This is a genomic window from Blastochloris sulfoviridis (genome assembly GCF_008630065.1).
Classification (GTDB): Bacteria; Pseudomonadota; Alphaproteobacteria; order Rhizobiales; family Xanthobacteraceae; genus Blastochloris; species Blastochloris sulfoviridis.
On record NZ_VWPL01000012.1, the window covers coordinates 1 to 56,583 of the forward strand.

The 56,583-nt window shown below is 65.9% G+C and carries 53 protein-coding genes and 2 pseudogenes (1 of these 55 only partly in view); 46 read left to right on the forward strand and 9 right to left on the reverse strand.

What is annotated here, in order from left to right; genetic code table 11:
* Nucleotides 1-75: 75 nt before the first annotated feature.
* The gene (locus F1193_RS08485) at nucleotides 76-1,599 is read left to right on the forward strand and encodes a Y-family DNA polymerase (RefSeq protein ID WP_150097254.1); all 1,524 of its coding nucleotides are present in this window, start codon (nucleotides 76-78) and stop codon (nucleotides 1,597-1,599) included.
* On the forward strand, nucleotides 1,596-4,853 hold the full coding sequence (locus F1193_RS08490) for an error-prone DNA polymerase (RefSeq protein WP_150097255.1): 3,258 nt from the start codon (nucleotides 1,596-1,598) through the stop codon (nucleotides 4,851-4,853). Before F1193_RS08485 ends, F1193_RS08490 begins: the two co-directional genes overlap by 4 nt.
* A gap of 6 nt (nucleotides 4,854-4,859) precedes the next feature.
* On the opposite strand, the pseudogene F1193_RS08495 reads toward F1193_RS08490, so the two are convergent.
* A pseudogene (locus F1193_RS08495) lies at nucleotides 4,860-5,128 on the reverse strand (IS66 family transposase); the annotation flags it as partial.
* A 137-nt stretch (nucleotides 5,129-5,265) separates the two neighbouring features.
* Here F1193_RS08495 and F1193_RS08500 point away from each other — a divergent pair.
* The 9 genes from F1193_RS08500 to F1193_RS08540 all read left to right on the forward strand — a co-directional run bounded on the left by F1193_RS08500 (nucleotide 5,266) and on the right by F1193_RS08540 (nucleotide 18,369).
* Nucleotides 5,266-6,228 (forward strand): ArdC family protein, encoded by a 963-nt coding sequence (locus F1193_RS08500; RefSeq protein ID WP_150097256.1) that lies wholly within the window; start codon nucleotides 5,266-5,268, stop codon nucleotides 6,226-6,228.
* Between the two features lie 154 nt (nucleotides 6,229-6,382).
* The gene (locus tag F1193_RS08505; RefSeq protein WP_150097257.1) at nucleotides 6,383-8,476 is read left to right on the forward strand and encodes a ParB/RepB/Spo0J family partition protein; all 2,094 of its coding nucleotides are present in this window, start codon (nucleotides 6,383-6,385) and stop codon (nucleotides 8,474-8,476) included.
* Between the two features lie 106 nt (nucleotides 8,477-8,582).
* Nucleotides 8,583-9,329: a hypothetical protein gene (locus F1193_RS08510; RefSeq protein ID WP_150097258.1), complete on the forward strand. Its 747-nt coding sequence runs from the start codon at nucleotides 8,583-8,585 to the stop codon at nucleotides 9,327-9,329.
* An 82-nt stretch (nucleotides 9,330-9,411) separates the two neighbouring features.
* Nucleotides 9,412-10,011 (forward strand): DUF6927 domain-containing protein, encoded by a 600-nt coding sequence (locus F1193_RS08515; protein ID WP_150097259.1) that lies wholly within the window; start codon nucleotides 9,412-9,414, stop codon nucleotides 10,009-10,011.
* Nucleotides 10,012-10,162: 151 nt separating this feature from the next.
* Nucleotides 10,163-14,512, forward strand: a complete 4,350-nt coding sequence (locus F1193_RS08520) for a strawberry notch family protein (protein ID WP_150097260.1) — start codon at nucleotides 10,163-10,165, stop codon at nucleotides 14,510-14,512.
* Between the two features lie 2 nt (nucleotides 14,513-14,514).
* A complete protein-coding gene (locus F1193_RS08525; protein WP_150097261.1) occupies nucleotides 14,515-15,576 on the forward strand; it encodes a DUF7146 domain-containing protein in 1,062 nt (353 codons plus the stop codon).
* A gap of 357 nt (nucleotides 15,577-15,933) precedes the next feature.
* Nucleotides 15,934-16,866, forward strand: coding sequence for a DUF2493 domain-containing protein (locus tag F1193_RS08530; RefSeq protein ID WP_150097262.1), 933 nt, complete (start codon nucleotides 15,934-15,936; stop codon nucleotides 16,864-16,866).
* Nucleotides 16,863-17,525, forward strand: coding sequence for a hypothetical protein (locus F1193_RS08535; RefSeq protein ID WP_150097263.1), 663 nt, complete (start codon nucleotides 16,863-16,865; stop codon nucleotides 17,523-17,525). Before F1193_RS08530 ends, F1193_RS08535 begins: the two co-directional genes overlap by 4 nt.
* A gap of 520 nt (nucleotides 17,526-18,045) precedes the next feature.
* The gene (locus F1193_RS08540; RefSeq protein ID WP_150097264.1) at nucleotides 18,046-18,369 is read left to right on the forward strand and encodes a DUF736 domain-containing protein; all 324 of its coding nucleotides are present in this window, start codon (nucleotides 18,046-18,048) and stop codon (nucleotides 18,367-18,369) included.
* A gap of 60 nt (nucleotides 18,370-18,429) precedes the next feature.
* Here F1193_RS08540 and F1193_RS08545 read toward each other — a convergent pair whose 3' ends face one another.
* Nucleotides 18,430-18,702: a helix-turn-helix domain-containing protein gene (locus tag F1193_RS08545; RefSeq protein WP_342781798.1), complete on the reverse strand. Its 273-nt coding sequence runs from the start codon at nucleotides 18,700-18,702 to the stop codon at nucleotides 18,430-18,432.
* Between the two features lie 137 nt (nucleotides 18,703-18,839).
* Between F1193_RS08545 and F1193_RS08550 the strand changes: the two genes are divergently transcribed.
* The 12 genes from F1193_RS08550 to F1193_RS08600 all read left to right on the forward strand — a co-directional run bounded on the left by F1193_RS08550 (nucleotide 18,840) and on the right by F1193_RS08600 (nucleotide 26,746).
* Nucleotides 18,840-19,109, forward strand: coding sequence for a DNA -binding domain-containing protein (locus tag F1193_RS08550; protein ID WP_150097265.1), 270 nt, complete (start codon nucleotides 18,840-18,842; stop codon nucleotides 19,107-19,109).
* A gap of 187 nt (nucleotides 19,110-19,296) precedes the next feature.
* Entirely contained in the window at nucleotides 19,297-19,503 is a 207-nt protein-coding gene (locus tag F1193_RS17785; RefSeq protein ID WP_425457224.1) for a transcriptional regulator domain-containing protein, read from the forward strand.
* Nucleotides 19,445-20,053 (forward strand): DUF2285 domain-containing protein, encoded by a 609-nt coding sequence (locus tag F1193_RS08555; RefSeq protein ID WP_246164220.1) that lies wholly within the window; start codon nucleotides 19,445-19,447, stop codon nucleotides 20,051-20,053. The genes F1193_RS17785 and F1193_RS08555 overlap by 59 nt, the downstream gene beginning before the upstream one ends.
* A gap of 149 nt (nucleotides 20,054-20,202) precedes the next feature.
* Nucleotides 20,203-20,487, forward strand: a complete 285-nt coding sequence (locus F1193_RS08560; RefSeq protein ID WP_150097266.1) for a helix-turn-helix transcriptional regulator — start codon at nucleotides 20,203-20,205, stop codon at nucleotides 20,485-20,487.
* Nucleotides 20,488-20,507: 20 nt separating this feature from the next.
* A complete protein-coding gene (locus F1193_RS08565) occupies nucleotides 20,508-21,656 on the forward strand; it encodes a replication initiator protein A (RefSeq protein ID WP_150097337.1) in 1,149 nt (382 codons plus the stop codon).
* On the forward strand, nucleotides 21,653-22,291 hold the full coding sequence (gene parA, locus F1193_RS08570) for a ParA family partition ATPase (protein ID WP_150097267.1): 639 nt from the start codon (nucleotides 21,653-21,655) through the stop codon (nucleotides 22,289-22,291). The genes F1193_RS08565 and parA overlap by 4 nt, the downstream gene beginning before the upstream one ends.
* Nucleotides 22,288-22,542 (forward strand): hypothetical protein, encoded by a 255-nt coding sequence (locus F1193_RS08575; protein WP_150097268.1) that lies wholly within the window; start codon nucleotides 22,288-22,290, stop codon nucleotides 22,540-22,542. The genes parA and F1193_RS08575 overlap by 4 nt, the downstream gene beginning before the upstream one ends.
* Nucleotides 22,539-23,048, forward strand: a complete 510-nt coding sequence (locus F1193_RS08580; protein ID WP_150097269.1) for a DUF2840 domain-containing protein — start codon at nucleotides 22,539-22,541, stop codon at nucleotides 23,046-23,048. Before F1193_RS08575 ends, F1193_RS08580 begins: the two co-directional genes overlap by 4 nt.
* A complete protein-coding gene (locus F1193_RS08585; RefSeq protein WP_150097270.1) occupies nucleotides 23,045-23,590 on the forward strand; it encodes a S26 family signal peptidase in 546 nt (181 codons plus the stop codon). The genes F1193_RS08580 and F1193_RS08585 overlap by 4 nt, the downstream gene beginning before the upstream one ends.
* Nucleotides 23,591-23,624: 34 nt before the next feature.
* Entirely contained in the window at nucleotides 23,625-23,969 is a 345-nt protein-coding gene (locus F1193_RS08590) for a DUF736 domain-containing protein (protein WP_150097271.1), read from the forward strand.
* Between the two features lie 4 nt (nucleotides 23,970-23,973).
* Nucleotides 23,974-24,762 (forward strand): lytic transglycosylase domain-containing protein, encoded by a 789-nt coding sequence (locus tag F1193_RS08595; protein WP_246164222.1) that lies wholly within the window; start codon nucleotides 23,974-23,976, stop codon nucleotides 24,760-24,762.
* Nucleotides 24,763-25,006: 244 nt separating this feature from the next.
* The gene (locus F1193_RS08600) at nucleotides 25,007-26,746 is read left to right on the forward strand and encodes a relaxase/mobilization nuclease domain-containing protein (protein WP_150097339.1); all 1,740 of its coding nucleotides are present in this window, start codon (nucleotides 25,007-25,009) and stop codon (nucleotides 26,744-26,746) included.
* 258 nt (nucleotides 26,747-27,004) lie between these two features.
* On the opposite strand, the gene F1193_RS08605 is transcribed toward F1193_RS08600, so the two are convergent.
* Entirely contained in the window at nucleotides 27,005-27,421 is a 417-nt protein-coding gene (locus F1193_RS08605; RefSeq protein ID WP_246164224.1) for an HU family DNA-binding protein, read from the reverse strand.
* A gap of 351 nt (nucleotides 27,422-27,772) precedes the next feature.
* On the opposite strand from F1193_RS08605, the gene F1193_RS08610 reads away from it, so the two are divergent.
* The 21 genes and pseudogenes from F1193_RS08610 (at nucleotide 27,773) to F1193_RS17460 (ending at nucleotide 46,219) form a co-directional block, all read left to right on the forward strand.
* A complete protein-coding gene (locus tag F1193_RS08610; protein WP_150097273.1) occupies nucleotides 27,773-29,761 on the forward strand; it encodes a conjugal transfer protein TraG in 1,989 nt (662 codons plus the stop codon).
* A gap of 8 nt (nucleotides 29,762-29,769) precedes the next feature.
* On the forward strand, nucleotides 29,770-30,204 hold the full coding sequence (locus F1193_RS08615) for a ribbon-helix-helix protein, CopG family (protein WP_150097274.1): 435 nt from the start codon (nucleotides 29,770-29,772) through the stop codon (nucleotides 30,202-30,204).
* 219 nt (nucleotides 30,205-30,423) lie between these two features.
* Nucleotides 30,424-31,356 (forward strand): P-type conjugative transfer ATPase TrbB, encoded by a 933-nt coding sequence (gene trbB / locus F1193_RS08620; protein ID WP_425457225.1) that lies wholly within the window; start codon nucleotides 30,424-30,426, stop codon nucleotides 31,354-31,356.
* Nucleotides 31,353-31,685, forward strand: coding sequence for a TrbC/VirB2 family type IV secretion system protein (locus tag F1193_RS08625; RefSeq protein WP_150097276.1), 333 nt, complete (start codon nucleotides 31,353-31,355; stop codon nucleotides 31,683-31,685). The genes trbB and F1193_RS08625 overlap by 4 nt, the downstream gene beginning before the upstream one ends.
* The gene (locus F1193_RS08630) at nucleotides 31,685-31,954 is read left to right on the forward strand and encodes a VirB3 family type IV secretion system protein (protein ID WP_150097277.1); all 270 of its coding nucleotides are present in this window, start codon (nucleotides 31,685-31,687) and stop codon (nucleotides 31,952-31,954) included. The genes F1193_RS08625 and F1193_RS08630 overlap by 1 nt, the downstream gene beginning before the upstream one ends.
* A 9-nt stretch (nucleotides 31,955-31,963) precedes the next feature.
* Nucleotides 31,964-34,405, forward strand: a complete 2,442-nt coding sequence (gene trbE, locus F1193_RS08635; RefSeq protein WP_150097278.1) for a conjugal transfer protein TrbE — start codon at nucleotides 31,964-31,966, stop codon at nucleotides 34,403-34,405.
* Nucleotides 34,405-35,160 carry a P-type conjugative transfer protein TrbJ gene (gene trbJ, locus F1193_RS08640; protein ID WP_150097279.1) on the forward strand — a complete coding sequence of 252 codons (756 nt, stop codon included), beginning with the start codon at nucleotides 34,405-34,407 and terminating at the stop codon, nucleotides 35,158-35,160. Before trbE ends, trbJ begins: the two co-directional genes overlap by 1 nt.
* Nucleotides 35,160-35,504, forward strand: coding sequence for a hypothetical protein (locus F1193_RS08645; protein WP_150097280.1), 345 nt, complete (start codon nucleotides 35,160-35,162; stop codon nucleotides 35,502-35,504). Before trbJ ends, F1193_RS08645 begins: the two co-directional genes overlap by 1 nt.
* 4 nt (nucleotides 35,505-35,508) lie before the next feature.
* Nucleotides 35,509-36,864 (forward strand): P-type conjugative transfer protein TrbL, encoded by a 1,356-nt coding sequence (gene trbL, locus F1193_RS08650; protein WP_150097281.1) that lies wholly within the window; start codon nucleotides 35,509-35,511, stop codon nucleotides 36,862-36,864.
* Nucleotides 36,864-37,547: a conjugal transfer protein TrbF gene (gene trbF, locus F1193_RS08655; protein ID WP_150097282.1), complete on the forward strand. Its 684-nt coding sequence runs from the start codon at nucleotides 36,864-36,866 to the stop codon at nucleotides 37,545-37,547. The genes trbL and trbF overlap by 1 nt, the downstream gene beginning before the upstream one ends.
* Complete coding sequence (gene trbG, locus F1193_RS08660) at nucleotides 37,544-38,623, forward strand: P-type conjugative transfer protein TrbG (protein WP_150097283.1); 1,080 nt, start codon at nucleotides 37,544-37,546, stop codon at nucleotides 38,621-38,623. Before trbF ends, trbG begins: the two co-directional genes overlap by 4 nt.
* 68 nt (nucleotides 38,624-38,691) lie before the next feature.
* A complete protein-coding gene (locus tag F1193_RS08665) occupies nucleotides 38,692-39,855 on the forward strand; it encodes a TraB/TrbI/VirB10 family type IV secretion system protein (protein ID WP_150097340.1) in 1,164 nt (387 codons plus the stop codon).
* Between the two features lie 19 nt (nucleotides 39,856-39,874).
* A complete protein-coding gene (locus tag F1193_RS08670; protein WP_150097284.1) occupies nucleotides 39,875-40,168 on the forward strand; it encodes a DUF2274 domain-containing protein in 294 nt (97 codons plus the stop codon).
* A 130-nt stretch (nucleotides 40,169-40,298) separates the two neighbouring features.
* The gene (locus tag F1193_RS17260; RefSeq protein WP_210247331.1) at nucleotides 40,299-40,544 is read left to right on the forward strand and encodes a toll/interleukin-1 receptor domain-containing protein; all 246 of its coding nucleotides are present in this window, start codon (nucleotides 40,299-40,301) and stop codon (nucleotides 40,542-40,544) included.
* 56 nt (nucleotides 40,545-40,600) lie between these two features.
* Entirely contained in the window at nucleotides 40,601-40,789 is a 189-nt protein-coding gene (locus F1193_RS17265; protein WP_210247332.1) for a toll/interleukin-1 receptor domain-containing protein, read from the forward strand.
* A complete protein-coding gene (locus F1193_RS17640; protein ID WP_281287232.1) occupies nucleotides 40,789-40,911 on the forward strand; it encodes a hypothetical protein in 123 nt (40 codons plus the stop codon). The genes F1193_RS17265 and F1193_RS17640 overlap by 1 nt, the downstream gene beginning before the upstream one ends.
* A gap of 215 nt (nucleotides 40,912-41,126) precedes the next feature.
* Nucleotides 41,127-41,720, forward strand: coding sequence for a DUF6088 family protein (locus F1193_RS08680; protein WP_150097285.1), 594 nt, complete (start codon nucleotides 41,127-41,129; stop codon nucleotides 41,718-41,720).
* Nucleotides 41,713-42,728: pseudogene (locus F1193_RS08685) on the forward strand (nucleotidyl transferase AbiEii/AbiGii toxin family protein). Before F1193_RS08680 ends, F1193_RS08685 begins: the two are co-directional and overlap by 8 nt.
* Nucleotides 42,729-42,735: 7 nt before the next feature.
* Complete coding sequence (locus F1193_RS08690) at nucleotides 42,736-45,714, forward strand: TrlF family AAA-like ATPase (protein ID WP_150097286.1); 2,979 nt, start codon at nucleotides 42,736-42,738, stop codon at nucleotides 45,712-45,714.
* Nucleotides 45,715-45,788: 74 nt separating this feature from the next.
* Nucleotides 45,789-45,983, forward strand: a complete 195-nt coding sequence (locus F1193_RS17455) for a P-loop NTPase fold protein (protein WP_246164227.1) — start codon at nucleotides 45,789-45,791, stop codon at nucleotides 45,981-45,983.
* Nucleotides 45,980-46,219: a hypothetical protein gene (locus F1193_RS17460; RefSeq protein WP_150097287.1), complete on the forward strand. Its 240-nt coding sequence runs from the start codon at nucleotides 45,980-45,982 to the stop codon at nucleotides 46,217-46,219. Before F1193_RS17455 ends, F1193_RS17460 begins: the two co-directional genes overlap by 4 nt.
* Nucleotides 46,220-46,272: 53 nt before the next feature.
* Here F1193_RS17460 and F1193_RS08705 read toward each other — a convergent pair whose 3' ends face one another.
* The 6 genes from F1193_RS08705 to F1193_RS08730 form a co-directional block, all read right to left on the reverse strand.
* Nucleotides 46,273-46,548, reverse strand: a complete 276-nt coding sequence (locus F1193_RS08705) for a hypothetical protein (RefSeq protein ID WP_210247333.1) — start codon at nucleotides 46,546-46,548, stop codon at nucleotides 46,273-46,275.
* Complete coding sequence (locus F1193_RS17275) at nucleotides 46,520-46,915, reverse strand: DUF6361 family protein (RefSeq protein WP_210247334.1); 396 nt, start codon at nucleotides 46,913-46,915, stop codon at nucleotides 46,520-46,522. Before F1193_RS17275 ends, F1193_RS08705 begins: the two co-directional genes overlap by 29 nt.
* Before the next feature lie 22 nt (nucleotides 46,916-46,937).
* A complete protein-coding gene (locus F1193_RS08715; RefSeq protein WP_150097288.1) occupies nucleotides 46,938-50,345 on the reverse strand; it encodes a UvrD-helicase domain-containing protein in 3,408 nt (1,135 codons plus the stop codon).
* On the reverse strand, nucleotides 50,345-53,005 hold the full coding sequence (locus tag F1193_RS08720) for a PD-(D/E)XK nuclease family protein (protein WP_150097289.1): 2,661 nt from the start codon (nucleotides 53,003-53,005) through the stop codon (nucleotides 50,345-50,347). Before F1193_RS08720 ends, F1193_RS08715 begins: the two co-directional genes overlap by 1 nt.
* Nucleotides 53,006-53,343: 338 nt before the next feature.
* Nucleotides 53,344-54,027, reverse strand: a complete 684-nt coding sequence (gene halB / locus F1193_RS08725; protein ID WP_150097290.1) for an anti-phage Hailong system nucleotidyltransferase HalB — start codon at nucleotides 54,025-54,027, stop codon at nucleotides 53,344-53,346.
* A gap of 54 nt (nucleotides 54,028-54,081) precedes the next feature.
* On the reverse strand, nucleotides 54,082-54,996 hold the full coding sequence (locus F1193_RS08730; RefSeq protein WP_150097291.1) for a helix-turn-helix transcriptional regulator: 915 nt from the start codon (nucleotides 54,994-54,996) through the stop codon (nucleotides 54,082-54,084).
* Between the two features lie 137 nt (nucleotides 54,997-55,133).
* On the opposite strand from F1193_RS08730, the gene F1193_RS08735 reads away from it, so the two are divergent.
* Together F1193_RS08735 and F1193_RS08740 are read left to right on the forward strand one after the other, a co-directional pair.
* Nucleotides 55,134-56,282 carry a patatin-like phospholipase family protein gene (locus F1193_RS08735; protein ID WP_150097292.1) on the forward strand — a complete coding sequence of 383 codons (1,149 nt, stop codon included), beginning with the start codon at nucleotides 55,134-55,136 and terminating at the stop codon, nucleotides 56,280-56,282.
* A gap of 2 nt (nucleotides 56,283-56,284) precedes the next feature.
* Nucleotides 56,285-56,583 carry the 5' portion of a cyclic GMP-AMP synthase DncV-like nucleotidyltransferase gene (locus F1193_RS08740; RefSeq protein ID WP_150097293.1) on the forward strand. It continues 748 nt past the right edge of the window, so 299 of the gene's 1,047 nt are visible here — the first part of the coding sequence; its start codon is at nucleotides 56,285-56,287; the stop codon falls past the right edge of the window.

The following is a 56,583-nucleotide window of genomic DNA, read 5'->3' on the forward strand; positions in this document are numbered from 1 at the left end:
GGCGGGCGCGCTGGATGATCGAGCTGATCCGCTGCCGGGCTGGCGAGTGCGCCGAGTTCATGGTGGACGCCTGCGATGAAACGGGTCGTCTCGCTCTATCTGCCGAGGTGGCCGACCGACCGGCTGCGGCGCAAGCTCGCCGCCGCCGCGCCTCCGCCTGACGTGCCGGTCGTGCTGGTCCGGCGCGAGGGCGGCCGGCGCGTGGTATCGGCGGCCGATGTGGCAGCGCAGCGGCTCGGCCTCCGCCCCGGCATGGCGGCGAGCCAGGCCCAAGCGCTGGTGCCGAACCTCGCGGTGTTCGAGGCCGAGCCAGTGGCCGACGAGGACGCGCTGCACCGGCTGGCGCTGTGGGCGCAGCGGCTGTTCTCGCCGGTGGTGGCGGCCGATCCGCCGGACGGCCTCCTGATCGATGCCACCGGCGCCGCCCATCTCAAGGGTGGCGAGGCGGCGATGCTCGACGAGCTGGTGGCGCGGCTTCAGGCGTCCGGCGTCTCTGCGCGGGCGGCGATGGCCGCCACCTATGGCGCCGCCCACGCCTTGGCGCGCTATCGGGCGCGGCCGACGCGGGTGGTCGCGAACGACGAGACGGCGGCGGCGATTTGCGACCTGTCGATCGCGGCACTGCGGCTCGATCCCGCCACCGTCGATGCGCTGCACCGCCTCGGCTTCGAGCGCATCGGCGAACTTGCCGCCCAGCCGCGCGCGCCGCTGGCGCTGCGCTTCGGCCCGGAGCTTGGCCGGCGGCTCGATCAGGCGTTCGGTCGGGTGGCGGAGCCGGTCGTCCCGGTGGTGACACCGGAGCTTGCCCAGGTGACGCGCGGCTTTGCCGAGCCGATCGCTGCGCCCGAGACTATCGCGCGCTATTTGAGCCGGCTGACGGTCGAGCTGTGCGCGGCGCTGGAGGATCGCGGCCTCGGTGTCCGCCGGCTCGACCTCCTCTGCCACCGCGTCGACAACCACATCGCGGCGGCGCGCATCGGCACCGCGAAGCCGGTGCGCGATACGAAGCGCCTGACCCGGCTGCTGGGTGAGAAGATCGAGACCATCGATCCCGGCTTCGGCATAGAGCGCATGACGCTGATCGCTTTGATCGCCGAGCCGCTCGGCTATCGCCCGGCGGCGACGGAACTCGGCGAGGCGCCCGCGCCCGACATCGCCGGCCTGATCGACACCCTGGCCAACCGGGTCGGCGCGCGGCGGCTCTACCGCTTTCAACCGGTCGAGAGCGACATTCCCGAGCGCGCGGTGTGCCGGGTGGCGCCGCTCGCCCCGCCGGTCCAGGCAACGTGGAAGGCGGAGTGGCCGCGGCCGGTGCGATTGCTGGATCCGCCCGAGCCGGTCGACACCCTGGCGCTGTTGCCTGACCATCCGCCGGCGACCTTCACTTGGCGCGGCGTGCGGCGCCGGGTCACCCGCGCCGATGGCCCCGAGCGTCTGTTCGGCGAATGGTGGATGCACGAAGCCGAGACAGCGGCCGTGCGCGACTATTTCCAGGTCGAGGACGAGGCGGGCCATCGCTTCTGGCTGTTCCGCGCAGGCGACGGCGAGGACCCCGCCACCGGTTCGCAGCGCTGGTTCATCCATGGGCTGTTCGGATGAGCCGCTACGCCGAGCTTCAGTGCACCTCGCATTTCTCGTTCCTGCGCGGGGCGAGTTCCTGCGAGGAACTGTTCGCCACCGCCGCCGAACTCGGCCTTTCCGCCCTGGCGATCACCGACCGTGGCAGCCTTGCCGGCATCGTCCGCGCCCATGAGGCGGCGAAGACGACGGGCGTCCGGCTGATCGTCGGCTGCCGGCTCGATCTCACCGACGGCGCGACCGTGCTGGTCTATCCCACCGACCGCGCCGCCTATGGCCGGATGTGCCGTCTGTTGTCGCTCGGTAAGCGGCGCGGCGGCAAAGGTGCGTGCGTGCTGTCGTGGGACGATGTCGCTTCGGCCGCGCAAGGTCTGGTCGGCGTGCTGGTGCCGGATGTTGCGGATGAGACGTGCGCCGGCCACCTCCACCGCATGGCGGACATTTTCCGTGAAGACGCCCATCTCGCGCTGACATTGCACCGCCGGCCGCGCGACCAGCTTCGCCTTCATCAGCTTGCGACGCTCGCCGCCAAGGCCGGCGTGAAGACCGTCGTCACCAACAACGTGCTGTTCCACCATCCATCACGCCGCAGGCTGCAGGACGTGATGACCTGCATCCGCGAAGGCTGCACCATCGATGCGCTGGGGTTCAAGCGCGAACGCTCCGCCGACTGCCATCTCAAATCGCCGGACGAGATGCACCGGCTGTTCCCGCGCTATCCCGAGGCGCTGGCGCGCACAATCGCGATTGCCGAGCGTTGCCGCTTCTCGCTCGACGAATTGGCCTATCAGTATCCCGAGGAGCGCACGGATGTGGCGCTGACGCCGCACGAGACGCTGGAGAAGCTGACCTGGGAGGGCGCAGCAAGCCGCTATCCCGAGGGCGTTCCGAACAAGGTGGTGCGCGACCTCAATCACGAGCTCTCCTTGATCGGCGAGCTCGGCTACGCGCCGTATTTTCTCACCGTCAACGCCATCGTCCGCTATGCCCGCAGCCAAGGCATCCTGTGCCAGGGCCGTGGCTCGGCCGCCAATTCGGCGGTGTGCTTTGTCCTCGGCATCACCTCGATCGACCCCGAGCGCAACGACCTTTTGTTCGAGCGCTTCGTCAGCCAGGAGCGCAAAGAGCCGCCGGACATCGACGTCGATTTCGAGCACGAGCGGCGCGAGAGGGTGCTGCAATGGGTGTTCGACCATTACGGCCGCAACCACGCCGCGTTGTGCGCCGTCGTGATCCGCTATCGCGCCCGCGGCGCGTTACGCGACGTCGGCAAGGCGCTGGGCCTCTCCGAGGATCTCATCAAGCTGCTTTCAACCCAGGTCTCGACCTGGAGCCGCGGCGCCGAGGAGAAGCACGCCCAAGACCTCAACCTCAATCTTGACGACCGCCGGCTGCGCCTCACGCTCGATCTGGCACGCGCGCTGATCGGTACGCCGCGCCATCTCTCCCAGCACCCCGGCGGCTTCGTTCTGACTCAGGATCGGCTCGACGAATTGGTGCCGATCGAGCCGGCGGCAATGGCGAACCGTCAGGTCATCGAGTGGGGCAAGGACGACATCGACACGCTGAAATTCATGAAGGTCGATTGCCTGGCGCTCGGCATGCTGTCCTGCATGAAGCGCGCCTTCGAGCTGCTCAATCAGCACAAGGGCACCGAGCTCGACCTCGCTGCCATTCCCGCCGAGGACGCGGCGACCTTCGCGATGATCCGCAAAGCCGACACCGTCGGCGTGTTCCAGATCGAGAGCCGGGCGCAGATGGCGATGCTGCCGCGCACCAAGCCGCGTACCTTCTACGACCTCGTCATCGAGGTTGCCATCGTGCGGCCCGGTCCGATCCAGGGCGACATGGTCCACCCTTACCTGCGCCGCCGGGAAGGCAAGGAGCCGGTGGAGTTCCCCAAGCCGGAGCTGGAAAGGGTGCTGGGCAAGACGCTCGGCGTGCCGCTGTTCCAGGAACAGGCGATGCGGATTGCCATTGAATGCGCCGGCTTCACGCCGGGCGAGGCCGACCAGTTGCGCCGCGCCATGGCCACCTTCAAGCACACCGGCACCATCGGCACCTTCCGCGACAAAATGATCGCCGGGATGGTGGCGCGCGGTTATGCGCCGGAGTTCGCCGAGCGCATCTTCCGCCAACTCGAAGGCTTCGGCTCCTATGGCTTCCCGGAAAGCCACGCCGCGTCGTTTGCGCTGATCGCCTACGCCTCGGCGTGGATGAAGTGCCACCATCCCAACGTGTTCTGCTGCGCGCTGCTCAATGCCCAGCCGATGGGCTTCTACGCCCCGGCGCAGATCGTCCGGGACGCCCGCGAACACGGCGTCGAGGTCCGCCCGGTTTGCGTCAATGCCTCGCGCTGGGACTGCACCCTGGAAGATACCGGCGAAGGCCGGTTCGCGGTGCGGCTTGGCCTGCGCATGGTGAAGGGCCTCGGCAATGCCGCCGCCGCCCACCTCATCGCCGCGCGGGACCACCCGTTCGCCAGCGTCGAGGAGCTGTGGCAACGCTGCGGCGCGACCGCCGCGAGCCTGGTGATGCTCGCCGAGGCCGACGCCTTTCGCCCGGCGTTTGGCCTCGCCCGGCGCGAGGCGCTGTGGGCGCTCAAGGCACTACGCGACGAGCCGTTGCCGCTGTTCGCTGCAGCGTCACAGCGCGAAGGTGCAATCGTTTCTGAGATCACCGAACCGGCAGTGGCGCTCAACGCGATGACCACCGGACGTGAGGTGGTGGAGGACTATGGTCATGTCGGTCTGACGCTGCGCGCCCACCCGGTCGCCTTCCTGCGCGCCGATCTTGCGCGCCGGCGGATCCTGACCTGCGCGGAGGGCACCGCGCAGCGCGATGGCGCGCTCGTCCGCGTCGCCGGCCTGGTGCTGATCCGCCAGCGGCCGGGCTCGGCCAAGGGCGTGATGTTCATCACCATCGAGGATGACACCGGCATCGCCAACATCGTGGTGTGGCGAGACCTGTTCGAGCGTGAACGCCGCACCATCCTCGCCGCGAGCCTGCTAGGTGTCGAGGGCAAGATCCAGCGCGAGGGCGAGGTGGTGCATATTGTTGCCCGTCGCCTCGAAGATCTCACCGACGCGCTCGCTAGCGTCGGGGATCGCGACGCCGCATCCTTGCAGCCGCCAAGAACGGGAGACGAGGTTCGCCACGGCGCATCGGGCCGGGATCGGCGCGAGTGTTCGCCAGGCACCGAAGCGCTGCACGACGTGCCAATCCCCGAATCGCCACCGGAGGTGATCAGATTGAGGCCGCGGGATTTCCGGTAAGACACCGTATCTGAACGCCACGTTTTGCGGCGCGATCCCTGGTCGTTCTCGGCAAACCCAACATCGTCCAGTGTCCGTCTTGCCCTTGGCAAGGACCGGAGCGGTCGGATCGTTGCCATGAAGCCGTTCGGCCGCAAAGACATGCGCATCAAGGCGCTTGAGGAGCGGCGCCAGCACCGCAGCGGAGGCACCCACCTCGTCGGCCAGGGTCGACAGGCTGAGCGGCGCGCCTCCCGGCTGGAGCGCTTGGCCTGTCGGCTGAGCGGCTGATGCTGTTGCCCAGAAAGCAGGCGCAGGATGGGTGCGGCGCCGGCAATGACATCCCGGCCGAGAGCGAGAGGGTGGCGGCTGTCGCCGTGACGGGTTTTGAGGTCGAGAAGGGGTTCCGGCCGGCCCGTCGCGGAGAACCGCGATGTCACGCTCCTCTTCCCACGCCGTATCTCGTAGTGATCGGGCCAGCCTCTACGAGGAGATCACATCCAAGATCATCACGGAACTCGAAGCCGGCCGCGTGCCCTGGGTCCAGCCCTGGGGAACCACCGCCACCAAGGCGCCGCTCGCGATGCCGAAGAATGCATCCACCAACCGCCACTATTCCGGGATCAATGTGCTGATCCTGTGGGGCGCGGTCATCGAGCGGGGCTTCTCCGGCCAGAGCTGGCTCACGTTCCGCCAAGCCCTGGACCTTGGCGGCAACGTCAGGAAGGGCGAGCGCGGCACCACCGTGGTCTATGCTGATCGTTTCATCCCCGATGACGAGCGCAAGCGTGCCGCCGAGACCGGCGAGGAGCCCGGCGCGATCCCATTCCTCAAGCGCTTCACTGTTTTCAACACCAGCCAATGCGACGGCCTGGCGGACGGCGTTGCCACCGCCGCTCCGCCGCCACCAGAGGGGCTGATCCTGCCGCAGGCGGAGGCGCTGATCAAAGCCACCGGCGCGGATTTCCGCATCGGTGGTCAACGCGCCTTCTACGACCCTCTGGCCGATTTCGTGCAGGTACCGCCGCCACAGGCCTATTTCCAGCCGATCAACTGGCATCGGACGGCGTTTCACGAGCTGGCGCATTGGAGCGGTCACGGCTCCCGTCTTGCCCGGGATCTTTCCGGCTCATTCGGCTCCAAATCCTATGCCCGCGAGGAACTCGTCGCCGAAATCGCCGGCGCCTTCGTGTGCGCCACCCTCGGCATCAGGCCGACCGTGCGCCATGCCGACTATGTCGGTTCCTGGCTGGAGGTGCTGCGCGAGGACGACCGTGCCATCGTCCGCGCCGCCAGCGCCGCCTCCAAGGCAGCCGACTACGTGCTGGCGTTACAGCCCGATGCGACCTCAGCATCAGACGAACAGTCAACCGACAATGAGCGGGACGCGGCGTGAGGGTTGCGCTTTTCCTGCTTTCCTGAAGATCGGATTTCCTGCTCCATGGATTTCCGGTTTTACGCCTTCAAGGAGAGCGAGAGGAAGGCCGGGTTTTCCGTGACGGGTTGGAGATCGAGAAGAGCTTTCGGTCGCCCGTCATGGAGACACCGCCGTGACCAGTGCCGTTCAGAAGATACGTTTGAGCGCCTCGCGCGACATTCCCTTCAACAAGCTGGTGCTGAGCCAGTCGAATGTCCGGCGCGTCAAGGCCGGCATCTCGATCGAAGATCTGGCCGAGGACATCGCCCGGCGCACGCTGCTGCAGGGCCTCAGCGTCCGGCCGGTGCTGGACGCTGACAGCCATGAGACCGGAATGTTCGAGGTTCCGGCCGGCGGCCGCCGCTTCCGCGCGCTCGAACTCCTCGTCAAGCAAAAGCGTCTGGCCAAGACCGCACCAATCCCGTGCGTGGTGCGCGAGGATGGCTGGGCGGAGGAGGACTCACTGGCCGAGAACATTCAGCGCGTCGCCCTCCATCCGCTCGACCAGTTTCGAGCCTTCCAGGCATTGCGTGACAAGGGCCTCAGCGAGGAGGACATTGCGGCGCGGTTTTTCGTGAGCGGAGCGATCGTGAAGCAGCGGCTGCGCCTCGCCGCGGTCTCGGACAAGCTCCTGAGCATCTATGCCGAGGATGGCATGACGCTGGATCAGCTCATGGCGTTCACCGTCACCAGCGACCATGCGCGGCAGGACCAGGTCTGGGAAGGTCTGTCGCAATCCCACAACACCGAGCCCTATTATATCCGCCGCCAGCTCACCGCGGGTGCGGTCCAGGCGTCCGACCGCCGGGCGCAATTCGTCGGCATGGAGACCTATGAGGCTGCAGGCGGCATCGTCATGCGCGATCTGTTCCAGCACGACGATGGCGGCTGGTTGCAGGATCCGGGTCTGCTCGACCGGCTGGTGACCGAAAAGCTGCAGGTCGAGGCCGATGCGCTGCGTGCCGAGGGCTGGAAATGGATCGTCGCCGCGGCCGACCTGCCCTATGGCCACACAGCCGGCTTGCGGCGTCTTCCCGGCAAGACCGCTGACCTCACCGATGATGAGCAAGCGAACCTCGCCGCGCTCAGGGCCGACTATGCGGCTATTGAGCAGCAATACGCCGAGGCCGACGAATTACCTGACGACGTCGATCACCGGTTGGGCGAAATCGAGACCGCCATCGCGGCCTTTGATGACCGCCCCGTCATCTTTGATCCGCAGGACGTCGTCCGCGCCGGCGTTTTCGTCAGCGTCGATGGCCGGGGTAAGCTGAAGATCGAGCGTGGGTTCGTTCGCCCCGAGGATGAAGCACCGGTCGCGGCCGAGCCCACCAAGCGCGACGCTGAGATTCCGATCGTCGCCAGCTCCGACCCTGATGTCACGCGGACGGTCATCCACGTTGGCGGCACACCGGCTCCTGGAGCCGAGACGCCGGACGAAGACGACGCCATCCGTCCGCTGTCCGAGCGACTGGTGATGGAACTCGCCGCCCATAGCACCTTGGCGCTGCGCGACGCGGTGGCAAACAAGCCGAACATCGCCTTCCAGGCAGTGTTGCACGCGCTCTGCCTCAGCGCCTTCTACGCGAGCGCCGCAGATACCTGCCTGGAGATCGTGGCGAAGAGCTCCGGCTTCAGCGCCCAGGCACCGGGGTTGAAGGAGAGCGCGTCAGCCAAGGCGATCGACGCGCGGCACGAAAGTTGGGCGCGGCAATTGCCAAAGACCGTGGGCGAGCTCTGGGATGTGCTCACCGGCTTCGACGGCGACAGCCAGGCCGCGCTGTTTGCCCACTGCGCCTCGCTCACCGTCAATGTCGTCAAGGAGCCGTGGAGCCGGCGTGATGCCGCGCTCGATCACGGCAACAAGCTCGCGCAGGCCGTCGATCTCGACATGGCGGCGGCGGGCTGGCGGCCGACGATCGATAATTATCTCGGTCGGGTGCCGAAGGCGCGAATTCTTGAAGCCGTGCGGGAAGCAAAGGGCGACGCCTCCGCCCAGCTCATCGATCATCTGAAGAAGCCGGACATGGCGAGGGAAGCCGAACGGCTGCTTGATGGCACGGGTTGGCTGCCCGAACCGCTGCGCATGACCGAGGCACGGACGTCCGCCGAGGAGCCGACGGGTGAGGTCGAGGCGCTGCCCGCCTTCCTCGGCGATGACGAGGACGGCGACGCCAGCGGCGCCGATCCCGAACAGCCCCAGCCGCACGCCGTCGCGGCCGAATAACCACGGCCGGTGCGGGGGAACGGCTTCGGTCGCCCGTCTACATTTCGCGTTCAATCCAACCCGGAGCCCGGCCGTCGCGCCGGGCTTTCGCATCAGGAGTTCCAACATGGCCGACTATTTCTCGCCCACCGTGATTCAACAGCCGATCCCGATCGTCGACATGACGCCGCTCGAACGTCTCGTGCTCAGTCACATCTTCGACGCCGAAGCGGACGGCGAGACGTTGTATTTTCACGCCGCCGATGGCCCGAGCAACGCCATCGGGCTTCACCGCGGCAAACTCCAAACGGCACTCGAAGCCTCTGCTGGAATCGTCAGCACGGCGGCCACTTATGTCACAGATCATCTGCCAGCCCCGCCCCCTGACGATGCCACGATCGAAATCGATCTCAGCGGCACGTCCTGGGAGTTCATCTTCCAGGACATTGTCCGGCGCTCATCCACGCTGCGCTACGTCACGGTGGTCACATCCTTCACCTGTTCAAGAATGCGACCGGACGGCTTCGGCGGTATGGCCGAACTGATCACCGCAGACGCGATTCTCGGCAAATCCACCAACGACATCCTTGAGGGCTTCCTCGCGGAGATGGAGGAAGATGCCGGAGATGACGGTGTTCATGTTCTGCTCCGCCTTTGCGAAGACACCGTCAGGCGACAGGTCGCCCAGATCATCGAGGCCGACCCCGCACTCACCCGACTGACGACCGACGCGGTCAGTGCCGCCGATGTTCACGCCGCCTGCCTTGCCGTCATCGCCTGCAGCGACCTGTCGGAGGAGCAAGGTGCAGCCGGGTTCCGCGCCGCGCTCGCCGCGATCCGTCACGCCGAGCAGCGGCTCGCTTCGGCCGGCTGATCGCCGGGATTGTCCATCCATCACGGTGCGGCCGCTCACCTGCGCGCTGCATCGCCATCCCTCATATGATCAGGAGACGGCCATGGGCTGGCTCTACATGCAATCCCTCAAGGGCCATTCCGGCCCGCGCCAATATCTCGATGCCCAGTTCACTTATGAGCGTCGAGATGCGATTTCAAACGTGCTGCGCTCAGCACTTGTCGGCATGCGCGTCTATTATGCCGCCGTGGAACAGCTCCGGATCGCCGCCGGCGAACGCGAGGTCGGGGCCGTCATCTGTCTCGTCCGATACAGCCCGCGCGACCGTGAGGGCTATATCTTTGGCTATAAGGACATGTGCGAATCAATGGGGCCGAATGCGTGTGATTGCCCCGAATCGATCCTCGATCTGCTGACCCCGACCGATTCTCAACTTGCGTTGCAATGGCGGGCCCGCTGCCGCGACAGCATCAGAGCTCGCCGCATCAATGCCGCCAAACCGAACCCGCGCGCAGGCCAAGTGATCGTCTTTGACGAACCGCTGGCCTTCGCGGACGGAAGACGCTTCGATCAGCTCGAGGTGGTCGCCAACCCGCGCAGCCACCGTTCCGTGCTGTTCCGTGCGCCCGGCTCCAACAGCCTTTATCGCATTCCCAATATCAAGAACCGAACCTACCGGCTCCTCAATCCACCGCCGGGATGAGCGTACAGAATAGGGTCCGGCGATCAGCGCCGGGCCCTTTTCTTCTTGGGCCGCACCGAAAGGCAGAGGACAGCCGGGACGGGGTTTGAGCCGATGGGGTGGAGAGAGCGCCCCTCGGTTCGTCCCGGTCCCGCTCTCTCGAGCTTTTCCCATGACCCACCTTGCGCTCTCGGCCGCCGTCGCGGCCGCGCCTGCCTGCGCGCCCATCACCCAGCAGGCCAGCACCGGCTCCGCGCTGATCGCGGCGGCAAGCCTGCTCCTTGCCGATCTCGAACGCGGTCGGCGCATTGACGCCGCGATCCTCCGCACCGCCATGGCCACGACCTTCAATGGTTCGGACGCTGGCGGCGCCTGGGACTGGAAGAGCGCCTATGACGCCTGCGAAGCGGCCACCGTCCTGTTTCTGCGCAAATTTGGCCCGGTGATGCGCGCGCGGGCTGCTTCGCCCGCCGCCATGCTGGCGATGCTGGGCAAGGTGGCCGGGTTTCTGCCGACCCATACCCGGCGTACCGAAGAGAGCCAGGCGCTCCAGCAATTCTCAACGCCGATCGGCCTCGGATTCGTGGCGGCGCACGCCGCCGGCATCACGCCCGCCGACCTCGTGCTGGAGCCCTCGGCCGGAACCGGACTTCTCGCCATCTTCACTGAGCTCGCCGGCGGATCGCTTGCGCTCAATGAACTGGCGCCAGCTCGCGCCGATCTGCTCGGCCACCTCTTTCCCGGCTCCGCCGTCACCCGGTTCGACGCGGCGCAGATCGACGATCATCTCGACATCGGCCTTGTCCCGAGCGTCGTGTTGATGAACCCGCCATTCTCCGCCATGGCCAACGTCACCGGGCGAATGGCGGACGCTGCCTACCGCCATGTTGCCGCCGCGCTCGCGCGCCTCGCCGATGGCGGCCGCCTCGTAACCATCACCGGGGCAAGCTTCACATCGGACAATCCCGCTTGGAGGGATGCGTTCGTCCGTCTGCAGGAGCGAGGCCGCGTCGTGTTCTCCGCCGCAATCGACGGTTCGGTTTACGCCAAGCATGGCACAACCATCGATACGCGCCTGACCGTGATCGAAAAGCAGCCGGCTGCCGACCCGAAGCTGTTCCCTGATTCACCCGGGATTGCTCCAGATGCCGCCACGCTGCTCGGCTGGGTCATCGACCATGTCCCAGCCCGAGTGCCGGTGGCGCCGTCTGCCTTTCGGGCCGCCGTCATCCGCGCGGCCCCTCCTCGAAAAGGTCGCACGCAGGTTGTGCGGCCGTCTTCCGGTTCGGCGGTGGCGCCAGAGCCGGAGGCGGTCGAACTCGCTTATGAGACCGTCGATTGGACGCCGGTCGAGGGCGGACGCATCACCGATGCGCTTTATGAGACCTACGGATTGCAGTCGATCCGCATTCCCGGCTCTCAGGCCCACCCCACCAAGCTGGTGCAATCGGCGGCGATGGCGTCGGTCGCGCCGCCCAAGCCGTCCTACCGGCCGCACCTGCCGGCGAACGCCGTGTCGAATAGCCTTCTGTCCGACGCCCAATTGGAGAGCGTCATCCATGCCGGCGAAGCCCACGGCCGCCACCTCGCCGGATCATGGACGGTGGACGAGACCTTCGATGTCGTCTCGGCAGCTCCCGAGGACGCGGCGAAGGCCGTCCGGTTCCGCCAGGGCTGGTTTCTCGGCGACGGCACCGGCGCCGGCAAGGGCCGTCAGGTCGCCGGCATCCTGCTCGACAACTGGCTGAAGGGCCGCCGCCGCGCGGTGTGGGTGTCGAAGTCCGACAAGCTGATCGAAGACGCCCAGCGCGACTGGTCGGCGCTCGGGCAGGAACGGCTCCTGATCACGCCGCTGTCGCGCTTCCGGCAAGGCACGGCGATTCGGTTGGAGCACGGCATCCTATTTGCCACCTACGCCACGCTGCGCTCCGAAGGTCGCGAGGAGAAGGTTTCGCGGGTACGCCAGATCGTTGAATGGTTGGGCGCCGATTTCGACGGGGTCATCGTGTTCGACGAAAGCCACGCCATGCAGAACGCGGCCGGCGGCAAAGGCGAGCGCGGCGATCAGGCCGCCTCGCAGCAGGGCCGCGCCGGCCTGCGTCTGCAGCATGCGCTGCCCGACGCCCGGATCGTCTATGTCTCGGCGACCGGCGCCACCACCGTCCACAATCTCGCTTATGCCCAGCGCCTCGGTCTCTGGGGGGCTGAGGATTTCCCGTTCACCACACGCGCCGAGTTCGTCGAGGCGATCGAGGCCGGCGGCGTCGCCGCCATGGAGGTGCTGGCGCGGGATTTGAAGGCGCTCGGCCTCTACGCGGCGCGCTCGCTGTCCTACGACGGCGTGGAGTACGAGCTGGTCGAGCACCGGCTGACCTGTGAGCAGATCCGCATCTATGACGCCTATGCCGGGGCGTTCCAGGTTATCCACAACAATCTCGACGCCGCGCTGAAGGCGACCAACGTCACAGGCGAAACCGGCACGCTGAACGCCCAGGCCAAATCCGCGGCGCGCTCGGCCTTCGAGAGCGCCAAGCAGCGCTTCTTCAACCACCTCATCACCGCGATGAAAACGCCGACGCTGATCGCCGCGATCGAGCGCGATCTCGACGCCGGCCATGCCGCTGTGATCCAGATCGTCTCGACCGGCGAGGCGCTGATGGAGCGCCGGCTCTCACAGATTCCGACCGAGGACTGGGGTGACGTCCAGCTCGATATCACGCCGCGCGAATACGTCCTGGACTATCTGGCGCACAGCTTCCCGACCCAGCTCTACGAGCCGTTCACCGACAGCGAGGGCAATCTGTCGTCGCGTCCGGTCTATCGCGACGGCCAGCCGGTCGAGAGCCGGGACGCCGTCGCGCGGCGGGACAAATTGATCGAGACGCTGGCCGCGCTGCCGCCGGTTCCGGGCGCGCTCGATCAGATCGTCCAGCGCTTCGGCACCGACATAGTGGCCGAGGTCACCGGCCGCTCGCGCCGGATCGTCCGCAAGCGAGGGGCGGACGGTGCCGAGCGTTTTGCCGTCGAGACCCGCGCAGGATCGGCAAACCTCGCCGAGACGGCAGCCTTCATGGATGACCAAAAACGCATCCTGGTGTTCTCGGATGCTGGCGGCACCGGCCGCAGCTACCACGCCGAGCTTTCCGTGCGGAACCGCCGTCTGCGGGTCCATTATCTCCTCGAGCCCGGCTGGAAGGCCGACGCCGCCATCCAGGGCCTGGGACGCACCAACCGCACCAACCAGGCCCAACCGCCGCTGTTTCGGCCGATTGCGACCAATGTGAAGGCCGAAAAGCGCTTCCTTTCCACCATTGCCCGCCGGCTCGACACGCTGGGCGCCATCACCAAAGGCCAGCGCCAGACCGGCGGCCAGGGCCTGTTCAGGCCGGAGGACAATCTGGAGAGCCATTACGCCCGAGATGCCTTGCGCCAGCTCTATCTGCTGCTGGTCATGGGCAAGGTCGAGAATTGCGCGCTCCAGGCTTTCGAGGATGCGACCGGCCTCAAGCTCACCGACAGCACCGGCATCAAGGACGAACTGCCGCCGATCACCACCTTCCTCAACCGGATGCTGGCGCTCCCCATCGACCTCCAGAACGTCCTGTTCACCGCGTTCGAGCAGCTTCTGGCCGCCCGCATTGAGGGGGCGATCGCGTCGGGAACCTATGACGTCGGGCTGGAGACGCTGACGGCCGAGAGCTTTGTCGTCACCGACCGGCGGACCATCTACACCCATCCCGGCACCGCCGCCGAAACCCGGCTCCTCACCATCACCAAGCGCGAGCGCAATCGGCCGCTGACGCTCGATGAGGCGCTGGACAGGCTGTCCGATCCTCGGAGCCAGCTGCTGGTCAACAGCCAGTCGGGCCGCGCCGCCGTTCAGGTGCCGGCTCGCAGCGTGATGCTGGATGACGGCGATGTCGAACGCCGGGTGCGGCTCGTCCGGCCGATGGACCAATTGACGATGCCGCTCGCGACGATGCTGCAAACCCACTGGCAGGAAATCGACCGCGAGACCTTCGCCCGGGCATGGCAAACGGAACTTGCTGACGTGCCGGAGTTCACTGACAGCACGATCCACATCGTCGCGGGCCTTCTTCTGCCGATCTGGAAGCGCTTGCCGAACGAATCGAGCCGCGTCTACCGGCTGCAGACTGACGCGGGAGAGCGCATCGTCGGCCGCAAGGTCTCGCCGGCCTGGGTGGCCAGCGCGTTCGAAACCAGTACGCCCTGCCTGTCGACGGAGGGCGCCTTCTCCGCGCTGATCGACGGCAGAGCCGTCCTTGATCTCACCGAGGGGCTCCAGCTTCGCCGCGCCCGGATCATGGGCGTGGACCGCATCGAGCTGACCGGCTTCACCGACGCGATGCGCGATCGGCTGCGGGCTTACGGACTGTTCCACGAGATCATCGCCTGGAAACTCCGGATGTTCGTGCCGACCGACGCGGCCGGCCCGGCGGTCCTGGCGAAGGTGATGGAGCGCTACCCGCTCTTGCGCATCATTGATCGGACGGCAGCCTGACGATGGCCGCGTATGCTGCCGATCTGGCGCAGCGTCTCGCGCGCGAGGCCGAGGCGGTGTGCCGCCATTATCTTTCCAACGGCCGCCGCGAGGGCCGCTACTGGCTGGTGGGCGACGTGCGGAATACGCCCGGCCGTTCCCTTTTCGTCCGGCTGAAAGGACCGGAATCCGGTCCCGGCGCCGCCGGGCATTGGCGTGATGCCGCCTCAGCCGAACATGGCGATCTCCTCGACGTGATCCGCAAGAGCTGCGGTTTCATCGACTTTCGCGATGTCGCCGAGGAGGCCCGTCACTTCCTCAGCCTGCCCCGACCCGAGCTGAAGCCGGAACTTGGATGCCGACAACGGCCGTCATCGGCGTCGGTCGGATCCTCGGATTCGGCGCGGCGCCTGTTCGCCATGTCGGTGCCGATTGCGGGTACAACCGCAGAGACGTATCTGCGCAAACGCGGCATTACGGCTCTGCCCGGAACCGGCAATCTCCGCTTCCACCCGCGCTGCTACTATCGCCCTGACCCTGCCTCGCCGACCGAGACCTGGCCGGCGATGATCGCTGCCGTCACCGACCTGACCGGCACGATCACCGGGGCGCATCGCACCTGGCTCGACCCAACGGGCCGGGACAAGGCGCCAGTCGACACGCCGAGACGCGCGATGGGCCATCTCCTCGGGCACGGCGTGCGGTTCGGTGTCGCCGACGATGTCCTGGCCGCCGGCGAAGGCATCGACACCCTGCTGTCTCTGCGCATGAGCTTGCCCACCATGCCAATGCTGGCGGCACTGTCGGCCGCGCACCTCGCCGCCATCCTGTTCCCGGCAACACTGAGCCGGCTCTACATCGCCCGCGACACCGATCCGGCGGGCGACAGCGCAGTGCAGACCCTGACCAGGCGGGCGACCACGGCCGGGATCGAGGCGATTACGCTGTCGCCGCGGCAGGATGACTTCAACGCCGACCTCCGGGCACTCGGCCTCGACGCACTGCGCGCGGCTGTCCGGGTTCAGATCGTTCCCGAAGACGTCGCCCGTTTCATGGGACCGTGGCACTCGTCCCGAACCAGGTGAGGTTCCTCTGCGCTTATGCCACCGCCGCGTCGTCCCGGCGGGCTTCCCGGCGGCGTCGGAGAGCACCGCGCCCGCGGCCTTCTGAAAGAGGGCGATCGGGCCGGCAAGCCGCCCGGACCGGCAATGGCGGGGGCCGACTATTTTCCGTCGGCGGCGGATCACCTAACGCGACAAATCGCGCCGGGACCAAAGGTCCGCCGCCTTTACATCGCGAGGCAAAATAGCCGGCCCCCGCCATCCTCCGCTTCGCTCCGGCCGCTCCCGCTTTGCTTCGCGGTGCAGGTCCGGTGCGTCCGCCGGCTTTCGTCGCCAGGAAGGCCGCGATGGGCGCGGCCACCCCGACGAAGGAAGCTCACCATGACCACCGATCACGACGACGCCGGATTTGAAGCGCTCACCTCATCCCCGACCGGGCACGTCCTCGCCGAACTCCAACTCTACGGCTTCCGACCGTTCGAGGACGACCCCGATCCGCGGCCGCTCCCTGACGCTCGCCTCATTGCCGGCGCTGTCGCCGACATCTTCGACGCCCTGATCGTCGCTTTGAACGACACCCGCCTTGAACCCGACCTCGACGACCTCTTGTGGTCAACCGTCAATCTGTTCCACCGCGCCGCCCTTCGAATCGAGCGCGAACTCGACGACAATGAGCAGGCACAAAGGCGCAGCCAGACTGAGCAGGACGGCTCCGAAGTCCGCTCTGTCGAACTGGAGCGCCTCACCGCGCAGGGCATCACGCTGATCGAACGGCGCAACGGCATGGAATTCTTCCGCGACCAGGCCGCCGACCAGTTCGAGCGCCACACCCACTCGGCCTGGCGGCCACGGTCAGGCTCGATGGTCAACCATCGCACCCTGACCTCGGCCATGATCGACAGCCGCGACTTCCTCGCCGCCAAACGCCGCATCGAGACCGAGGTGCTGCTGCCGGCCGGCCCCAAGGTGGCCTTCACCGGCGGGCTCGATTTCAACGATCATCACCTGATCTGGGACAAACTCGACAAGGTCCACGCCAAGCATCCCGACATGGTGCTACTGCACGGCGGATCACCCAAGGGCGCAGAGCGCATCGCCGCACGTTGGGCCGACCACCGCAAAGTGCCACAGATCGCCTTCAAGCCGGACTGGACCAAGCACGCCAAGGCCGCGCCGTTCAAACGCAACGACCAGATGCTCGAGGTGCTGCCGATCGGGGTCATGGTGTTCCCGGGCTCCGGCATTCAGGCCAACCTCGCCGACAAGGCCAAGAAGCTCGGCATCCCGGTGTGGAAGTTCGGCAGCGGCACGTGAGCGCCGCACGCCACCTCCAACACCACGTCACCGAACCACAGCGTCGTGCCGGCGGCGATTGGCGACGCTCGCCGCATCAACGCCATCATTGGTTGCTGCAATTCCATCGTGCCACGGTGAAGGTGGAGGCACGATCGCTCAGCTCATCTTTAGCGGAGACCTCCATCGTGCTCATCCTCGGCATTCTCCTCGGCATCGGCACTTGCTGCTGGCTGTTCTTCACCCTCGCCGTCTACGCCCTCCCGCTGTACGCGGCGATCTCCCTTGGCATGTGGGTCTATCACGACGGCGGCGGGGCAGCCGCCCCCGTCGGTATCGGCATCCTGGCTGGCGTTGCGGTGTGGCTCGGCGGCCAGCTGATGCTCGCCTTCGCCCGCTCGGCCTGGATCCGCGGCCTTGTCGCACTGGCGTTCGCAGTGCCGGCCGGCATGGCCGGCTATTCCGTCGCCCACGGCCTGTCGACGCTGGCGATCGCTGATCCGCGCTGGCAGGCTGCGGTCGCGATCATCGGTGCGGTCGCCGTCGCCGGGAGCGCCCTGGCCCGCCTCGCGCTCGCCCCGATGACGCCGGAGACGCCGTCAGCCGGCGGGCCGTCTCACCAATCGCTGGGCCCACCGCCCAGCGACCAGATGGTGACCGCGCCGACGCGCCGTCTGTGACCGGTCGGGTGATCTGCCGACAATCGGCATCGTTCGCTTGCCGAGATCGAGCGGCATTCGGCGATCGCGGGAACTTCGGCAACACCGGCTGCACGGCCCATCTTATTCGATGGGAACCGGCGCGGTGTCGTTTCTGGCGCTGCCGGGTTTGATTCGATGCGCAGCAAGTCTGACGCGGGGGTTCTCTCGCCAACCGGTCCGGCCCGTTAGCGCCGACAGTCGCCACGGCCTCCTTGAGCATCATCGCTGCCAAGCCGGCGTCCCACCCGGCCTCTTTGGATGGCGTGATCGCGCCGGAGACCGGCTTCGCCTCGATCGCCTATGCCGCAATGGCCGGTCCCGACTTTCTTCCCCTGAGCGCTGGCGCGCTCATTCCTCGCGCAACAACAAAGTCGGGCCCGCGCCATCCTCCGCTGCGCTGCGGTCCTTAACGGATGCGGCGTCGATCGCCTCCGGCCTTTCGATCGCCATCGAGGCCGCGATGGGCGCGGCCCGAATTCAGCGATCAAGGAGAACGACCATGGCGACCATCGGCACCTTCAAGAAGTCCGGCACCGAATTCCTGGGCGAGATCGTCACCCTCAGCGTGCAGACCAAGAACGTGCGCATCGTTCCCGAGGCCAACCGCGCCAGCGACAACGCCCCGAGCCACCGCATCTTCGTGCATAGGGCGGAAATCGGTGCCGCATGGTCAAAGCGCTCCGCCGAGGGCCGCGACTATCTCTCGGTCAAGCTCGACGACCCCTCCTTCACCGTGCCGATCTACGCCAATTTGTTCGACGACGAAGACGGCGACGGCTTCACCCTGATCTGGTCGCGAAGCCGCAAGGCCAACGGCGAGTGAAGCTCGCCCGCAAGGCTCCGTCCGGATCGACCGGGCGGAGCTTCAACCAGCCGGCGGGCCTTAAGAGGACGACGAGCCGTCCGGAGCGGAACTGTCGCTGCCAGCTGCAAGATCTTCGTTGAGCAGGTCCGCGGGCCGAACATGCAGCGCGTGCGCAACCTGCCACAGTGTCAGCAGCGTGACGTTCTGCTCGCCGCGTTCCATGGCGCCGATATGAGCGCGGTCCACACCCGCGAGATCGGCGACACCCTCTTGGCTGAGGCCAGCTTGCTTGCGAAGCCGTAAGAGGTTTTTGCCGAACACGTCCCGAATGTCCATCGCCAGGATGGACACCAGATGCGTATTTTAACGCTACGTATTATAATACGCGGCGTTTGGTCTGACCGGCCGAGCCCACACCGCAAGTCGTGAGTCGACTCGTCGCCTCGAAAGGCGATAATCTTCCAAACTTCAGATTTCGAGATGAACCCATGCCTTCTCCGCCGCCGCCTCCGGTTGCCGAGACTGCGCCGACAAGCACGCAAGTGACGGACTATGATCGGACGCACACCGTGACCTATCTTCGGCTGCTCGATGCGGCAGCCGATGGTGCATCCTGGGAAGAAGTTGCGCGAATCGTGCTGCAGATCGACCCGATGCTGGAACCAGATCGTGCACGGCGCACCTTTGATACGCACCTTGCTCGCGCCCGTTGGCTGAGCGACCAGGGCTATCGTGGCCTGCTTCGGTCGGCGAACTGATTGCGGTCATCGGCGGCCCTGGCGTCAGTTTCTATCCAAACCCGCACTGCCGCTTTTGCGTGACTGCGGAATGCTGATCCGCCATCGGCACCGTGATACCAATTTGCGCCCGGTAATCGCCGCATCTGAGACACGAATCAAAAGTTGAATAGGTCAAGCTCTGGTTTAACCGAAGGGAGAGCTGCCCGTGTCGAAGGAAGACTGGCGGTCAAGCGCCGCCTACGAATACGCCGACACCTTGGATCCAGCGGCCCTTGCGTGGGAATTTCTGCGCCGCAATCCAGACTACCACCTCGCCTTTGGAGCTTCCTCAGCGCACGCGGATGACAGGACCGATGGTCCGGCGCGGCGCTGGGGATTGCGATTTCCTCGCCGATCCCGCTCAACGCGCTGATCAATCCCCGGTCTTCTGGCGCGCCGACGAATTGGCGTCTGTCGTCGTCCTGACTGCGGCGCCCGCCGACACGTTGGCGCCGGCGATTTCGCTGCTGGATTTGCCCGACGGCTTCATCCGGCGCGACGCCGAAGACGGCACCCACCTGATGATCCACGATGGCACGGTCGATCACCAGCTTCTGGTGGTTGGCGTGCTGGACGCCGCCACGCCGATGGCTGCGATCATTCCACTCGATGACACCGCGCCGCAGCGCGCCGAGGCGGCCGTGCGATTCTGGCGGTTTGTCGGCCGGGCGCGGCCACCAACGCCCTCGCGTCCAGTTCGCCGTCGTGATCGCCTGATCGCGGCCTTGCGGGCGCTCGATGGCCGTCTGGCGGGTGCGAGCTACCGAATCATTGCCGAAGCACTGTTCGAGCCGAGGCACCTCGCATCCGAGCCCTGGAAGACCTCGTCGGTTCGCGATTCGGTCATCCGCTTGGTCCGCACCGGCTACGACATGATGCGCGGGGACTATCGCAGGCTTCTCGGTCTCCGCCGGTCCGACTGACCGAGGACGATCAGGATCGCCCGTCCCGGAGGGGTGGTGAATTTAGCCCCCCCCAACTTCACCATCCCCCTTCGCGGCTCGCCTCCGCCACCGTGATCGCCATCGGCCGCCGGTTCTCGGCAGCCACCGTCGGCATCACGGAGGTCACCATGTCCGCCGCCAATTCGCAGCTCCCGCCGCGCTATCTGCGCACGCCCGAAGCCGCACGCTTCCTCGGTCTCTCCGGCCGCACCCTGGAAAAGCACCGCACCTACGGCACCGGGCCGCGCTACTGCAAGCTCGGCGGCCGGGTCGTCTATCGCCTCGAGGACCTGGTGGCCTGGGTCGAGCTCGGCCTCAAAGCATCGACCTCCGACCCCGGCATCGGCCAGGTGCTTCCCGCCAAGCGCCATGCCGCGATCTTGCTGGCCAATGCCGGCCAGCCCCGTCGTTGATCGCATCGTTGGCTCATCCCATGTCGATGCGACCTCGCACAGGCTCTGGCGAACAGCTCGAGCTGTTCCGCGCACTCCGCGGTGATCTAGCGCCCCGCGACGCGCAGGATCTCATGGCCTACCCGTTCTTCAGCCTCGCCAAGACCCACCGCACCACGCCGATCGACTTTACGGCCGGCGACGTCACCATCCGGGTCGAAGCCGTGCCGGAGCACGGCATGGCGACGATCTGGGACGCCGACGTGCTGATCTGGGCGGCCTCCCAACTCGTCGAGGCCCGCGACGCCGGCCTCACCACGTCGCGGCTGATGGCGGCAACGCCCTACGAGATCCTGACCTTCATCGGCCGCGGCACCTCGCTGCGCGACTACCTGCGCCTCAAGGCGGCGTTCGACCGCCTGCAGTCGACCACGGTTCTAACGTCCCTCCATCAGCGCTCAGAGCGCCGCCTGCACCGCTTCTCGTGGATCAACGAGTGGACCCAGCTCGACCGCGGTCCCGGCCGTCCTGGAGGCATCCAGATGATCCTGCCGGACTGGTTCTACCGCGCCATCGTGGAGGGCGCGCTGGTCCTCACCATCGACAAGGCGTACTTCGCGCTGACCGGCGGTCTTGAGCGCTGGCTCTATCGCCTGGTGCGCAAGCATTGCGGCCGCCAGCGCTCCGGCTGGCGGTTCGACTTCCGCCATCTTCATGTGAAGTCCGGCAGCCTGTCGCCGTTCCGACGCTTCGCCTTCGAGCTGCGCGACATCATCCGCCGCCAGCCGCTGCCCGGCTACACCCTGTTCGTCGAGGTCGAGGCCAGCGGTCGCGTGCTGCTGGCGTTCGAGCCGGCCTGTGGAAAACCTGCCGGCGGTTTCGTGCTGTCAGGAACCCAACCCGACGTGACATCAGGAACGGCCCCTGCGTGCCATCGGGAACGGAAATCGAGCCTAAGCCACGGGCAGAAAAGACAAATCGGCGCCCCTAACTTAGAATCTAACTTAGATAGATCTAACTTTAGAGGGGCGCCCCTGTGGAAAACTTCGCCGCAACAGCCCCTTAAGTCGGGTTCAAGGGGCATTCGAGAAGACGCTGATCCGTCGGCGCTCTCAAGGCCCCGCGCCCTCGAGGTGAGGTCTCCCGCGACCTCTCGTCCGGTCCCGCCGAAGCCGGAGGGCGCATCATGATCGTGGCGCTCCTCAACCAGAAGGGTGGTGTCGGCAAGACGACGCTGGCGCTGCATCTCGCCGGGCAATGGGCTCGGCAGGGTCGGCGCGTCACGTTGATCGATGCAGACCCGCAGGGCTCCGCGCTCGACTGGTCCGAGCAGCGCTCCAGGGAAGGCCTGCCGCGGCTGTTCGGCGTCGTCGGGCTGGCCCGCGACACCTTGCACCGCGAGGCACCGGAACTCGCCCGGCATGCCGATCATGTCGTCATCGACGGACCGCCACGCGTCGCCGCGCTGATGCGCTCGGCGCTCCTCGCCGCCGACCTCGTGCTGATCCCGGCCCAGCCCTCGCCGTTCGATGGCTGGGGCTCCGGCGAGATGCTGAAGCTGATCGTTGAGGCCCGCATCTTCCGCCCGGAACTCCGTGCCCGCTTCGTTCTCAACCGTTGCGATGCTCGCACCATCATCGCGCGCGAAACGGCCGAGACGCTCGTCGACCACGATCCACCGGCATTCACCGCGACCATCGGCCAGCGCGTCGCCTTCGCCGATGCGGCGCGAACAGGCCGGCTGGTGTTCGACGTCGACCCTATGAGCGCAGCGGCGCGCGAGATCGCCGCGCTCGCCGCCGAAGTCGAGAGGCTGATGCGATGACCCAGCGCGAGGACCGCCGCCGCTTCGCCTCCCGGCCTGGCAATGCCGAGAGCTGGGTGAAGGCCTCCGCCGCGCCGCCAGCAGGCCGCGCCAATGCCGATGGCTTCACCGCTCGCCTGACCATCGACATCACCCCGGCGCTGCGTGGCCGCATCAAGATCGAAGCCTTCCAGCGCGGCATCACCGTCGCCGACATGCTGCGCGATCTCTTGTCCCGGACCTTTTCCGACACCGATGGAGGCACACCATGATCGGCAGCCCGCTGCTTGGTCAAACAGTCCTTGATGGCGCGACGGCGACCCTCACGCATGTCGAGCTGACGTGGCACGAAAAGCGCATCGAACATTGGCTGCGCTTTGGCCGCTATGCCGAGGAGAAAATCCTCGATCGCCACCGGCGCATCGTCAGCTTCGCACCGGACAGCATCTTCGCCTTCGTGCGATGGGCGTCGAATGACTTCGGTACGGTCATCTCGCGCATCGATATCGTGCGCGCCATTGCGCCGGCCGAGCCCTATACGACCTTGCCATTCGTGCGCCCGGGCGGTGATATCCTGCTGCGGATTGACGGCTGGCCCAAGGTCGAACGGGCGCTTCGGGCCATCGATGCCGTTCAGGCTGTCGGCATCGATCCGGTTGACGCCGCGCCGGATCATTGGCGACACGTCCAGAGCCGCCTGACCGCCGGCTATGAGCCGCGTCCCTACACAAGAGAACGGCATGCCGCCTGGTTGTTGCGCCGGAGAACCGAGCCATGACGCGCCGCGGATGGCTCACAGCAACCTTTTTCGCAACGATAGGGATCGCCATCCCGCCGTTCACCGAGCTGCCCAAGACGCTCATCTGGAACGCCAGCGCCAGCGTGCCGATCGGGCTCTATGCGATCAATCCGCTGGGCGGATTCGAGGTCACCGACCTTGTCGTGATCGAGCCACCCGAGGCGATCGCCAGCTTCCTTGCGGCGGGCGGCTACGTCCCGCGCGGCGTGCGGCTGATGAAGCGGGTGCTGGCACTGGCAGGACACAAAGTCTGCCGCGACAACCTCCGCGTCACGGTCAACGGTCTCGCCATCGGCAGCGCACGTGAACGCGACAGCCGGGGTCGCGATCTGCCGGTCTGGCAGGGCTGCCGGACGCTTCGCCAGGGCGAGGTCTTCCTGATGAACTGGCAATCCTCCGATAGCCTCGATGGCCGATATTTTGGGCCGGTTCCAGTCAATTCGATCGTCGGCCGCGCGACGCCACTGTGGACCGACGAAGACGGCGACGGCCATTTCCGATGGCGCGCCCCGACGCGATGACATTCCGCTTCACTCCACCAACCGGAGACCGATCATGGCTCATATCGGCAGCTTCAAGCGTACCAGCGACGGCTATTCCGGGCGCTTGCGGACACTCTCGCTGGACGTCGAACTCACCCTCGTCCCCGTCGACAAGACCAATGGCACGACAGCTGCAGCCCCGGACTACCGCATCCATGTCGGCACGGACGGCAATGGAGCTGAGGTCGGCGCCGGCTGGCATCGCACCAGCGACAAAGCCGGCGCGTACGTGTCGGTCGTGATCGACGATCCGGCCTTTACGCAGCCGATCCGCGCCAATTTGTTCCAGGCTGATGCCGAGGGATTAAGCTTCCATCTGGTGTGGACTCGTCCCTCCCGGCACGATGATCGGACGTGACATCATGCATGCCCGGCAGTCTCTGGCCCTATGGTCCCGCCACGCATCCAAAGCGCAGTCGCCCGTCAACAGGGTGGCCGTTGTCGTGCTTGCCGTCATGCTGACCGGCGTGCCGCTGACGACAGTGTCTTTGTCACCGGTCTATGCTCAAAGCGCGCCCTCGGCGGCCGCAAAATCGGCTGATCCCGTCGCTGCCTTCATCGCGGAGGCGGCGCATCGCTTCGACATGCCGGCGCCGTTGATCCGCGCCGTGATCCGCGCCGAGAGCGGCGGCGATGCACGGGCGGTGTCGCCAGCTGGCGCGATGGGCTTGATGCAGATCATGCCCAACACCTGGGCCGAGCTTCGCATCCGGCATGGTCTGGGGATCGATCCCTTTGACCCTCGCGACAATATCCTGGCCGGTGCGGCTTATCTCCGCGAGATGCGCGAGCGCTTCGGTGCGCCGGGGTTCCTGGCCGCCTACAATGCCGGTCCGGACCGTTACGAGGAGCACCTGACGACGGGTCGGGCGCTCCCTGCCGAGACGCAGGATTATGTCGCGGCTCTCGCTCCGCTGGTCGGGGGCAATCAGGCCGATGGCGCGGTCGCGACCATCGCCAATCCGCAAGCCTGGGCCCGTGCGCCGCTGTTCGTTGTTCAGGCCCAGACCGCGCCGGCTGCCTATCGAACGACGCCCGGCGTGCAATCCGAGCTCACGTCGACGCACCATTTTGTTGTCGATCTTTCGGCGATTGCGCCGCAATCCGACGGTCTGTTTGTGCAGCGCTTTGGTGCGGAAGCGACGCAATGAGCGCAATCGCATGCCTTCGCGCTTTGGCGTGGCCTGTCGCGTGTCCAGGATGGACGCGAACTTTGCTGATGAGCACGACCGTCAGATGGCAGGATAAAGGGCCGCGAGGTGCGCTCCGGTCCGGTCGTGGTTTTTCAGTCGCTTGCGCGACAATTTTACGAGGTGCGCCGAACCGGCGCAGCCTGCGAATTCAGCAATTTTCCAGGAAAATTATCGCCATAACGCGATGGGCGGGATTGCGGCCATGAGCGGCGAAGACGATTTCCGCATCCGGCCGGGCCGCATCCGCTCGACAAGAGCCCAGCGCGCCCGACCCTTCATCGCCCAAGCGCTGGCCGCTGCTGAGCGCGCCGGCGGAGCTGTCTCCCGGAACGGGACGATCGGGGCTGGTCACCGCTCGCGGTTCGGCCGGGGCCAGCGCGCCTCCGTGCAGGCCAACCGGTTCATCACCGCGCGCTCGCGCGGCGCTGTCGTCAAGGCGCGGGTGGTCCGCCACAATGGACGCCAGGCGCCGCTCGCCACCCACCTTGGCTATCTGCGCCGGGCGGGCGTCACCCGGGACGGAGAGAAGGCCCGGCTTTTCGGCCCCGGCACTGAAGACGCCGATCCCGCGGCGTTCGCGGAGCGGTGTGCGGAGGATCGACATCATTTCCGCTTCATCGTCTCGCCCGACGACGCCTTGGAGCTGTCCGACCTCAAGGCCTTTACCCGGGATCTCGCCCAGCAGATGGAGAAGGACCTCGCAACGCGCCTCGATTGGGTCGGTGTCGATCACTGGAACACCGAGCATCCCCACGTCCACCTCATCGTCCGCGGCGTGCGCGAGGACGGCGAGAACCTCGTCATCTCGCGCGACTACATCAAGGAGGGCATGCGCGATCGGGCGCGGGATCTGATCACCCAGGAACTTGGGCCGCGCACCGATCAGGAAATCCGCCGCACCCTCGAGCGCCAGATCGGCACGGAGCGCTGGACCAACCTCGACCGGCAGCTTGCCCGTGACGCTGACCGGACCGGCGTCATCGACCTTGCGCCACATCCCGACCGGCAACCCGACGAATTCCATGCCCTCAAGGTCGGCCGTCTGCGCAAGCTGGAATCCCTCGGCCTCGCCGACCAGGTTGGTCCTGGCCAGTGGGTCATGGCGGACAAAGCCGAGCCGACCTTGCGGGAACTCGGCGAGCGCGGCGACATCATCAAACGCATTCACCGCGGCCTGACCGAACGCGGCATCAAGCGTGGCGCCGCCAGCTATGTGCTGGCGGGCGAGAGCCTGGACGTTCCCGTCATCGGCCGGCTGGTCGCTCGGGGCCTCGACGACGAGCTGAACGGCACGGCCTATGCGGTGGTCGACGGCGCCGACGGTCGCACCCACCACATCAAGCTGCCCGATCTCGACGCCGCCGGCGATGGCGCGGCGGGCTCCATCGTCGAGCTGCGCAAGTTCGATGACGCCCACGGCCGGCGCCGGGTGGCGCTGGCGGTCCGTTCCGACCTCTCGATCGAGCGGCAGGTCACCGCGACCGGTGCCACCTGGCTCGACCGCCAGGCCATCGCCCGCGAGCCGGTGGCCCTCGGCGGCGCGGGCTTCGGTGCGGAGGTGCGCGAGGCGATGTCCCGTCGCGCCGAGCACCTGATCGGACAGGGCCTCGCCGAGCGCCAGAGTCGTGGCGTCAGCTTCCAATCCAATCTGATCGAGACGCTGCGCCGGCGCGAGCTGGACGCGCTCGGCCGGCGGCTGGCCGCCGAAACCGGCCGCCCACTGACACGCGCCGGGACCGGAGAGTATGTCGCCGGGACCTACCGGCAGCGCTTCGCGCTCGCCTCTGGCCGCTTCGCCATGATCGACGACGGAATGGGATTTCAGCTCGTGCCCTGGTCGCCGTCGCTCGAAAAGCAGCTCGGCCGCCATGTCTCAGGCCTCGCGCGAGGCGACGGAGGCGTCGATTGGAGCTTCGGGCGGCAACGGGGGCTCGGGCGATAATAGACACCAATCACTCTCGTTTCAGGAGAGCGCGAGCCGACTTTCGTGCCCGCGCGTCCAGCGCCCAGGGGACTGCGTTTCGACGGCCTGCTCGACCAGCGTCCCGAGTTGGTATGCCTGATGACGCGACACCGTCGAACAAGGTTGCTCGCGCCATTCGCAAGCCGTGGCACGGCATCCGGCCAGATCAAGCCGAACCTCCGTTCCCGAGCACTCTTCAAGTCCGAATGATCCTGGCGCGGACGGTCGCCGACGGCCTCAAGGTGCGGCGGCGGATTTGAGCTTCGAAAGCGCCCGGATTTTCACACGCATGCTCGCCGGCTTCGCGGCGCCCTTCATCATTTCGCCGGTGGCCGGGTTGCGGACCAGCGTTCCGGCCCGGCGGGCCGGCACCTTGCGGAGGGTCACCTTGAGGAGGCCCGGCAAGGTGAACTCGCCAACGCCCCGCGGATGAAGGGAGCCGAGCATCACGCTCTCCAACGTGGCGTAGACGGCCGCGGCGGTCTTCCGCGGCAGATCATTCTGTTCCGCGAGGAAGTTGATCAGCGCCGCCTTCGTCATGGTCTCCTTGACCGGACGAATGGACGCGGCTTCCGGCTTGGCCCGCGTGCTTTTCGCGGCCGGCTTGCTGCTCTTCCGTGCCGCCGCCGGCTTCGTCGTCTTCGCCTTTGCCACCAAAGCTCTCCTTTGCATGAGGCGTCAAACGCCCGGATATCGAATCGAATGCGCGTCGGTGCTATCGATGCTTTGATGAAAGCGCAACATGCGCGACCTGCATCAACGCTGAAAGCCCAAGGAATTATGGGTCGGGATGCGAGTTGAGGCCACGGCCGGGCTAACACCATCACGCCCTTGTCTGTTGCTGGCCACCCGTTCTGGTTCGTCTTTGCCGACCTGCGATCGTCCTCCTTCGGCGCCGATCCGATTTCTGCGACATCCTCGCCGATTCCACGACGCGCGCACAGAAACCCTTGCGCTCTGTGGATTCCTGCCAGCTTGAGGTCGATGGTGATCGCAGGAGCTGGCATGTCGGCGACGAAGATCCTCTGGGGCCAAATCCTGCTCGTCGTCTTGATCGTGCTCTCCACAACATGGGGCGCGACCCAATGGACGGCGTGGTGCCTCGGCTTTCAGCCGCAGCTCGGCCGGCCCTGGTTCGAGCTGTTCGGCATGCCGGTCTACTATCCGCCGGCTTTCTTCTGGTGGTGGTTTTCGTTCGAGGCCTACGCGCCGCACATCTTCCTGCAAGGCGCCTACATCGCCGCCTCCGGCGGCTTCCTGTCGATCGCGGCCGCCATCGCGCTTTCGGTATGGCGGGCCCGCGAGGCATCAAGCGTGGAGACCTATGGCTCGGCGCGCTGGGCCACGGCGGCGGAAGTGACGGCCGCCGGGCTGCTCCGCCCGGACGGCGTGGTGCTCGGGAGGCTCGGCACCACCTATCTCCGCCACGATGGCCCCGAGCACGTGTTGTGCTTCGCGCCGACGCGCTCCGGCAAGGGTGTTGGCCTCGTGGTGCCAACGCTCTTGACTTGGCCGGAGAGTTCGATCGTCCACGACATCAAGGGCGAGAACTGGCAGCTCACCGCGGGCTTTCGCGCCCGGCATGGCCGCGTGCTCAAGTTCGATCCGACCGATGCGAAGTCGGCCGCCTATAATCCGCTGCTCGAGGTCCGCCGTGGCGAATGGGAGGTCCGCGATGTTCAGAACATCGCTGATATCCTGGTCGACCCCGAAGGCTCGCTGGAGAAGCGGAACCATTGGGAGAAGACCAGCCATGCCCTCCTGGTCGGCGCCATCCTCCACGTGCTCTACGCCGAAGCCGACAAGACGCTGGCCGGCGTCGCCGCGTTCCTGTCCGATCCGAAGCGCGCAATCGAGGCGACGCTGGAGGCGATGATGGCGACCGCCCATCTTGGCGCCGCCGGACCGCACCCGGTGATCGCGTCCGCCGCACGCGAGCTCCTCAACAAGTCCGACAATGAGCGCTCGGGCGTGCTGTCGACCGCGATGTCCTTCCTCGGGCTCTACCGCGACCCCGTCGTGGCGGAGGTCACCCGCCGCTGCGACTGGCGCATCACCGACCTCGTCGGCGGAGCCCGGCCGGTGACGCTCTACCTCGTGGTGCCGCCCTCCGACATTGCCCGTACCAAGCCGCTGATCCGCCTGATCCTCAACCAGATCGGCCGCCGCCTGACCGAGGACTTGAGCGCCAGGTCCGGCCGCCACCGGCTGCTGTTGATGTTGGACGAGTTTCCCGCTCTTGGCCGGCTCGACTTCTTCGAGTCGGCGCTCGCCTTCATGGCCGGCTATGGCCTCAAGAGCTTCCTGATCGCGCAGTCGCTGAACCAGATCGAGAAGGCCTATGGCCCCAACAACTCGATCCTCGACAACTGCCATGTCCGCGTCAGCTTCGCCACCAATGACGAGCGGACCGCCAAGCGCGTCTCGGACGCCCTGGGGACCGCGACCGAGATGCGGGCGATGAAGAATTACGCCGGCCATCGGCTGTCGCCCTGGCTCGGACACTTGATGGTGTCGCGTTCGGAGACCGCGCGGCCGCTGTTGACGCCCGGCGAGGTGACGCAGCTCCCGCCCACTGAGGAGATCGTGATGGTGGCGGGGACGCCGCCGATCCGGGCGACGAAGGCGCACTACTTCGAGGACGGACGGTTTCAGGAGAGAGTTCTGCCGCCGCCCATGCTCGCAAAGTCGGTGGAGACAAGGGCCGACGATTGGAGCGGCCTGCCGTTGCCGCCGCGCCCGGCGATCGAGAAGACCGTCACACAGGATCAACCGGGCGATGACGACGATCCGACCGGCTCGGAGCGTCGGCAGCAACCCGAGCTGACCAAGGCGAAAACCGTCGAGAAGAAGGCCCCGATCGATAATGAATTCGGTGCCGACTTCGCCGGCGACGAGGAAGAGGGCCGCGCCAGGATCAGCCGGATGAACCAGATCCTGCAGGGCGTCGCGCGGCAGGCCTCGCTCGATCCCAATGACCGCATGGACCTTTAGAGGCGTTGATGAAAAAACTTCCGAAGAAGCAGCGGCTGTCGGTCTATCTCGATCCGGACGTCATGAAGGCATTGGCCGACCACGCGGCACGTCGTGACCAATCGCGCTCGCTGATCGCCGAGGCGGCCATCGCGTCGTTCCTGTCGCCCGACGCCGCCGAGCGCCAGGAAGCAGCACTCACCAAGCGCCTCGATCAGCTCGACCGGCGCATGACGCGGCTGGAACGCGATCTTGGCATCTCGGTCGAGATGCTGGCGGTGTTCGTGCGCTTCTGGCTCACCACCAATCCGCCATTGCCGGAACCGGCCCAGGCCGCCGCCCGCGCTCAGGCCGCCGAGCGCTATGATGCCTTCGTCGCCACGCTCGGGCGCCGGCTCGCCACCGGGCCAAAGCTGCGCCAGGAGATTTCCGAAGACGTCGCGGGGTCCACTGGCGCGGAATAATCATCGCGCGCCGCATCGCACGTCGTCTTCAGCTCCGCCGTTCTCCTGTCTTTCCACGCCAGCGCGCGATGAGGTCTTGAGGCTTGTTGCAAGAGCCTCAAGCCTGCCTTTTCTAATCATCCCCGATCCAGGGCCGCTCGCCGAGCCAGCCCTTAAGCGACGGGGATAAGTGTGGCGGCATCGTACCGGAACTCTGAAGCCGCCTCACGCGGGGCGCGGATGTTGCGGACCGCGTTCGGCCCCGCCATCACCGGGTATCTGGAGGCCCCCGACGTCGTCGAGGTGATGCTGAACCCGGACGGGCGGCTCTGGATCGACCGATTGTCCGAAGGCCTCGCCGACACCGGCCATCGCCTATCACCGGCCGACGGCGAGCGCATCATCCGGCTGGTCGCCCACCATGTCGGCGCCGAGGTTCATTCAAGCCGCCCGCGCATCTCGGCCGAGTTGCCGGAGACCGGCGAGCGCTTCGAGGGCCTCATTCCGCCGGTGGTGGCCGCGCCGGCATTCGCCATCCGCAAGCCGGCCGTCGCGGTGTTCACCCTGGAGGACTATGCCGCCGCCGGGATCATGACCTTGGACGAGGCCGCGCTGCTGCGCTTGGCGGTGGCGGCACGCTGGAACATCCTCGTTGCCGGCGGCACCTCGACCGGCAAGACCACGTTGACCAATGCGCTCCTCGCCGAGGTCGCCAAGACCTCCGATCGCGTGGTGCTGATCGAGGATACCCGCGAGCTGCAATGCGCCGCGCCGAACCTCATCGCGCTGCGCACCAAGGACGGCGTGGCAACGCTTTCGGACTTGGTGCGATCCTCGCTGCGCCTCCGCCCCGACCGCATTCCGATCGGCGAGGTGCGTGGCGGCGAGGCGCTCGATCTCCTCAAGGCCTGGGGCACCGGCCATCCCGGCGGCATCGGCACCATCCATGCCGGCACCGCGATCGGTGCGCTGCGGCGCCTGGAGCAACTCATCCAGGAAGCCGTCATCACCGTGCCGCGCGCCCTGATCGCCGAGACCATCAACCTCATCGCCGTCCTTTCCGGCCGCGGTTCGGCACGCCGTCTTGCTGAACTCGCCGTCGTCCGAGGGCTCAGCCCCGGCGGCGACTACCTCCTCATCCCCGCAACCTCTGACCCAGGTGACCTGCCATGATCCACCGTGCCGTCCGCATTCGTCATGCCGTTGCAGCAACGATCGTCACCACGATCGTGACGCTGTCCATCCCGTCCGCAGCCCTTGCGGCCGGCTCATCGATGCCGTGGGAAGCGCCGCTGCAGAAGATCCTGGAGTCGGTGGAAGGCCCCGTCGCCAAGATCATCGCGGTGATGATCATCATCCTCACCGGCCTGACGCTGGCGTTCGGCGACACCTCGGGCGGCGCACGCAAGCTGATCCAGATCGTGTTCGGCCTGTCGATCGCGTTCGCCGCATCGAGCTTCTTTTTGTCGTTCTTCTCGTTCGGCGGCGGAGCGCTGGTGTGATGGAGACGAACGCAGCCGTTCCAGGCCTTGTCGTTCCCGTCCACCGTGCGCTGACCGAGCCGATCCTGCTCGGCGGCGCGCCGCGCGCTGTCGCAATCCTCAATGGCACGCTGGCCGCCGCGCTGGGCCTCGGCCTTCGTCTGTGGATCGCCGGGCTGCTGCTGTGGGTCATCGGCCACGCGGCCGCGGTCTGGGCAGCCAAACGCGATCCGCTGTTCGTGGAGGTGGTGCGCCGGCATCTGCGCATCCCCAGCCATCTCTCCCTCTGAGGCGGCCAAATGATGAACCTCTCCGAATATCGCGACCGCGCGACGCTCCTGGCCGACTTCCTGCCATGGGCCGCGCTGGTCGGCGATGGCGTCGTCCTCAACAAGGATGGCTCCTTCCAGCGCACCGCGCGCTTCCGCGGACCCGACCTCGACAGCGCGGTGCCAGCCGAACTGGTCGCCGTCGCCGGCCGCATCAACAATGCCTTGCGCCGTCTCGGCTCCGGCTGGGCGGTGTTCGTCGAGGCGCAGCGCCAGCCGAGCAGCTTCTATCCGAGAAGCCGGTTTCCCGATCCGGCGTCGGCCCTGGTCGACGCCGAGCGCAAGGCCGCGTTCGAGGAAGAGGGAGTCCATTTCGAGTCGAGCTATTTCCTCACGCTGCTCTATCTGCCGCCGGCCGAGGACGCCGCACGCACGGAGCGCTTTCTCTATGAGGGCCGCGATCGCGCTGAGGGCACCGACGCCCACGAGATCCTGCGCGGCTTCATCGATCGCACCAACCGCGTGCTGCACCTCATCGAGGGCTTCATGCCCGAAAGCGCCTGGCTCGATGACGCCGAGACGCTGACCTACCTCCACGCCACCATCTCGACCAAGCACCAGCGCGTCCGCGTGCCCGAAGTGCCGATCTATCTCGACGCACTCTTGGCGGATCAGCCGCTCATCGGCGGCCTCGACCCGTGCCTTGGAGAGGCACATCTGCGCGTCCTCACCATCGTCGGGTTCCCGACCGCAACCACCCCCGGCATTCTGGATGAGTTGAACCGGCTTGCCTTTGCCTATCGCTGGTCGACGCGGGCCCTGATGCTCGACAAGACCGACGCGATCAAGCTGCTGACCAAGATCCGGCGGCAATGGTTCGCCAAGAGGAAATCGATCGCCGCCATCCTGAAGGAGGTGATGACCAACGAGGCCTCCGCGCTGATCGACACCGACGCCCACAACAAGGCGATGGATGCCGACGCCGCTCTCCAGGACCTGGGCTCCGATCTGATCGGTGAGGCCTATGTGACGGCAACGGTTATCGTCTGGGACGACACCCCGAGCATCGCCGACGAGAAGCTCCGGCTCGCCGAGAAGGTGATCCAGGGCCGCGACTTCACCTGCATGGTCGAGACCCTCAACGCCGTCGAGGCCTGGCTCGGCAGTCTGCCCGGCCACGTCTACGCCAATGTCCGCCAGCCGCCGATCTCGACCCTGAACCTCGCCCATATGATCCCGCTCTCAGCGGTGTGGGCCGGCCCGGCGGAGGATGAGCACTTTGGCGGCCCGCCGCTGTTGGTCGCCCGGACCGAAGGATCGACGCCGTTCCGCTTTTCGCTTCATGTCGGCGATGTCGGTCACACCTTGGTGGTGGGCCCGACCGGCGCCGGCAAGTCGGTACTGCTGGCGCTGATGGCCCTGCAGTTCCGCCGCTACGCCGGCTCCCAGGTGTTCGCCTTCGACTTCGGCGGCTCGATCCGCGCGGCGGCGCTGGCAATGGCCGGCGACTGGTTCGACCTCGGCGGCGCGCTGTCGGAGGATGCCTCCCGCCCGGTGGCGCTCCAGCCGCTCACCTGCATCCATGATGCCGCCGAGCGCAGCTGGGCGGCGGACTGGATCGCCGCGATCCTGGCGCGCGAGACGGTGACCGTCACGCCCGAGGTCAAGGATCTTCTGTGGTCGGCGCTGACCTCGCTGGCCTCAGCTCCCGTCAATGAGCGGACGCTGACCGGCCTGTCGGTGCTGCTGCAATCGCAGTCCCTGAAACGGGCACTCCAGCCCTTTTGCCTTGGCGGACCCTACGGCCGGCTGCTCGACGCCGAAACCGAGCGGCTGGGTACAGCTTCCGTCCAGGCGTTCGAGACCGAGGGCCTGATCGGCACCGGCGCCGCGCAAGCCGTGCTCGGCTATCTGTTCCACCGCATCGAAGGCCGGCTCGATGGCCGCCCGACGCTGCTGATCATCGATGAGGGCTGGCTCGCGCTCGATGATGAGGGCTTCGCCGGCCAGCTCCGCGAATGGCTGAAGACGCTGCGCAAGAAGAACGCGTCCGTCGTGTTCGCCACCCAGTCGCTGTCCGACATCGATCACAGCGCCATCGCGCCCGCCATCATCGAGAGCTGCCCGACCCGGCTGTTCCTGCCGAACGAGCGGGCGATCGAGCCGCAGATCACCACGATCTATCGCCGCTTCGGTCTCAACGACCGCCAGATCGAGATCCTGAGCCGGGCAACGCCCAAGCGCGACTATTACTGCCAGTCGCGGCGCGGCAACCGCCTGTTCGAACTCGGCCTCGGCGACGTCGCTCTGGCCTTCACCGCCACGTCCGCCAAGTCCGATCAGGCCGCGATCGAGCGGGTTCTCACCGAGCACGGACACGACGGCTTCGCGGAAGCCTGGCTTCGCGAGCGTGGCGCCGATTGGGCCGCCGATCTCATTTCCGACCTCACCAACCTGGAGGCGCTATCGTGATGGTGCGTCAGTTCAAGCTGCGAGAGGCGCTCCTCGCGGCCGCATGCCTCGCCTCGCCCCTGTCGGCGGCGCACCTTGTTGTCGCTGCCCACGCCCAGGTCATGGTCTATGACTCGAGCAACTATGTGCAAAACGTGCTGCAGGCAGCACGCGCGCTCCAGCAGGTCAACAATCAGATCACCTCGCTGCAGAATGAGGCGCAGTCCTTGATCAATCAGGCCCGCAACCTCGCGAGCCTGCCGTATTCCTCGCTTCAGCAGCTCCAGCAATCGATCCAGCGCACCCAGCAGCTCCTCAATCAGGCGCAGCGCATCGCCTATGACGTGCGAGAAATCGATCGCGCCTTCTCCACCACCTATGGCGCGGCCTCAAGATCAGCGTCAGATCAGACGCTGATCGATGGCGCGAAGGAGCGCTGGCAGATCACGGTGGCCGGGCTGCAGGATGCCATGCGCGTTCAGGCCGGCGTCGTCGGCAATCTCGACGCCAACCGCACCCAGATGTCCGCGCTGGTGTCCTCCAGCCAGGGTGCGACCGGCGCGCTGCAGGCGGCCCAGGCCGGCAATCAGATCCTGGCGTTGCAAGCTGGCCAGCTCGCCGACCTCGCCGCCGTCATCGCCGCCCAGGGACGGGCGCAGAACTTGGAAGCCGCCCAGCGCTCAGCCGCCCAGGACCAGGCCCGCGAGCAGTTCCGCCGGTTCCTCAGCCCTGGCACGGGCTATCAGCCCGGCAACGCCAGGATGTTCCAGAACTGATGCTGATCATCGACATGACGATGCTGATCCGCGCCGGCGCGCTCGCCATGGTGGCACTGGCAGCGGTCTTCCTCACCACCACCACTGCCCGGACGGACCATGCCGCGGCGCTGGCTGAGGCGCCCGCGCCGGCGATGGTCGGCGAAGCCGCGACCTCATCCGGTCTTGTGTTCTTCGCACGGCCCACATCGGCGGGGCGCCATCTCGATGTGCGGGCGCCAAACTCCGCATCCCGCTCCTGGCGCCCAGCGCGGGGCCGGCGTCGCGGCTGCAGCAGGTGGGGCACCGGGTGCGCCACCCCGACCGACGCCAAGTCCATCGCCCTCACGCCGGAGGTCGATTGATCTCATGGGGGGCACCGGTGTCATCGACCGCTTCCTTGAGGTCTTCACCCGCTACATCGATTCCGGGTTCGGCCTGCTCAGTGGCGAAGTTGCCTTCCTCGCCACCACGCTGATCGCCATCGACGTCACGCTCGCCGCCCTGTTCTGGTCGTTTGGCACGGATGAGGATATTCTCGCCCGCCTCGTTAAGAAGACGCTGTTCGTCGGCGTCTTCGCCTACATCATCGGCAATTGGAATACGCTCGCCCGCATCGTCTTTGAGAGCTTCGCCGGGCTCGGATTGCAGGCCAGCGGCACCGGCTTCAGCGCCACCGATCTGCTCCGCCCGGGCCGCGTCGCCCAGGTCGGCCTCGATGCCGGACGACCGATCCTCGAATCGATGTCCGGCCTTCTCGGCTATATCGGCTTCTTCGAGAACTTCCCGCAGATCGCCGTCCTGCTGTTCGCCTGGGTGCTGGTGCTGTTTGCCTTCTTCATCCTCGCCATCCAGCTCTTCGTCACCCTGATCGAGTTCAAGCTGACCACGCTCGCCGGCTTCGTGCTGATTCCCTTCGGCCTGTTCGGCAAGACCGCGTTCCTCGCCGAGCGGGTGCTCGGCAATGTGGTCTCCTCCGGCGTCAAGCTGCTGGTGCTCGCCGTCATCCTCGGCATCGGCTCGACCTTGTTCGCCGAGTTCACGCGCGGCTTTGGCGGCAACCAGCCGACCATCGAGGATGCCATGGCGATCGTGCTGGCGGCACTGTCACTGCTCGGCCTTGGCATCTTCGGCCCCGGCATCGCCAGCGGCCTGATCTCGGGCGGACCGCAGCTCGGTGCTGGCGCCGCGGTCGGTGCCGGCCTCGCCGCCGGCGGCGCCGCGGCCGCGGGCGTAGCCGGGATGGGGATGGCGGCGGGCGCTGCCGGCTCCGCCGGCGGAGCACTGGCCGGGGCAGCGCGCGGCGGCGCCGCTCTTGCTGGTGGTGCCTCCACCTCCTATGGCCTCGCCTCGGCCGGACAGCGTGGCGCGGCCGGGATTGCCGCCGGCTTGAGCGGCGTGGCCAGGGCCGGCGCGGGCGCGGCGGTCCAGCCCTTGAAGCGGGCCGCGACCAAGGCCGCAGACGCCTTGCGGGCAAGCCATCGCGGCGGCGCCCGAGGTGCTGTCGCGGCCACCGGCGGCGCCATCACCGGCAGCGCGGCTGGCGATGGCGCGGCGGCTACGAGCCCGTCGTCGTCAGCCGCATCCTCTCCGCCCGCCTGGGCACAAGCCCTCAAACGCTCCCAATCCCTCAATCACGGCGCCAGCGCCGCCGCCCATGCCGTCCGCGCCGGTGACAGCCATGGCGGCGGCGCGTCCGTCAGTCTCACCGAGAAGGACCGCTGATGTTCAAAAGGCCTTCCGTCCGCTACGGCACCAACCCCGAGCCGGTGACGCCCTATCAGAAAGCCGCCCAGGTCTGGGACGATCGCATCGGATCGGCCCGCGTTCAGGCCAAGAACTGGCGGCTGATGGCCTTCGGCTCGCTCCTGCTGTCTGCCGGTCTCGCCGCAGGCCTCGTGTGGCAGTCGGCGCGCGGCACCATCGTGCCGTGGGTGGTCGAGGTCGACCGTCTCGGCGAGGCGCAGGCCATCGCGCCCGCGCAAGCCGATTATCGGCCGACCGACCCACAGATCGCCTGGCATCTGGCGCGCTTCATCGAGCAGGTCCGCTCGATCCCGGTCGACCCCATCATCGTCCGGCAGAATTGGCTGCGCGCCTATGACTTCGCCACCGATCGCGGCGCGCTTGCGCTCAACGATCATGCCCGCGCCAATGATCCCTTCGCCAAGGTCGGCAAGGTGCAGATCGCCGTCGAGGTGTCGAGCGTCATCCGCGCCTCGCCTGACAGCTTCCGCGTCGCCTGGTCCGAGCGCCGCTACGAGAACGGCCAGCTCGCCGGCACCGAGCGCTGGACCGCTATCCTCACTATCGCCGTTCAGATGCCGCGGGACGCCGAGCGTCTTCGCAAGAACCCCCTCGGCGTCTTCGTCAACGCCATCAACTGGTCGAAGGAGCTGGGTCAATGACCGCACCGCATCCGTATCGCGCAGGAGCAGGCCTTCCGGCTCCGCGGATCTGCGCACAGCCAGGACTCCGCAATCCCGGATTTACGACGTTCCGCAATCCCGTCCTTCCGGCTTTGCTGATCTCCGCCCTCACGCTGTCGGCGTGCGCCACCAACAAGCCGCCCCAGATCAGCTATGACGATCCCCAGCCCGCCGTGCTCGAAGTCGATCCGCCCGCGCCGGTGGAGGTGGTCGAGCTGCCGACGCCATTGCCGTTGCCCGGGCAGTTGAAGCCGGTCGCACCATCGAACCGAACTCCGGAACCGCGCGATCCGACCGCGCGCGTCGATAAGGCCAACGCCGCCGCACGCGTCCAGCCGGTGCGCGACGGCTTCATCAACGCCGTGCAGGTTTACCCGTTCTCCTCGGGCGCGCTCTATCAAGTCTACACCGCGCCCGGTCAGATCACCGACATCGCCCTGCAGCCGGGCGAGCAGCTCGTGGGATCCGGCCCGGTTGCCGCCGGCGACACCGTGCGCTGGATCATCGGCGACACCGAAAGCGCCACCGGCGCCGCACGCCAGATCCACATTCTGGTCAAGCCGACCCGGCCGGACCTCACCACCAACCTCGTCATCAACACCGATCGGCGCACCTATCACCTCGAGCTGCGCTCCACCGCCTCGACCTACATGGCCTCGGTGTCCTGGCAATATCCGCAGGACCAGCTCATCGCTTTGCGCCGCCAGAATGCCGCAGCTCTTGCCGCGGCCCCGGTCGCGAGCAGCGTCGACCTCTCCGCGTTGAACTTCCGCTATGCGATCGAGGGCGACACGCCGCCGTGGCGGCCGCTGCGCGCCTTCGACGACGGGCGGCAGGTCTTCATCGAGTTCCCGCGCGGCATCGGCCAGGGCGAGATGCCGCCGTTGTTCGTGGTCGGCCCCGAAGGCAACACCTCCGAACTCGTGAACTACCGGGTGCGCGGCAGCCACATCATCGTCGACCGGCTGTTTGCCGCCGCCGAATTGCGCTTCGGCTCCGAGCGCAGCCAGAGCCGCGTGCGCATCAGCCGAACCGACGGGAGGCCGGCGACGTGAGCGATGGTCTCAACGAACAGGGTACGTCGCGCCCCGGATCTGGAACCAGCAGCACGCCAGACGGCTCGATGCGGCTTCGGGCCGAGGCCCCGCGCGTCACCCGCCTGTCGCGCAAGGTGCTGGCCGGTCTTGGCGTCATCGCCGGCGCCGGCCTCGGCGGCGCGCTGATCTTCGCCCTGCAGGGACGCCATGACGCCGGCACACCCACAGAGCTGTTCTCAACCGAGCACCGCACCACGGCCGATGGCCTGCAAGGCCTGCCGCGGGATTACACCGACGTGCCACAGCTGGGCCCACCGCTGCCTGGCGATCTCGGCCGCCCGATCCTCAGCGGCCCGAATGGCGCAACGCCTGCACTCGGACCCGGGCCGCAGCCCGCGCCCGGCGTCAGCGCCGAGGAACAGCGCCAGCTTCAGGAGATGGAAGCGGCCAGGATTAGCCGGCTATTTGCCCATACCGAGACACGGGCAACGCCATCAGCTCTGCCGTCACCCCCCGCCGAAACGTCTGCTGCGATGTCTCCCGCGACATCCGCCGTCGCCCCCAATCTCGGCAGCCTTGGCCTTGCGCCACAGCCCGCAACGCCGACCGCACAGGAACGCCAGCTTGCCTTCCTCAACGCAACGGTCGATCGGCGCATCGTCGCGCCGGATCGAATGGCTACGCCGCCGTCGCCCTTTATTCTGCAGGCCGGCGCCGTCATTCCCGCCGCCCTGATCACCGGCATTCGCTCAGACCTGCCCGGGCAGATCACCGCGCAGGTCACCGAAAACGTCCATGACAGCCCGACTGGGCGCCTCCTCCTCATTCCGCAGGGAACGCGGCTGATTGGCCAGTACGACAACGCCGTTGCCTTCGGCCAGCGCCGCGTGCTGCTGGTGTGGAACCGGCTCATCCTGCCGAACGGCAAATCCATCGTGCTGGAGCGCCAGCCGGGCGCGGATGCCGAAGGCTATGCCGGGCTCGAAGACGGCGTCGACCATCATTGGTGGGACCTCGCCAAGGCGGCCGCGCTCTCGACCCTCCTCAGCGTCGGGGCGGAACTTGGCACCGACGACAATGACCGCCTGGTTCGCGCCATCCGCAACGGCGGGCAGGACACCATCAACGATGCCGGCCAGCAGATCGTCCGCCGGCAGCTCTCGGTCGCGCCGACGCTGACCATCCGGCCGGGCTTTCCCGTCCGCGTGGTCGTGACCCGCGACCTCGTGCTCGAGCCTTACGGAAATTGATGTCGTTGGAGGTTGAACCATGGCAAAATTGAAACTCGGCGCCATCACTGAGGACAAGCCGGTCAAGCTCACCGTCGAGCTTCCTGCGGCGCTGCATCGCGATCTCGTCGCTTACGCCGACATTCTCGGCCGGGAGACCGGCAAGCCCATCGGCGAACCCGCCAAGCTGATCGCCCCGATGATCGAGCGCTTCATGGCAACTGACCGCGCCTTCGCGAAGGCGCGGCGGGTCCGACCGCACGAAGCGGGCCGGCCCGAAACCCGTCGTCAGCTGCCCGCGGGCAACCCGGAGAGTGTTCCACCAGCAACGTGATGGAATGCCAGGCCGTTCGAATATCGCGGCAGGTGCCGTCGCGGGGTTGGTTGGAATTTGAGGTGGCGTAGTCTCTGGGTTGTCAAACCCTAACGATTCCCGGCGTTAGCGCGCCGGTGGAGACCACGCCATGACGAAGACTACCACGAAGCCTTCCTGCGTTCAGCCCGAGGCTATGCGCCGGCGCGGCCTTGCTGCTGCCCCAAATCGGGCGTGCGATCTCGATGGCATCTTCCTGAGCCATACAGGTGTCGACAAGCCCTTCGTGCGTCAGCTCCGCAAGGACCTCATGGCCCATGGCGTGCCGCGCGTGTGCCTGGACGAAGCCGAGATCGACATTGGCGATTCGCTCATCGCCAAGATCGAGGAGGCATGAAGCTCAGCCGATACATCGCCGTCGTGTTGTCGTAGAAGTCGATCGGCGCGCCCTGGGTGAAGAAGGAACTGGACGTGGCGATGAACAGGGAGATCGCCAGCGGCGAGGTCGTGGTGCTGCCGCTGCTCTACGAGGAGTGCGAGCTGCCTGAATTCCTGAAGGGCAAGCTCTACGGCGACTTCTCGAAGGCCGAGGACTATGAGGCCGTCTTGGGCAAGCTATTGCGGCGGCTTCGGATAACCTGATGAGCGAGGCGGTGATCGGCCCGAGCGCCGCAATGCTCGATGCGATGGCCGACTTGTGGCGGGGCCAGTTCCGTCGCGCGAGGACTTTCTGGATGGCCTGCTCGATGCGGGGGCTCCGTTGATCTAGCAGTCTGTCGGAGTTAAGGATTTTGCGCAATTATTGCAAAGAAGGCGTTCAAAAGCAGTAATAATACTGCTTGCATTTACGTTTCTGCGCATCATTGTTTCAATTCTCGTTCGATTTTGGTCTAACTCCGACAGGCTGCTAGCCGGACGACAGCAAGCCGCCGATTGCAAACTGTCAGAAAACTGCGTATATTTCTGACAGGAGATCAGCATGCAACGGATGAGCGAACAGATTTTGGCGCATGCGGGCGGTTTGCCCGAGGGTACGCCCGTGTCCGCGAAGAGCTTACTTCACCTCGGCAATCGGGCTGCGGTGGACCAGGCGTTGTCGCGCCTGGCGGAACGTGGCCAGCTGATCCGCGCTGGTCGCGGTGTCTATCTGCGTCCCGTGACGAGCCGGTTCGGCACGCGGTCGCCTTCGGTGGAGCAGGCGGTCGAGGCGCTCGCCAGCCAGCGTGGCGAAGTCATCGTGTCCAGCGGTGCGGCGGCCGCCAACACCCTTGGCCTCACGACACAGGTTCCGGTCCGCTCGGTCTATTTGACCTCGGGCCGCACCCGCAAAATGAATCTCGGCAAGCAGGTGGTCGAACTGCGGCACGCACCGCGCTGGCAGCTCGCCTTGGCCAATCGGCCGGCCGGTGAGGCGGTCCGGGCGCTGGCTTGGCTTGGTCCCGAGAAGGCCGAGGCGGCGCTGTTGGCTTTGAAGCGCAACCTTCCGCAGACTACCTTCAACGAGCTGGTGGCGGCGGCGCCGCAGCTTCCGACTTGGCTCGCCCGCAGCGTGGGAAAGGCGGCGCATGGCTGACGCATTCCTCAGCCTTGCGGCCGCGGATCGCCGTGAAGTCTTGGGCGTCGCGGCCGACCGATCCGGGCGCCCCGCGCACCTGCTCGAAAAGGATGCCTGGGTGGTCTGGGCGCTTGCCGCCCTCTATGGCTCGCCCCTCGGCGAACACCTGGTCTTCAAGGGCGGCACATCGCTGTCGAAAGCCTATGGGGTCATCCGTCGATTTTCCGAGGACGTCGACCTCACCTATGACATCCGCGCGCTTGCCCCCGACCTGGTGGGCGACAACGGCGAGGCCTTGCCGAAGACCCGGAGCGAGGAAAAGCGCTGGTCGAGCGAAGTGCGCAAGCGACTGCCCGAGTGGGTGGCGGGAACGGCGCAGCCGACCATCGCGAATGCGCTGGCCAGCGAGGGATTGTCGGCCGCGGTCCGCGTCGAAGAGGACAAGCTGTTCATCGACTACGAGGCGACGGCGACCGGTTCGGGATATGTCGCGCCAAGCGTGATGCTCGAGTTTGGGGCGCGTTCAACCGGTGAGCCGGCAAGTCCGCGCGATGTCGTCTGTGACGCGGCAGGCTTGGTGGAGGCTGTTGAATTTCCCACCGCGCGGCCGCGCGTTATGCACGCCGAGCGGACGTTCTGGGAAAAGGCGACAGCGATCCATGTCTTCTGCCTGCAGGCACGGCTGCGCGGCGACAGGTTCGCGCGTCATTGGCACGACATCGCCCGGCTGGATGAGGCTGGCCTGGCGACCTCTGCATTTGCGGACAGAGAGCTCGCCCAAGCGGTCGCGCGCCTCAAAAGCATGTTTTCGCCGAGAAGGCGGCCGACCGCGAACCGATCGATTACGCGGTCGCGGTCAACGGCCGCCTGCGTCTTGTGCCCGATGGCGACGCACTGAAGGCGCTGGAAGACGATTATCTTCGTATGGTCGAGGACGGGCTGCTGCTGGAGGAGGCCGAGCCCTTCGAGGCGCTTATGGCGCGATGCGCCGACATAGCCGCGCGGGCCAATCGCGTGGGCGCATAGGGGGAAGATGCTGACTCGAGGATCGGAATGGCGACGGTGGGAGCCGCATATTCACGCACCGGGCACCGTCATGAACAACCAGTTCAGCGGTCCCACGGCGTGGCACGACTATCTCACCGCGTTGGAGCAGGCCACGCCCGTGATCGAGGCGATCGCGGTCACCGACTATTATGTGACCGACACCTATGAGGAGGTGTTGAGTCAAAAGGCGGCCGGGCGACTGCCGGCGGCCAAGCTGATCTTTCCCAATGTCGAGCTGAGGCTCGATGTCGCGACCGCCAAAGGCGGCTTCGTCAACCTCCACCTGTTCGTCAGTCCGGAGGATCCTCAGCATATCGAAGAGTTGAGGCGTCTGCTGTCGCGCCTGCGTTTCAACGTCATGCAGGATCATTTCGACTGCACGCGCGCGGACCTTATCCGGCTTGGCAAGAAGGCCGATCCGGCTATCACCGACGATCGCGCGGCGCTGAGTTATGGGGCCAACCAGTTCAAGGTCAATTTCCAGCAACTGCGTGACCTTTTCACCGGAAACGGCTGGGCGAAGAAATACATCCTGATCGCGGTGGCTGGCGGCGCCACAGACGGTACGTCGGGCGTGCGCGAAGCTGCCGACCAGACGATCCGGCGTGAAATCGAAGGGTTCGCCGACGTCATTTTCGCCGGCAGCCCTGCGCAGCGGGAGTTTTGGCTCGGCCTGCGGGATCTTGGCCCGGAGGAGATTCGGGCACGCTATGCCGGCCTGAAACCCTGCCTGCACGGGAGCGATGCCCACAAGCTTGACGATGTGGCGTCTCCGTTCGGAGACCGCTTCTCGTGGATCAAAGGGGGTCTGGAGTTCGACGCCCTTCGGCAGGCGTGCATCGACCCCAGCGGCCGCGCGCATGTCGGCGCCGAGCCGCCCGGGTCGGCCACGCCGTCGCAGGTGATCTCGGAAGTCCGCGTGCTCGACGCCCCCTGGATGACGACGCCCGTCATTCCGCTTAATCCGGGCTTGGTCGCGATCATCGGCGCGCGTGGTTCTGGCAAGACCGCACTCGCCGACATGATCGCTGCGGGCTGTGACTCCATCCCTGACGAGTCGTGGAACGCGGAGGAATGGGCCAATCCGTCCTTTCTCGTGCGCGCTCGACCGCTGATCGCAGACGGGAAGGTGAAGGTGAGTTGGGCGGCCGGGGAACCCAGCACGCGCGCACTCGACGGATCGGATGCGAACGGACCCTACAGCTACGAGCGCGTCCGATATCTGTCGCAGCAATTCGTCGAGGATCTGTGCTCGTCAAGCGGCCTGACGGACGGCCTGCTGAGGGAGATCGAGCGGGTGATCTTCGAGGCACACCCCGATGACGCACGGGACGGCACATTGGACTTTGAAGAGCTGCTGGAGCACCGCGCGTCCCGGCATCGTCTCGCTCGTGATCGTGAAGCCGAGGCCGTCTCGCAGATTTCGGAGCGGATCGGCGCCGAGCTGGAGAAGGAAAAGTTGGCCGCGACCTATGAGGCGCAGGCCGCGCAGAAGAAGAAGCTGGTCGAGGCCTACACCGCAGACCGTGCGAAGCTCGTGTCGGCCGGCAGCGAAAAGCGAGCCCAGCGCCATACCGACCTTGCTGGAGCGGCCAACCAAGTCCGGTCGAAGCTGAGGCACTTTGCCGGCCAGCGACAGACCTTTCTTGCCCTGCAGGACGAGGTGAAGGACCTGCGTCGCAACCAAGCCCCCGAGATGTTGCGACAGGCGCAGACACGTCATACCCACAGCGGCCTGTCGGCTGACCAGTGGGCGGCTTTCTTGCTGGACTACAAAGGCCCGGTCGACAGCGATCTCGCCGACTATGTGAAGTGGGTGGACGGCAAGATCGCTGCCCTGAAGGGGACGACGCCGGCGCTGGGCGATCCGAACACGCCGTATTTTCCAGACGACACCGATCTCTCCACGCTGTCACAGGCGGTCCTCGACGCGGAAATGGCGCGGCTGGAGAAGCTGGTCAGCGCGGACAAGGAAACCCAGCGGCGCTACACCGCGCTTTCGGGCAGCATCGCGACCGAGACCGCGGCGCTGCAAACGCTGACCGAGAAGGCGACCGACGCGAAGGGCGCCAAGGATCGCGCGCGCGACCTGCAGACCCAGCGCGAGGAAGCCTATGGCAGGGCCTTCGATGCGCTCGTCGCGGAACAATCGGTGCTAGCAGATCTCTACGCACCGCTCATGGCGCGGCTTGCCGTCTCGTCCGGCACGTTGAAGAAGCTGTCGTTCTCGGTCGCGCGCGTGGCCGATGTGGAGCAATGGGCGAACGAGGCCGAAGACGGCCTGATCGACCTCCGCAAGGCTGGCGCGTTCCGGGGTAAGGGCACATTGCTGCAAAAGGCAAACGAGGTGCTCAAGAGCGCGTGGGAGACCGGCGATTCCGCAGCCGTCATCGCCGCGATGGCGGAGTTCCGGCGGCTCTACCAGAGGGACCTGCTGGACCATTCCCCGGTCGCGCATACGGATCAGGCGGAATTTCGACTCTGGTCGAAGCGCTTCGCCCAATGGCTTTTCAGCACCGATCATATCGCGATCCGCTATGGCATCGACTACGACGGCGTCGATATCCGCAAGCTGTCGCCCGGCACCCGCGGCATTGTTCTTCTGCTTCTCTATCTGGCGCTGGATGACAGCGACAACCGGCCGCTGGTGATCGACCAGCCCGAAGAGAATCTCGATCCAAAGTCGGTCTTTGATGAGCTCGTTCACCTCTTCGTCGAAGCCAAGTCCCACCGTCAGGTGATCATGGTGACGCACAATGCGAACCTGGTGATCAACACCGATGCGGATCAGATCATCATTGCCGAGGCGGGACCGCATCCACACGGCTCCCTGCCGCCGATCTCGTATCGGTCGGGCGGTCTGGAGAACGCGGAGATCAGGAAGGCGGTCTGCGACATTCTCGAAGGTGGAGAGGGCGCCTTCCAGGAACGTGCTCGCCGATTGCGCGTGCGGTTGGAACGATAATGAGGTCAATGAGAAGAACAAATAGGCTGAGGCTATGGCCTGCGTAATGTAGGCGAAGGGGGGGAACTATGTTCTTGAACGATCAGGAGACGGCGACCGATATCCTCTACTACGAGGCCATCGCGAAGACAGTCGTCACCCTGATCCGCAAGACGCCCGACGCGCCGGTGACGATCGGCGTCCACGGTGATTGGGGCGCAGGCAAGTCAAGCGTTCTCAAAATGCTGGAGGGCGCCTTCGCGGAGGACGATCGTGTCCTCTGGCTTTGAAGCTCAACGGCAAGGATGACCGCCTCAACGCGCAGGACTTCCTTGCCCTGGCGCGGACGATTGGCTTGACCGCCGGTGACGCCGGCGCGGCAATAACTGAACTCGCCGCGCGGCTGGCCGAGCGCGCGCTTACGCTGCGCCTGCCTGATTTCGCGGGCCACGCCGAAGCGGCAAAATCTGCGCAAGAGAAGCTGATCGCCATTGTCAGTGAGCGATCCGCAGCCATCGCCGGATAGCGAATAGAAGTGAATCCACCCAACCCACAGCGTGAGCGCGACCTTGGTCCGAGCTAGGGTTCCAGGCGAATTTGAAGCTCGGCGAGGTCTTCGGCCGCTATGTCCGTTCCCAACAAGCTGTGGAGATATTCCAGCAGGTCCTCTTGGCGTGGCTGTCCAAACGCGAGCCGATAGACCGTCAGGCTGCGTTTCAGCCATTCGAGACGGCGGATCTCGCGGCTGAAGGGCAGCATGGGAACGCGACGCTCCACTTTCACGGGGCCTTCGTAAATCCAATAGGGAATGAGATCGGTATCGACGTCAGTTTGCGCTCGTGCGGCATCGAACATTGTCTTCCAAGGATCTTCCGAAGCCGAGGCGTGGCCGCGAACGACATCGATTTGCCGATGTGTTCGACTCGCCGCCGGCCTTGAGAGCGTTCGCAAGGCGATTCTCGAGGGCGCGGGCTTCGGCCGCAAGCTGTTCAGCGCCGCTGCTCGAACTCTCCAAAATCTGGAATAGCCATGGAATGAACAGCATATAGCGCAGCCGCGTCTGGATTGTGCTGGTGCCCGGAAAGAGGTGATCGGCAATGGAATCACGGATGCCGCCCAAGCCGAGTTCGTCACGGCTCTCCCTTTCCTGGAACAGCGCCATGATCCGCTGCGCACGCTGGCGCTCGGCTTCATCGAAATCAATCCAGGCTAATGATGACACGCGCCGTTCTCCGTTCGCGTTTCTAGGCGGCGCTGGCCCCAGAGACTGGAGAGGGCGAAACCGGCAGCACCAAACCCGATGTCACCAGCACGATCAGCCCGCGTTCGGTGCCGGTCATATCCAGATAGTTCCGGACCTGTGCGCGGTAGTGCTCGATCGTTTCGGGGCTGGGCTGGACATCGCTTTTCCAGTCGATGACGGCCTGTGGCTTGCCATCCTCACCAACGCTCGTCGCGTCGGTGATGCCGGCCGTCGCCTGTTCCAGATTGTCGGCGAACAGAGAGGCATAGACCGGAAACTCCGGCGCGAGGGTTGGACGAAGCCGAACGATGTCCGGCAGGGCCAGAGTGCGTGTGACGCACTCCGCGAGTTCGACTGGCGAGAGACCCTTGGCGGGGTCATCGACGACGGGCTTTCCGATCGCAACGACGAGGGCGCGCGCTCGCTCGGTTAAAGCCGTCACGGTGTCGGCGGTTTCGCCGGTCAGCACTTCCTCGAGGAGCTTGTGGAGGATGAGGCCGCGTTCACGCCCACCCTGGATCGCGGCCGGGACTTCGGCGCTGCTCGGCTGATCAGAATCGCTCGACGCCCACACCTCCGCCGCTTCGGGCTGGAGCAGAAGTCCCGTGCTATTTTCGTCACGGCTGGGGGCCAACCAGAGCAGGCGGCGGTGACTGTCGGCGATCGCGGCAGCTTCTTCGGCAAATTTCTCGCGGGTCTGCAGATTAGGTTGAACCGCCGCCGCTGCGCCCATGTCGGCCGGGAGGTGCGAAAGATCTAGCGCTGGCAGATCAGCGATCGACAGATCCAAAAGCGAGATCCAGGCTGACTTCGACGGCGCGACGTCGAGCCGTGGCAGGACCAGCAGCTCGCGCGCCCTGGTGGCGGCGACATACCAGAGCCGGATCCGCTCGCGGTCGAGCTCGGCTTTCTCGGCATCGCGGGCTTCGTCATATCCAACTGGATGAACGCCGAAGACGGGGCAATAGAAGATGTCGTTGTCACGGTCGGTGACCGCGCTTTCCGGCGCCATGATCCCCGTCATCGTGTTCACCGGCACGACGATCGGCCATTCCAAGCCCTTGGCGGCGTGCATGGTGTAGAGTGCAACGGCTTCTTCCTGGGCGTCGGGTCGACCTTCGACCGCGCGCGACTCATCGGTCCACGCGGCTGTGATTGTCTCTGCGAAAGCTCGTAGGCCACGCACCGCATAGGCCGTCGTTAGGCTCAGATAGAGATCGACATTGGCCAGCGCGCGCTCAGCCTGCCCACGATGACGTTCCAGCAGGATCGGGCGCACCCGCATCACGTCGACCGCTTGAGACAATAGATCGTGGGGCGTGGTGCTGTTCGTCCGACGATAAAGCGCTCGCAGCTTCTCGATGGTAGCCCGCGCCAGCGGGTGTGCAATGCCACTGGTATCCACACCAAGATCGAGTCGGGGCAGCATGTCTGGATAGTCTTCCGAACGCGGCAGCGCCCAGATGATGTCGAGCAACTCCTCCTCTGTCAGTCCGACGAGCGGACCGCGCAGCAGCGCCCCCAAGGCAAGAGTGTCGCGGCGGTCGGCCAGCACACGGGTCAGAGCGATGAGGTCTTGGATCTCCTGACGGCGAAAGAGGCCCTTGCCCGCCTGTGTCGCGACCGGGATGCCGCGACGTTCGAGCGCCTCTTCATAGCGCCACAGATCACTACCAGTGGGCGCAAGAAGAGCAATGTCGCCCGGCCGGCAGATGCGGCTGACACCGCTGCGGCGATCAATGATCATTTCGCTGCCGATCAGCCGGACGCACATTTCGGCGACGGCGTCGGCTTCAGCGTCGCGCTGCTGTTCGGCTGTGGCCTTGCCGTTCTCGTCGGCGACGGCGACGTCGAGGGCGGCGACGCACAGCGCCTCGCCACGATCAGCATGGAACGGATCGAGCGCTGTGAAGCCAGGTTGCCCGTCGCTCGAGAGCAAGGCTTCAAAACGCTCGTTCACATAAGTGAGAATGGGGGCACAGGAGCGGAAGTTGGTTGAGATCGATAGGACGCTGTCTGGATCCTGCGCGAGAAACGCATCACGCGCTCGCACATAGGCGCTGACGTCGGCTCCGCGGAACCGATAGATCGCCTGCTTGGGGTCGCCGACAAGGAACAGCGCGCCAGGGAGGATGCGGAAAGCGGTCCAGTCGCCCGTCGCACCTTCAGCCGGTGGCTCGCCGCACAGGCGCCAGAAGATTTCCGTCTGAAGCGGATCAGTATCCTGGAACTCATCCACAAGGACATGGGCAAAGCGGCCCGCGAGGGAGCGACGAACGTCGTTGTGGTCACGCAAGAGGCCGCGGGCGGCAAAGATCAGGTCGTCAAAATCGAGCAAGGCGGCCGAGCGCTTGTGGTCACGGAAGCGCTGTAGAACTGGCTGCACCTGGACGATCACGTCAGACAACACACGGCTGGCGATATTTTGGACCATTTGCCTCCAAGCTTCGCAGCACGTGGCGTAGTGGCCTTCGGCCGCTGTGTTAAGGCGCTCGCCGTCCGCCTTGGCCAAGCCTTCGCGCTTGGCCGCTTCGGCCCATTTGCCTTTTTTCTTATATGCGGAAAACGTACCGCTCTTGGTGCAAAGGTCACGGTGTGGCCGTGACACCAATAAGCGGACCAAACCCGCAGGGGTCTCCGCGGTCGGGCCAGCGTCAATCTCCCGCGCCATTTCCGAGAAGCGTTGGGCGATTGCGACCGTCTCTGGCTCGACCGCCGGCGCCGTGCGGATGAACGCGGCGAACGCGTCGGCAGCGTCGCGGAAAGCCTGAAGGTGGAGCGTCAGCGGCGATACTGGCTGGGCCGATACTGTGCGCCGGCGGCGCAGGTTCGCGACGATTTTATGGATCAGTCCGACAGTTTCGCCGGGATCCTGAAGAACCATTTCAGCGATGATCCCGCCTTCACCTCCCGACAGTTGCTCGCGCAGCCAGGTGTCCACAATCTCGACAAAGGCGAGGTCAGCCTGGTTGCGATCCATCACGCTTGCACCCGGATCAATATCGGCCTCGACCGGATAGGGCTTGATCAGGCGCTGGCAGAAGCCGTGGATGGTCGAACAGGTGATCTCGTCGATCGACGCGCTCGCCGCCAAGAGATGCGCTTGCTGAACTTCTGACAGGCCGGCAGGCAACGCGACGCGCAGCTCCGGCGCGATATGTCCAGCTGCGAGGTCGCCGACGAAGTCGCGTACGCGGATCAGCAACTCGCTGGCCGCCAATTCGGTGAACGTCACCGCCGCGATGGATTTCGGCGCGATGCCCTCGGCCAACATCACTGCGATGCGACCCGCCATGACGGCGGTTTTGCCGGAGCCGGCGCCTGCTTCGACCAGGATTGAGCGATCATGCACGTTGATCGCGTCGCGTCGGGCTGCATCATCTCTGAGCGCTTTGGTCGCGTCGATCATCACTTGGCCTCCCAGACATGTACGGCGTCGCCAAAACGTTCGGTCGCGGCCGAAAGCTTGCGCTTGCAATAGGTTGCGCCAGCGTTCGCCGGGAGGGCGAAGGCCAGATCGTCAAAGGCGCCGCCAGTGTCAGGTCCGATCAAAGCGTTGCCTGCTGTCAGATTTGCGCGTGCTGCTTTCAGATAACCGGTGATCTCGATCAGCGTGGCTTCGGGGTCTTCAAGCTGGAGATTGATCTGGTCGCGCGGGTAAAGAAGGGAGGCGCTGATCGAGATATCCGCACCCAGCAACGCCTTCACAGCGAAGGCGTACAGGCACCGCTGCAATTCCCGCCCTCCGTCGAGGCTAATGCTGTGCCTGGGGGGGCGACCGGTTTTGTAGTCGCGAACCAAGGCGCGCTGACCATCACCGGAGATGTCGAGACGGTCGATGTATCCGGCGATACGGAACCCGGCGTCCGGAATTTCGACGACCATGGTTGGATTCCAAGGGGCCTCGGCCGTCGATTTGGCGGTCGCACCGCCAAACGGGACTTCCCCGTAGGCGCGCGCACCCGGCAGAGGCTCATCGCGGTACGTAAGCGCACGGCTCGTCAGAAGGCGCGCTTCATCGAGCGTTCGGCGCCAGATCACATTGGGCGGGACAGCTCGCTCGCTTTCCCAGACAACGGCGACCTCGTCGGCGGCGCTGCTCACCGCTGTCGCGATCTGGGTTTCGCTGGCGTGGCCGAGGCCGCCCGCCGCTTCCAGTTTTTGGAGGGCGAGGTCAAGCGTCATGTGAACCAGGTCGCCCATGCCGAGCGCGTCGAGAACAAGCGGATCCGTCCCGCTCTCGGGCGTGCGCATGTGCATGGCATAGACCCAGACAAAGCCGAGCGGATTGCGTAGCAAGCGTTTGAGCGAGCTGGCTGACTGCATCCGGTCCAGAATGGCCAGAAGCAGGGGGTGGTCCGCGCGAACCAGGCCGTCATGGGGCGTGATTTCTTTGCGGTTCCAATTGCGCCAGCAGGTCCAGGCGCTGATCGCCTGCGGCTCATGGGCGAACTCCTCAGGCCGCGCCATCAGTCGATCGGTCTCGCTGAAAGCATGGCCTGGGACGGCGTTGCGGCGGACGTAGATCTCAGCACCTTGGCCACCGAGCAGGGAGCTGCGTCCAAGAAGCCGGCCCTCGCTGTCACGGCGCGAGCGAGACAAGACAACCTGGCCCGCGGTGGTCGCCAGAATGGTTTCGAAATCACGGCGATCGGCTGCACCGACCGGGAGCGGATCAAGCTCGCTGGTGGGAATGATATGGTCCGAGATCAGGCGATCCTCGGAGATGGCGCGCGGCCAGCGCGAAGAGTTGAGACCGATCAGACGGACGAACGGGCGCGGCGATGCCGCCAGCGCACTGGCCGGCATCCAGGCGACGGACACACACGCTTCCAGGCCGTCATCCTGCTTCAGGGTCTCCAATGTCGCGTCGAGTGACCCGGAGGGGCCGGCCAACAGCGCCTTGCGCCAGATCTCCAAGGCCCGTCTATTCAGAAGCGTTGATCCGATTTCCGCCGCCGCGCTTGAGCCCTTGGCGAGAATGGCGACGATGCCGCGTAAGGTCGGGGCGTGATCCTTACCGTCCGGCCAGTCGGCCGGGGTCAATCGATCAAGCAGGCGGGTCCATGCCTGTGCCGACGCCAGCGGTGCATCGGTCGGCAGGACGCGCATCCAACCCGCGGGCAGGGTCCGGAACGGTCCCGTTTCCGAGCTACATAGGGCCGCCAGACGGCGCATCCGGGTCTGAGACAGGCCCCGTATGATGATGTCGGCGAGCGCGGCGGCTGCTTGGCCGTCGCGGGTCGTCGTGACTTTGACCCCGTGGACGAAGTGCAAATCGATGTTGGCGTCGGCGCGAAGCGACAGAAAATGATCGTCGTACTCTCCGGGCGATGCCGCAGCGATCGCGATGTCAGCGGGCTGGGCTTCACCGGATGCCAGAAGAGCGCGGGCCCATCGGATCGCCTCGATGGCTTCATGATAGGCCGTGGCGGCGCTGACGGCGTTGATTTCCGGAGTCTCTGGCTTTGATCGTAAGACAACGACGTCGGTCCGCTCGAGCCAAGCGGGCGCGGAGCGTGGTCCAGCGGTCCATTGCACGGGCGTATGATCGGTCAACGCTTGGAGCAACGGTCGCCAACAGGGCGAAAGCTCCGTGATGCCGATGATCTCGACCGGCCCGAGAATCTTGGGGGCATGATCAAGCCGCCGGCAGGCTGCCGCTACGATATCGGCCGGTCGCATCATGGCGGGCGGCAGTTGTGCCAGAACCGCAGATTCGAGACGCGCGATAGAGTCGAGGCGGGGATGGTCGTCAGCCCTCGCGGCGAGATCGATGCCGGCCCGCCAAGCCTTGTGGAGTGTGTCTGCAGCGGCATCAACCATGCCCGGAAGCAGCTTGATGCTCTCCAATTCGCCAAGCGGTGTTGCGGGCAAAACTGCCTGAATCGCTGAGCGAAGGCTATCATCGTCGATCGCCGACGCGAACCCGCCCGCCATGCGGACCGCTAGTTGCTCGAAAGACAGAATCTGTAGGCCGTGACGCCGCTTGCGCGCGGCATCGAGCCTTACCTCGCGCATCGCCAATCGGCCGTGGACGACGATCGTTCGCCGGTTTGAGATGCTCATCGCTGATCGCCTTTTGCCAATTCTTGCTGGGGTGCTGGATGAGCGACGGCGAAACAGAGGCTTCGGCAGCTTCTGCACGAGCGGGAATTGCGAGGTGTATGCGAACTGGCGCCTGGGCCTCGTAGTAGAGGAGATCCGTCGCCGTCTCGTGATCGTGCAGGAACATCGTCTTCCCCCACTTGGCCGCGCCAAACGGCTCCACTCGGCCAGCGCATCAATCTTGCCCGCGGCGCAACCGTTAGCGACCAGCACCTCCGTGGACAGTGAGTGATTCCGCGTCCCGAGGACTCAACGGTCGTCAGCCAGGTTGTCAGATGCATTGAGTAAATCATTGTCGTTTATGCCATGTAGCTCGCTTCACTGTCTTCCTCTTGCCGAAGCGTCTGAAGTGCTACCTTGTTCGCAGTCGCTTTAAACCTGTCGATGAATTCGGCCCTATCGGCATGCTCCAGCGAACGATCATCTAGTCGGGCATCGATGAGAAATTGTCGGAGTGCATTCCGCACGGCGATGTCATCACGTGAGCCGCGGCGATTTCGTAAGAGATCTTGAGCGGAGAGCGACTGTGCACGCTCCGCCAGCCTCTCTGGAGCGAACACTGGGTTGCGTTCCTCAGCGCTTCTCGCGATCAAGATCGTGCGCACGCACCAGAGGGCCCGCTTCGTCAGGAGCTGCGGGTTCAGTTCGGCACCAAAGCTGACCAGGAACCACCCGAAGTCGCTGGCTCGCGAGATCTCGGCCGCATAGCTGGACCGGAATTGAAAGACTTGCCGGAGTCTCGGCAGATAGTTGTCCGGATCGATGAGCGGCTTCGCTTCCCGCACGAGGTGGCAGACGAATAGGTCGCCGTCGCGCGCGTCCTGTTCGAGCTGGCGCCAAGGGTAGAGAAAGAGGGAGAGGTTCCCGATCGAGACGTGGCGCGTCTCTTCATCGAGACCGATCATCAGCAGGTCGGTGTCTGAGCCTTCAGATTGATCGGCCCGAGCCAGGCTGCCGAAAAGCAAGGTGGCCGCTATCGGCATCTTTGCTTACCGGAAATGGTGATGCGATGGTGCGAAAGGAGAATGCGCTTCATCTTATTCGCCCCCGGTCGAGGCCCGCGCCAGCGCCTCGATCGACATCTGGCGCGACGACGCGCGCGCCTGGGTGACTTCATCGCGATTGTGCAGAACGATCTGTTGCTTCTCTGGCTTCAGCACGCCCGGCTCGACGTCGAGATTATACTCGCTCATTAGGTAGAAGCTGAGGCTTAAACGGCATGGCCGGATGAGCTTGCCGTCCGTCATGGCGTGCTCGCTTGCGACGGCAGCCTGACGTTCCGGCGGCAACCCCGGATTCGGACGAATCACGAGATTGATTTTCTGCGCCCACTCATAGTCGAGCGAGACGTCCACAGACGCTGGCCGGTGGTCGATGACCTTGGCGATCCGGTTGAGATTGTAATCTCGAAAATCATTGTGGTCGCGCGACCATGAGCGCACGTACCAGCGGCCGGCGCTATGGGCGAGTGCATGTGGTGCAATCGTCCGAGAAGGCTGCACCGAGCCCGTTAGCGACGCGTAATCGATGTCGATCTCCTGGTGCTTGCGGATTGCGTCGAGCACGCGCAGCAGCACTGCGGGGTCGGTTGGCCTGCGCCCTAGCGTGAGGACCTCGATCGGCGGGATGGCGTCGAACCAGGTGTCGCCAGGCCGCATCCAGCGGTTTTCGATCGCTACGAGCTGCAGAAGATAGCGCTCGATCGTCTCGCCGATGAACGCCGGCGCGAAGTCATCTGTTCGGATGTAGGCTTTCTCGGCCCGGTCATAACGGAGGTTGGCGGCGGCGATCTTCTCGTAGTGTCCGATGTCGGCCGACGCCTGCTGCGCCGAGATGCCGAACGTGGTGGCCAGGTCGCTGCGGTTGAAGCGGCCATCCCAAAAGAGCCGAAAATCGATGAATTCGAGCCGCCGTCGGACTCCCCAACGCAACCGTTCGCTTCCATCCTCCACTCCAAATCCTCCAAAAACACGATTCTGGCTGACTTATCGCGTCCAGTTACTTGACGCGATCAGGGGCCGTCCCCATATCATATGGACGGACGATGGGGGCATGGCAACCTCGCCGTTAAGCAGCGAGGGTCGCCTGAATGGAACCGTGTGAGGAAGATCAACAGCTTAGCGCCCCTTTTCGCGTCCTAAGCCTGGATGGCGGCGGCATGCGGGGCATCTATACGGGGGCCTTCCTCGCTCGTCTGACCGATCAGTTCGCGCGGATCCGAGGCGAATCGGCGCTCGACCTCGGCCGTGGCTTTGATCTGATCACTGGCACGAGCACTGGCGCGATCGTGGGCTGCGCGCTCGCAGTCGGACGGCCGATGATGGAAGTTGTCGCGCTCTATCGCGAGCACGGGCCGAAAATTTTTCCGCACAGGCTCACGGGCAAGCTCAGTGCGATCTATCGCGCTTCCCAAGGCGACCGCTTCGTGCGGGCGGGCGATCATGCGCTGCGGCAGGCCCTGACGGCGGTTCTCGGCGACGTCACTATGCTCGACGTCTTCGAGGGGCGTGGCATTTCGCTGTCCGTCCCGACAGTGCTGATGAGCGAGCATCGGGCCTGGGTGTTCAAGAAGACACCGAAAAGCGGCGTTCGCGACGATCGCTACCCGCTCGTAGATGTGTGCATGGCGAGTAGCGCCGCGCCGATCTACCGATCGCTGGCTGCGATCGACGACCCGAACACGCCAGGCGGACCGAAGCAGGTGTTCGCTGATGGCGGGTTGTGGGCGAACAACCCGATCATGGTCGGGCTTGTCGATGCGTTGACGATCGCCGCGCCAGAGAGGCCGATCGAGATCTTTTCGCTGGGAACCTGCCCGCGGCCCGAGGGCGATCACCTCGACGCTGAAAGTGCACACAGGTCGATGCTGGACTGGCGGCTTGGCGCTGACGTCGCGCCGCTCAGCATCTCGGCCCAGGAGTTCGCCTTCGATAACATGGCGCGGTTGCTTGCCAACGCCATCACGATCTGCGGGCGCTCGATCCGTCGGGTGCGGTTTCCCAACAAGCCGGTCCCCGCGAGCATGATGCCATACCTGGCGCTCGACGATACGCGGCCAGAGGCGATGGACCGCCTGATCGGCCAAGCCAACACCGACGCCGACCTGACCAAGAGCGCGTGCGACGACCTGAACAGCGAGGACGGCCGGATGATCCGGCGCCTCATGCTCGACCTGCCGGCGATGCCGGCGACCGGCGCGGTCTGGGACCGTGCCTCAACTCAGAACCTGAAAGGATAGTGATGTTCGACTGCGCCAAGGACGTCCGTGCGTATCACGACCAGGACGTGACTCTGCCCAAGAGCGAGCAGGATGCGATGCGCGACCGGCGCAACTCGAACCGCACCCGGCTGCGCAAGGGCTTGTCCGACGCCGGGAAACCGGCACCGATCGAGTTCGTCAAGCAGGGCAGCTACGCCATGAAGACGATGGTCCGCGACGCTGACAACGACTACGACATTGATGACGGCGTGTATTTCCGAAAGGAAGGCCTCGTCGGCGACCGCGGCGCCGAGATGACGGCGCTACAGGCCCGGCAAAT

Bases quoted from the DNA above. Each gene is read 5' to 3' on its own strand.
- F1193_RS08705 (WP_210247333.1), bottom strand. From the start codon at position 46,548: ATGTTCGATGCCGCACGAGCGCAAACTGACGTCGATACCGATCTCATT.
- F1193_RS08680 (WP_150097285.1), top strand. From the start codon at position 41,127: ATGCAACGGATGAGCGAACAGATTTTGGCGCATGCGGGCGGTTTGCCC.
- F1193_RS08565 (WP_150097337.1), top strand. From the start codon at position 20,508: ATGTCGATGCGACCTCGCACAGGCTCTGGCGAACAGCTCGAGCTGTTC.
- F1193_RS08515 (WP_150097259.1), top strand. From the start codon at position 9,412: ATGGGCTGGCTCTACATGCAATCCCTCAAGGGCCATTCCGGCCCGCGC.
- F1193_RS08665 (WP_150097340.1), top strand. From the start codon at position 38,692: ATGCGGCTTCGGGCCGAGGCCCCGCGCGTCACCCGCCTGTCGCGCAAG.
- trbL (WP_150097281.1), top strand. From the start codon at position 35,509: ATGGGGGGCACCGGTGTCATCGACCGCTTCCTTGAGGTCTTCACCCGC.
- F1193_RS08610 (WP_150097273.1), top strand. From the start codon at position 27,773: ATGTCGGCGACGAAGATCCTCTGGGGCCAAATCCTGCTCGTCGTCTTG.
- F1193_RS08550 (WP_150097265.1), top strand. From the start codon at position 18,840: ATGCCTTCTCCGCCGCCGCCTCCGGTTGCCGAGACTGCGCCGACAAGC.
- F1193_RS08690 (WP_150097286.1), top strand. From the start codon at position 42,736: ATGCTGACTCGAGGATCGGAATGGCGACGGTGGGAGCCGCATATTCAC.
- F1193_RS08485 (WP_150097254.1), top strand. From the start codon at position 76: ATGAAACGGGTCGTCTCGCTCTATCTGCCGAGGTGGCCGACCGACCGG.
- F1193_RS08715 (WP_150097288.1), bottom strand. From the start codon at position 50,345: ATGATCGACGCGACCAAAGCGCTCAGAGATGATGCAGCCCGACGCGAC.
- F1193_RS08590 (WP_150097271.1), top strand. From the start codon at position 23,625: ATGGCTCATATCGGCAGCTTCAAGCGTACCAGCGACGGCTATTCCGGG.
- F1193_RS08735 (WP_150097292.1), top strand. From the start codon at position 55,134: ATGGAACCGTGTGAGGAAGATCAACAGCTTAGCGCCCCTTTTCGCGTC.
- F1193_RS08720 (WP_150097289.1), bottom strand. From the start codon at position 53,005: ATGAGCATCTCAAACCGGCGAACGATCGTCGTCCACGGCCGATTGGCG.
- trbB (WP_425457225.1), top strand. From the start codon at position 30,424: ATGTTGCGGACCGCGTTCGGCCCCGCCATCACCGGGTATCTGGAGGCC.
- F1193_RS08630 (WP_150097277.1), top strand. From the start codon at position 31,685: ATGGAGACGAACGCAGCCGTTCCAGGCCTTGTCGTTCCCGTCCACCGT.
- F1193_RS08560 (WP_150097266.1), top strand. From the start codon at position 20,203: ATGTCCGCCGCCAATTCGCAGCTCCCGCCGCGCTATCTGCGCACGCCC.
- F1193_RS08510 (WP_150097258.1), top strand. From the start codon at position 8,583: ATGGCCGACTATTTCTCGCCCACCGTGATTCAACAGCCGATCCCGATC.
- F1193_RS08540 (WP_150097264.1), top strand. From the start codon at position 18,046: ATGGCGACCATCGGCACCTTCAAGAAGTCCGGCACCGAATTCCTGGGC.
- F1193_RS08595 (WP_246164222.1), top strand. From the start codon at position 23,974: ATGCATGCCCGGCAGTCTCTGGCCCTATGGTCCCGCCACGCATCCAAA.
- F1193_RS08525 (WP_150097261.1), top strand. From the start codon at position 14,515: ATGGCCGCGTATGCTGCCGATCTGGCGCAGCGTCTCGCGCGCGAGGCC.
- trbE (WP_150097278.1), top strand. From the start codon at position 31,964: ATGATGAACCTCTCCGAATATCGCGACCGCGCGACGCTCCTGGCCGAC.
- F1193_RS08585 (WP_150097270.1), top strand. From the start codon at position 23,045: ATGACGCGCCGCGGATGGCTCACAGCAACCTTTTTCGCAACGATAGGG.
- F1193_RS08530 (WP_150097262.1), top strand. From the start codon at position 15,934: ATGACCACCGATCACGACGACGCCGGATTTGAAGCGCTCACCTCATCC.
- parA (WP_150097267.1), top strand. From the start codon at position 21,653: ATGATCGTGGCGCTCCTCAACCAGAAGGGTGGTGTCGGCAAGACGACG.
- F1193_RS08615 (WP_150097274.1), top strand. From the start codon at position 29,770: ATGAAAAAACTTCCGAAGAAGCAGCGGCTGTCGGTCTATCTCGATCCG.
- F1193_RS17260 (WP_210247331.1), top strand. From the start codon at position 40,299: ATGACGAAGACTACCACGAAGCCTTCCTGCGTTCAGCCCGAGGCTATG.
- halB (WP_150097290.1), bottom strand. From the start codon at position 54,027: ATGCCGATAGCGGCCACCTTGCTTTTCGGCAGCCTGGCTCGGGCCGAT.
- F1193_RS08580 (WP_150097269.1), top strand. From the start codon at position 22,539: ATGATCGGCAGCCCGCTGCTTGGTCAAACAGTCCTTGATGGCGCGACG.
- F1193_RS08520 (WP_150097260.1), top strand. From the start codon at position 10,163: ATGACCCACCTTGCGCTCTCGGCCGCCGTCGCGGCCGCGCCTGCCTGC.
- F1193_RS17640 (WP_281287232.1), top strand. From the start codon at position 40,789: ATGAGCGAGGCGGTGATCGGCCCGAGCGCCGCAATGCTCGATGCGATG.
- trbG (WP_150097283.1), top strand. From the start codon at position 37,544: ATGACCGCACCGCATCCGTATCGCGCAGGAGCAGGCCTTCCGGCTCCG.
- F1193_RS08555 (WP_246164220.1), top strand. From the start codon at position 19,445: ATGGTCCGGCGCGGCGCTGGGGATTGCGATTTCCTCGCCGATCCCGCT.
- F1193_RS08645 (WP_150097280.1), top strand. From the start codon at position 35,160: ATGCTGATCATCGACATGACGATGCTGATCCGCGCCGGCGCGCTCGCC.
- F1193_RS08625 (WP_150097276.1), top strand. From the start codon at position 31,353: ATGATCCACCGTGCCGTCCGCATTCGTCATGCCGTTGCAGCAACGATC.
- F1193_RS08670 (WP_150097284.1), top strand. From the start codon at position 39,875: ATGGCAAAATTGAAACTCGGCGCCATCACTGAGGACAAGCCGGTCAAG.
- F1193_RS08500 (WP_150097256.1), top strand. From the start codon at position 5,266: ATGTCACGCTCCTCTTCCCACGCCGTATCTCGTAGTGATCGGGCCAGC.
- trbF (WP_150097282.1), top strand. From the start codon at position 36,864: ATGTTCAAAAGGCCTTCCGTCCGCTACGGCACCAACCCCGAGCCGGTG.
- trbJ (WP_150097279.1), top strand. From the start codon at position 34,405: ATGGTGCGTCAGTTCAAGCTGCGAGAGGCGCTCCTCGCGGCCGCATGC.
- F1193_RS08490 (WP_150097255.1), top strand. From the start codon at position 1,596: ATGAGCCGCTACGCCGAGCTTCAGTGCACCTCGCATTTCTCGTTCCTG.
- F1193_RS08575 (WP_150097268.1), top strand. From the start codon at position 22,288: ATGACCCAGCGCGAGGACCGCCGCCGCTTCGCCTCCCGGCCTGGCAAT.
- F1193_RS08600 (WP_150097339.1), top strand. From the start codon at position 25,007: ATGAGCGGCGAAGACGATTTCCGCATCCGGCCGGGCCGCATCCGCTCG.